Annotated in this window: 33 protein-coding genes (1 of these 33 only partly in view); 12 read left to right on the top strand and 21 right to left on the bottom strand. The window is 67.8% G+C overall.

The features are described from left to right. Window positions 1-110 precede the first annotated feature (110 nt). On the top strand, window positions 111-812 hold the full coding sequence (locus JW897_RS05155) for a hypothetical protein (RefSeq protein WP_048413902.1): 702 nt from the start codon (window positions 111-113) through the stop codon (window positions 810-812). A gap of 243 nt (window positions 813-1,055) precedes the next feature. Here the strand turns inward: JW897_RS05155 and JW897_RS05150 are convergent, their stop codons facing one another. Genes JW897_RS05150 through JW897_RS05135 form a run of 4 tightly spaced genes read right to left on the bottom strand, consistent with a single transcriptional unit; the run spans window position 1,056 to window position 5,194 of the window. After that, window positions 1,056-2,249 carry a phenylacetate--CoA ligase family protein gene (locus JW897_RS05150; protein ID WP_205465374.1) on the bottom strand — a complete coding sequence of 398 codons (1,194 nt, stop codon included), beginning with the start codon at window positions 2,247-2,249 and terminating at the stop codon, window positions 1,056-1,058. Further along, window positions 2,246-3,172, bottom strand: coding sequence for a glycosyltransferase family 2 protein (locus tag JW897_RS05145; RefSeq protein WP_053077319.1), 927 nt, complete (start codon window positions 3,170-3,172; stop codon window positions 2,246-2,248). The genes JW897_RS05150 and JW897_RS05145 overlap by 4 nt, the downstream gene beginning before the upstream one ends. Window positions 3,173-3,197: 25 nt before the next feature. Beyond that, on the bottom strand, window positions 3,198-4,382 hold the full coding sequence (locus tag JW897_RS05140) for a hypothetical protein (protein WP_205465373.1): 1,185 nt from the start codon (window positions 4,380-4,382) through the stop codon (window positions 3,198-3,200). After that, window positions 4,379-5,194: a hypothetical protein gene (locus JW897_RS05135; protein ID WP_205465372.1), complete on the bottom strand. Its 816-nt coding sequence runs from the start codon at window positions 5,192-5,194 to the stop codon at window positions 4,379-4,381. Before JW897_RS05135 ends, JW897_RS05140 begins: the two co-directional genes overlap by 4 nt. 238 nt (window positions 5,195-5,432) lie before the next feature. Here JW897_RS05135 and JW897_RS05130 point away from each other — a divergent pair, with 238 nt between their 5' ends. Further along, window positions 5,433-5,774, top strand: a complete 342-nt coding sequence (locus JW897_RS05130) for a DUF4180 domain-containing protein (protein WP_205465371.1) — start codon at window positions 5,433-5,435, stop codon at window positions 5,772-5,774. A gap of 106 nt (window positions 5,775-5,880) precedes the next feature. Here JW897_RS05130 and JW897_RS05125 read toward each other — a convergent pair whose 3' ends face one another. Together JW897_RS05125 and JW897_RS05120 are read right to left on the bottom strand one after the other, a co-directional pair. Beyond that, on the bottom strand, window positions 5,881-6,249 hold the full coding sequence (locus JW897_RS05125; RefSeq protein ID WP_019100806.1) for a LecA/PA-IL family lectin: 369 nt from the start codon (window positions 6,247-6,249) through the stop codon (window positions 5,881-5,883). Between the two features lie 156 nt (window positions 6,250-6,405). Beyond that, window positions 6,406-6,744: a hypothetical protein gene (locus JW897_RS05120; RefSeq protein WP_205465370.1), complete on the bottom strand. Its 339-nt coding sequence runs from the start codon at window positions 6,742-6,744 to the stop codon at window positions 6,406-6,408. 162 nt (window positions 6,745-6,906) lie between these two features. Between JW897_RS05120 and JW897_RS05115 the strand changes: the two genes are divergently transcribed. The 3 genes from JW897_RS05115 to JW897_RS05105 all read left to right on the top strand — a co-directional run bounded on the left by JW897_RS05115 (window position 6,907) and on the right by JW897_RS05105 (window position 9,516). Continuing rightward, complete coding sequence (locus JW897_RS05115; protein ID WP_156187815.1) at window positions 6,907-7,275, top strand: hypothetical protein; 369 nt, start codon at window positions 6,907-6,909, stop codon at window positions 7,273-7,275. Then, on the top strand, window positions 7,275-7,916 hold the full coding sequence (locus JW897_RS05110; protein WP_205465369.1) for a CHAP domain-containing protein: 642 nt from the start codon (window positions 7,275-7,277) through the stop codon (window positions 7,914-7,916). The genes JW897_RS05115 and JW897_RS05110 overlap by 1 nt, the downstream gene beginning before the upstream one ends. A gap of 265 nt (window positions 7,917-8,181) precedes the next feature. After that, window positions 8,182-9,516: a hypothetical protein gene (locus JW897_RS05105; protein ID WP_205465368.1), complete on the top strand. Its 1,335-nt coding sequence runs from the start codon at window positions 8,182-8,184 to the stop codon at window positions 9,514-9,516. Window positions 9,517-9,634: 118 nt separating this feature from the next. Here the strand turns inward: JW897_RS05105 and JW897_RS05100 are convergent, their stop codons facing one another. Then, on the bottom strand, window positions 9,635-10,720 hold the full coding sequence (locus JW897_RS05100) for a chitosanase (RefSeq protein ID WP_240352087.1): 1,086 nt from the start codon (window positions 10,718-10,720) through the stop codon (window positions 9,635-9,637). A 468-nt stretch (window positions 10,721-11,188) separates the two neighbouring features. Beyond that, entirely contained in the window at window positions 11,189-11,410 is a 222-nt protein-coding gene (locus JW897_RS05095; protein ID WP_205465367.1) for a hypothetical protein, read from the bottom strand. Here JW897_RS05095 and JW897_RS05090 point away from each other — a divergent pair. Together JW897_RS05090 and JW897_RS05085 are read left to right on the top strand one after the other, a co-directional pair. Beyond that, window positions 11,409-11,858, top strand: a complete 450-nt coding sequence (locus JW897_RS05090) for a surface-adhesin E family protein (RefSeq protein WP_205465366.1) — start codon at window positions 11,409-11,411, stop codon at window positions 11,856-11,858. The genes JW897_RS05095 and JW897_RS05090 overlap by 2 nt on opposite strands. 93 nt (window positions 11,859-11,951) lie before the next feature. Further along, window positions 11,952-12,299 (top strand): SGNH/GDSL hydrolase family protein, encoded by a 348-nt coding sequence (locus JW897_RS05085; protein ID WP_205465365.1) that lies wholly within the window; start codon window positions 11,952-11,954, stop codon window positions 12,297-12,299. 6 nt (window positions 12,300-12,305) lie between these two features. On the opposite strand, the gene JW897_RS05080 is transcribed toward JW897_RS05085, so the two are convergent. From JW897_RS05080 to JW897_RS05070, 3 genes are all read right to left on the bottom strand, one after another. Next, complete coding sequence (locus JW897_RS05080) at window positions 12,306-13,727, bottom strand: Dyp-type peroxidase (protein WP_205465364.1); 1,422 nt, start codon at window positions 13,725-13,727, stop codon at window positions 12,306-12,308. A gap of 84 nt (window positions 13,728-13,811) precedes the next feature. Next, the gene (locus JW897_RS05075; RefSeq protein ID WP_205465363.1) at window positions 13,812-14,288 is read right to left on the bottom strand and encodes a hypothetical protein; all 477 of its coding nucleotides are present in this window, start codon (window positions 14,286-14,288) and stop codon (window positions 13,812-13,814) included. 141 nt (window positions 14,289-14,429) lie between these two features. After that, window positions 14,430-15,371: a DMT family transporter gene (locus JW897_RS05070; RefSeq protein ID WP_205465362.1), complete on the bottom strand. Its 942-nt coding sequence runs from the start codon at window positions 15,369-15,371 to the stop codon at window positions 14,430-14,432. Between the two features lie 114 nt (window positions 15,372-15,485). On the opposite strand from JW897_RS05070, the gene JW897_RS05065 reads away from it, so the two are divergent. Then, complete coding sequence (locus JW897_RS05065; protein ID WP_205465361.1) at window positions 15,486-16,394, top strand: LysR family transcriptional regulator; 909 nt, start codon at window positions 15,486-15,488, stop codon at window positions 16,392-16,394. Window positions 16,395-16,570: 176 nt separating this feature from the next. Here JW897_RS05065 and JW897_RS05060 read toward each other — a convergent pair whose 3' ends face one another. Beyond that, a complete protein-coding gene (locus JW897_RS05060; protein ID WP_205465360.1) occupies window positions 16,571-17,941 on the bottom strand; it encodes an amidase family protein in 1,371 nt (456 codons plus the stop codon). 234 nt (window positions 17,942-18,175) lie between these two features. Beyond that, window positions 18,176-19,045 (bottom strand): MBL fold metallo-hydrolase, encoded by an 870-nt coding sequence (locus tag JW897_RS05055; RefSeq protein WP_048414870.1) that lies wholly within the window; start codon window positions 19,043-19,045, stop codon window positions 18,176-18,178. 138 nt (window positions 19,046-19,183) lie between these two features. On the opposite strand from JW897_RS05055, the gene JW897_RS05050 reads away from it, so the two are divergent. Further along, window positions 19,184-20,071 carry a LysR family transcriptional regulator gene (locus JW897_RS05050; RefSeq protein ID WP_048414871.1) on the top strand — a complete coding sequence of 296 codons (888 nt, stop codon included), beginning with the start codon at window positions 19,184-19,186 and terminating at the stop codon, window positions 20,069-20,071. Window positions 20,072-20,081: 10 nt separating this feature from the next. Here JW897_RS05050 and JW897_RS05045 read toward each other — a convergent pair whose 3' ends face one another. Continuing rightward, window positions 20,082-21,308: an NADH:flavin oxidoreductase/NADH oxidase family protein gene (locus JW897_RS05045; protein ID WP_205465359.1), complete on the bottom strand. Its 1,227-nt coding sequence runs from the start codon at window positions 21,306-21,308 to the stop codon at window positions 20,082-20,084. A gap of 80 nt (window positions 21,309-21,388) precedes the next feature. Between JW897_RS05045 and JW897_RS05040 the strand changes: the two genes are divergently transcribed. Both JW897_RS05040 and JW897_RS05035 read left to right on the top strand, forming a co-directional pair. Continuing rightward, window positions 21,389-21,808 carry a MerR family transcriptional regulator gene (locus tag JW897_RS05040; RefSeq protein WP_048414873.1) on the top strand — a complete coding sequence of 140 codons (420 nt, stop codon included), beginning with the start codon at window positions 21,389-21,391 and terminating at the stop codon, window positions 21,806-21,808. Between the two features lie 174 nt (window positions 21,809-21,982). Beyond that, the gene (locus JW897_RS05035) at window positions 21,983-22,672 is read left to right on the top strand and encodes a type 1 glutamine amidotransferase domain-containing protein (RefSeq protein ID WP_048414874.1); all 690 of its coding nucleotides are present in this window, start codon (window positions 21,983-21,985) and stop codon (window positions 22,670-22,672) included. 26 nt (window positions 22,673-22,698) lie between these two features. Here the strand turns inward: JW897_RS05035 and JW897_RS05030 are convergent, their stop codons facing one another. The 7 genes from JW897_RS05030 to JW897_RS05000 all read right to left on the bottom strand — a co-directional run bounded on the left by JW897_RS05030 (window position 22,699) and on the right by JW897_RS05000 (window position 50,190). Then, entirely contained in the window at window positions 22,699-25,803 is a 3,105-nt protein-coding gene (locus JW897_RS05030; protein WP_205465358.1) for a non-ribosomal peptide synthetase, read from the bottom strand. A gap of 79 nt (window positions 25,804-25,882) precedes the next feature. Further along, window positions 25,883-28,618 (bottom strand): condensation domain-containing protein, encoded by a 2,736-nt coding sequence (locus JW897_RS05025; protein ID WP_205465357.1) that lies wholly within the window; start codon window positions 28,616-28,618, stop codon window positions 25,883-25,885. Window positions 28,619-28,726: 108 nt separating this feature from the next. Then, complete coding sequence (locus tag JW897_RS05020; protein ID WP_205465356.1) at window positions 28,727-30,331, bottom strand: MBL fold metallo-hydrolase; 1,605 nt, start codon at window positions 30,329-30,331, stop codon at window positions 28,727-28,729. Then, window positions 30,328-36,960 carry a non-ribosomal peptide synthetase gene (locus JW897_RS05015; RefSeq protein WP_205465355.1) on the bottom strand — a complete coding sequence of 2,211 codons (6,633 nt, stop codon included), beginning with the start codon at window positions 36,958-36,960 and terminating at the stop codon, window positions 30,328-30,330. Before JW897_RS05015 ends, JW897_RS05020 begins: the two co-directional genes overlap by 4 nt. A gap of 106 nt (window positions 36,961-37,066) precedes the next feature. Further along, window positions 37,067-46,624, bottom strand: coding sequence for a non-ribosomal peptide synthetase (locus JW897_RS05010; RefSeq protein WP_205465354.1), 9,558 nt, complete (start codon window positions 46,622-46,624; stop codon window positions 37,067-37,069). 203 nt (window positions 46,625-46,827) lie between these two features. After that, on the bottom strand, window positions 46,828-47,052 hold the full coding sequence (locus tag JW897_RS05005; RefSeq protein ID WP_048414878.1) for an MbtH family protein: 225 nt from the start codon (window positions 47,050-47,052) through the stop codon (window positions 46,828-46,830). Window positions 47,053-47,472: 420 nt separating this feature from the next. Next, a complete protein-coding gene (locus JW897_RS05000) occupies window positions 47,473-50,190 on the bottom strand; it encodes an MHYT domain-containing protein (RefSeq protein ID WP_205465353.1) in 2,718 nt (905 codons plus the stop codon). Window positions 50,191-50,516: 326 nt separating this feature from the next. Here JW897_RS05000 and JW897_RS04995 point away from each other — a divergent pair, with 326 nt between their 5' ends. Next, window positions 50,517-57,671, top strand: partial view of a hypothetical protein gene (locus JW897_RS04995; RefSeq protein ID WP_205465352.1) — the 5' portion only. It continues 18 nt past the right edge of the window; the window shows 7,155 of its 7,173 coding nt (coding positions 1-7,155); it begins with the start codon at window positions 50,517-50,519; the stop codon falls past the right edge of the window.

Genomic DNA, 57,671 nt, shown 5'->3' with positions numbered 1-57,671 from the left:
CGCCGGCGCTTTGCCGTTTGCGCCGGTTTCGCCAGCTGCTGTTGCCGTATGGAGGGCGCCGGCCTTGCGCCGGCGCCGGGCAGCTGACTCACTTTTCGGAGGAAAGCGTCATGCCATCAGTCAATCAGTTCGCCTATGTGCCCAACACCAGCACTTACAAATTCGCCTACGGCGGGTCCATTCCCAATATGGCGATCGCCAATATGCCCAACGACACCAACTGGGCGCGCTGGACCATGCTCAACGACGGCGAGTACTACCGGATGTATTTCTTCAAGGGCAGCAGCGCGAACACCTTGTATCAGGCCGCGTTCAATCCGGCCACGTCCAAGTACGAGTTCGGCTTCCACTCCATCCCGGAGCTGAAGATCACCGGCGCGCCGCCGGACGCGGACGCTAGCAGCGTGTCCATGCTTTACGACGGCAGCACCAGCACGTACCGCTTGTACTTGCGGCGCTTGGGCGCGCCCACGGTGCTGTACCAGTTTGGCTTCAACCGTTCCACCAACCACTATGAGTACGGCTACAACTCCATTCCCACCTTGAACGTCACCGGCGCGCCGGGGGACACCGACTTCCACCGCTGGTCGATGCTGTTCGACGGCAGCACCTATCGTCTGTACGCCTTCAAGGTGGGCAGCGTGGACACTTTCTACCAGTTCGGCTACAACCCGCAGACCCAGGCGTATCAATACGGTCACGATTCCATCCCCATCCTGACCCTGGTGGGCACGCCGGCCAACAGCAATCTGACCAGCATGTCGATGCTGTTCGGCCAGGGCGACTACCGCTTCTACTTCCAGACCTTGTAAACGCGGAAAGGCGAGGGCGGCGGACGGCCGGCGGCTTGGCAAGCCGTTTCAAGCCGCTTGGCTGCCCATCTCGCCGCGGCGCCTCGCGCGCAGAGTCTCAGAGTCTGTTCAAAGTCGCGCGAGCAAGGGCGAAACAAGGCGAAAACGAGCGAAAAAGCGGAATGTACACGTGGTGCATGAGCATTTTGAGCTCGTACTCACCGTGCAACACTTCACGAAGCGCAGTAGACTTTGAACGGGTTCTCAGGCCCGCAGGTCCACGATGGGCGGCGTCTTGCTGGTGACGGGGTCCAGCCGCCATTGCGCCCGCGCCGCCGGTTTCAACGCGAAAGCGCCGGAGTCCGGGGGCCGGCCCAGCAAGGCCGCCAGGCTTGCGCGCAGCGCGGCTTCCGCGTCGGCGTCCAGGTTCTCGGCCAGCAGCAGGGTCAGCCGCTCGCGGCCGGCCGCATCGAGGTCCAGCTGGATCTGGAAGCCTTGTTCCGCGCCGCTCAGCCGCGCGAAATCGTCCAGCTCGTACGTGGTTTCATTGAGGCGGAAGGAGCGGCCGTCGCGGCCGCGCAATTCCAGCCAGCGCTCGCCGTCGCGCTCCACCCAGCGGCCGATGTCGCCCACGCAGTAGCGGAACACCGGGAAGCGCCTCCGCCAGGCGTTGCTGACCGCGATGCGGCCGTAACCGGCGGCGTCCGGCTGCAGGATCTCCGCCGCCACCCGCGGCAGTATCCGAAACAGGCCGGGGCGGCGGCTGGCGTCGCTCCAGGCCCAGATGCCGGTTTCCGCGCCGCCGTATAGGGACCAGACCTGGCCCGCGCCCAGCGCGGCGCGCAGCCGCGCCAGCGTGGACGCGTGCAGGGTTTCGCCGGCGTACAGCAGTTGCGGAATCTCCAGCCGTTCGCCGGCGGCCTCCAGATGGGCGGCGAACAGCGCCAGCCGCGACGGGGTGCCCAGCGCATGGCTGGGGCGGAATTGCCGCGCCGCGGCGAGGATGTCGGCGTCGGCGGCGTGGGCGCTCATCGGCAACGTGGTGGCCTGGCAGCGCTCCAGCACATCGTCGACGATGGCGGCGGTGCGGTAGAGGTTGGCGTAGCCAAACAGGTTCAAGGCGATGCTGGCCGGGCCGAACACCCCGTCGGCGCGCAGCCGGTCCGCCAGCGCCTGCCGCTGCGCCAGGTTTTCCGCGATGTCCACCGGGAAGATCAGCGCCGCCTGGGTGCTGCCGCCGGAACGCACCAAGTAGAGGCCGCTGGCTTCGCGCTCCGGCGCGAACGAGGCCAGCGCGGCTTGCAACGCGGCTTTCTCCAGCGGCGGCGCGGAGTCGGCGCAGTCCACGCCGCGATAGAGCGCCTGATAAAAGGGGTGGGCGCGGGCCAGCTCGAAGCATTCGCGCAGCACGGCGTGCTGGCGAGCCGGCGCGGTTTGCGGGGCCAGCGGCGCGTTCATGCCGGCAGCCTCGTCGCGTCCGTCTGCGGCAGGCCCAGCTGGATCAACAGCGGACGGTGGCGGGTGAGGAAGGCGCGCCGCTGCGCGGCGTCCGGCAAGGCTTCCTGCGCGTAGTCCAGCCAGCGCTGCGCCAGCATGCGCGCCAGGCGCAGCTCGTCCGCGTCCTGGCTGCCGGCGTAGCGCAGCACCGTGGGCGGCGTGGCCAGCAGCCGCCAATCCCGGCACGGCCGGTGGGACAGGCTGTCCGCCAGAATGCGGAAACGGATCAAGGGCGCGGACAGCAAGCCGGCGCGCCCGCCGTGCGCGACGATCTCCTTCAGCACCCGGTACCAGAAATCGATGCCCTCGTTCAGCCGTGCGCCGGCCACGTAGCGCTGCGTCAGCAGCCATTGCCGCCGCGCGGCCACATTGCTGGCCCGGCCCATGAAGAAGTCCGGGTGGCCGGCGGTGCGCAGCGGGCGGGGCAGCAGGAAGGCCTCGTCCCCCAGCGGCTCCAGTTCGGCGCGCAGCGCGTCCAGCTGCGGGAAGCGCTCCTCCGGCGGCGCGCTGTCGTAGCCCAGCACCGCCAGGTCCAGCCGGTGCTCGTTCATTTTTTGTTCCAGCAAGCGCAGACAGTCCGGCCGGTAGCAGTCGTCGGCGTCCAGAAAACTGACCATTTCGCCGCCGGCCCGCGCCAGGCCGGCGTTGCGCGCCGCGCCGGGGCCGCTGTTGCGCGGCAGCCGCAACAGCACGCTGCGGGTATGGCTCAAGTCCTGGGCGTGGTGGCGCAGGGCGTGTTCCGCCGCTTCCGCGCCGTCGTCGGTGCTGGCGTCGTCGACGATGATGATCTCGTGCGGCGCTTTCTCCTGCGCCGCCAGCGAAGCGATGGTTTCGCCGATGTAGGCGCGTTTGTTGTACAGCGGAATAATGACGGAATGCCGCATGAAGCCCCCTGTGCGCGAAACCGGTTCAGGCCGCCGCGACGGCGGAGTACAGCTTGCCGCGGCGTTGGTGCAGATTGATGATCAACTCGTCCGAGCCGCGAAACACGCCTGGGCCGTAGCTTTCCGCGTCGCGGCACAGTTGCATGCCCACCAGCCGGATGCGCCGCCGGCTCTCCGGGTCTTCGAACTCGCTTTGCTCGACATAGTCCTGGAACATGTATTGCGGCCATTGCCCCAGCACCAGTTCGCGCCAGGCGGCTTCGCCGCAGGCGGAGCGCACCAGGGAGCCCAGGCCGCGGCCGCCGCTGCTGGGCTTGGCGATGAAATCGCCGGCGCGCGCCAGCAGGGCCTCGGCCTCCTCCCGCGAAGCCGGCGCGAAAGAGGGGATCAGGAAGGGACGCAAGGCCGCGTAGTCGTCGGCGTCCAGGCAATCCCGCATGATGTCTTCGCGGTTCAGCACCGCCAGCACCCGCTTGTCGTGCACAAGGATCAGCGTGCGGATGTCGTTGAAGTAAGCGCCGCCGTCCAGCAGGTGGTCAAGCACTCTGTCCGGCAACAGCGGCAGTTCGCTGCGATCCATTTCCAGGATGCAGCGGTTCACTGTCCGGCCGTCCAGCCACAGTTTGCCGTCCCGGACGCTGAGCGCCTCCGGCCGGGCGGACAAAAAGTGGGCGCCGTCGCGCCGCAGCGTTTCCGCCAGCAGGAAGATTTCGGTGCCGGGCTCGCGGGCGTGGGTCAGCGCCACCACGCAGCCGGGCGGGTGCCACTGGCGCAGGGTGTGCAAGAAGGCGTCGCCGCCGGCCGCCTGGCCCAGCCAGTGGCTGATCATCCAGCCGTTCATCGGATAGCGCGCGCCCACTTCGCAGATGCGCGGCTGGCCGCGGCGGTCGTAGATGAAGTCCGGGCGGTAGAAGCCCACGCGGTAGGGCCGGCCGTGCGCGCGCCGCAACAGCGCCTCCATCGCCTTGGGCAGTTGATAGAGCGCCCGGATGCGCGGGTCGAGGAAATAACGGCCGACGATGGCGCGGAACGCGGCGTCCAGCAGCGCGCTCAGGCGACGCAGGCTGCGCAGATAGCCGGCGGACACCTCCACGCGGGCGCGCGCCAGCTGCTCCGGAGCGAACAGCGGCGGCGCGCCCGGCGGCCAGGACGGCGGCTCGGCGTCCGCCTGTTGCGCCAGCCGCAGGAGAGGAGGTTCGGCCCGGCTCACAGCGCCTCCGCCGCGGCGTCCCGGGCCACCGTTTCCAGCACCGCCGCCTTGTGCTCCAGATAGGCGCCGACGATGCCGTCCAGGCGGTAGCGTTCCAGATCCAGATCCATGGCCCGCGCGTAGTGGCGGACGGCGTTCATGGCGTGGAAGAAGTGGTTTTTCTCGGTGGGGCCGCAGTGCACGCTGATCCAGCCCAGCGTGCGGGTGGCGTCGCGCTCGGCGAAGCCCAGCGTCTGGATCAGCCAGCGGCGGAACAGCGGCAGGATGAACTCCACTTCGCCGTGGGTGTAGATCTCGTGCGTCAGCGTGGTCAGCAGCGCGACGGCCAGGTCCGGTTCGCGCAGCGACTGGTGGTCCTTCCAAGTCTTGAAGGCCTTGGCGCTGGGGTGGAGATAGGCATGGGACAGCCACTGGTCATCTCCGACAATGCCCGTGGCCATGTTGTAGTACATCTGCGCGTGCAGCACCTTGTGCGTGACGGCCAAGTCCTCGTCCACGATGCGGTTCAAACAGACCATGGAGGAGAACAAGGCTTCGCGGTCCGCCACCGGCTGGCCGGTGTGGACCAGCAGCGTCATCCGGTTGCCGATGCCGGCCACCGTCATCGCGCTGTTGTTGGTCTGGCTCCAGCTCTGGAAAAAGCTGCGCAGGGTTTCCTGGCTTTGCCGGCGCCCGGTCAGACGCGCAAAGCCGGCTTCGATCGCGTCGAAGCGGCGGCCGTGCCGTTCAAAGGCTTGCAGCAGCTCCTGCTTGAGGTGGGATGCGGGCAAATCCCGCAACACCGGCATGATGATATGGCTGAGACGGTTCATGAGCAGGACCCTTGCTTGCATTGAGCGCGCCGCGTCGGGCTGGGCGGAGCGGCCGCCGGTCCCGTGCTTTTTACGGCCGGACAGACATCAATATGGTGTAAGGATCAGACTGCCGATATAGGTACTACCACGATGTTGAAAATCCGCACGGATGATCTACCGCGCTTGCCGCAGAGGATATGATTTCGGCATCATTTGTTTTTCCGTCAGCGAGATCGAGCCGATGCAAACCGAAGTGATGACTGTCAAACAGACAAGATTGATCGAATGCCGCGCCGGAGTGGAACGCCTGGATCAGGCGCTGGAACTGGTGGCGCTGTGCGCGGAGCGCGACGCGTCGAGCTTGTTGCTGACGGAGAAGGCTTTGCCGCCGGCCTTTTTCGATTTGAGCAGCCGGTTTGCCGGCGAATTCATCCAGAAGCTGGTCAACTATCGTCTTTCCGTGGCCGGGGTGTTCGTCGACGGGGCCGCTTACGGCGAGCGATTTGGCGAATACCTGAACGAAGCGCGCCGGGGCCGGCAATTCCGCGTGTTCGACGATAGGGAGGCGGCCTTGGCCTGGCTGGCGGAGCCAGGTTGAGAGCGAAGCGCTTGAAGGCGGTGAAGGGGCGCGCGAACCGGACGGGAGACGGGAGGCAGCCCCTGGCGGGGCTGCTTGCTTAGCGGGTCTTAAAGGGAGAAGGCGATCAGACCGCGTCTTTGCCTATGCTCACCTGGAAGGAGCCGGAGTTGTTGCCGTAAGTGTTGGGCACATCGTTGTAGTACAGCGTGATCTGGCCTTGCGCGTTGGCCGGCGCTTTCCAGCGGAACAGGCCGGTGTTCACCGGGATGAAGCCGCTGGCGCCGATCTTCATCACCAGCGCGCCGCAGTAGGCGTCGCCGCAGATCAGGCCCTGATTGGGATGGCTCTTGTCGCCCTGCGGGCCCCAGTTGGGTTGCGGGCCGTAACCGGCCCAGCCCGACGCCACGATGGTGATCACGTCGCCGGGGTTGTAGGTGATGGTGGTGGGTTCTCCGTTGGGATTGTTCGCAGCGACAGTACCGGTCCAAGCCATGGTGAATCTCCAAGTTGAGAGTGAGGGAAAGCAGATTCGACGCCGCGCCGGCGGCATGAGGAATATGCTTATCTCATTAAAGTTGGAGATGGGGGTTTTGGCCTCTGGTCTTTCGGCAAGGTCGGCGGAGGGAACTTTGAGCCAGGTCTCCGGCGCTCAGCGGCCTTGATCCAGCTTGCAGGCGAGGCCGGTGCCGGCGAAACCGCCGTACAGCTTCATTTCGTCCGGCTGTTTGCGGGTGATGAAGAAACTGTCCGGCAGCGCCAGGCCGGTGCCGCCGCGCGGCCAGGTCAGCAGCCCGCGTTCGTCCATATAGCCCTGGAAGCGTTGCTCGCCGCGGATCAGCTCCACCGTCTGGCTCTGGCGGCTGAAGTGGAAGCGGGTGGCGTCGGCGCAGTGGTAGCTGGCCTGCATCGCCTGCGGCTTGCAGCCGGCCAGCAGAACTAGCAGAAGCGGCGCCAGGCTGGCGAAGGGGAAGCGGGCGGGGATGGACATGGGCGGTGTTTGGGCTGAGGACGGAAGGTCGCCAATATAACAAGAGCGGCCGGCGGCGGCTAGCCGCGCTCCGGGCGCCGCTGGTCCATTCGCGCGGCAACTGTTAACATGCCGATCGATTTTTCGGCCGCCGATCCCGATGGCGGCCGCAAGGAGACAAGCATGTTCCCACGCAAGCTGATGCTGGCGGTTCTTGGCGTTGCGACGCCGTTCGCCGCGGTGGCGGCGGATGTTTACATCGGCATGTTGAGCGTGAACGAGGGGGCCTTGCGGCTGACCCGTTGCAGCCTCGGCAAGCCGATCTATCTGCTGCTGAGCCAGGAAGGCCGGCCGTTGACGGAGTGGCCGGGCGCATCGCCGCAGGCGCTGGAAGAAAAGGCCAGGACCTCGGCCCGGATTTTGGGCGAATTCGAAGAGCGTGACGGCAAGCCGGCCTTGCGGGTGGAGCGGATAGACGCGATCCGCTCCGGCGAGTCCTGTCATCTGGACGATTGGCTGAACGAACAAGACGCGTCCGGGACCGAGCCGTAATGAGGCTGAGCAAGGGCAAGGCGGCGCTGGCGCTGCTTGCGTTGCTGGGCGGCGCTTATTGGGCGGCCACTCATCTGAACAGCAACTGGGGGCGCGTGGTGGGCGAGCCGGTGGACGCCTTCAACGGCGTCGCCGTGTATTACAACGGCGGCGTGCAGAACGTGGAAGGGCGCAATCTGGCGCCGGACGGCTACAACCTGGGCCTGCGCTATCAATGCGTGGAGTTCGTCAAACGCTATTACTACCAGCGCTTTGGCCACAAGATGCCGCAAGACAAGGGCCATGCCCGGGATTTTTTCCAGTCCGGGCTGGACAACGGCGCGCTCAATCCCGAGCGCGGCCTGCTGCAATACCGCAACGGCGGCGGCGACGCGCCGCGGGCGGAAGACCTGATCGTGTTCGCGCCCTGGACCTTCAACCGTTACGGCCATGTCGCCATCGTCAGCCGGATCGGGCCGGATTTCATCGAGATCATCCAGCAGAACCCCGGCCCGTTCGGCGAGGCCCGCGAGCGGCTGCCCTTGCTCATGGAGCAGGGCGTCCCGAGGGTGGACCATCCGCGGGCGCTGGGTTGGCTGCGCCGCGCGCCGCAGGCCTCGGCGCCGGCGGGGGAAGGCCTGGAGCCGGCGGGCAAGGCCTGACCATCTATTGTCTGCCGGCATTGCGGCGTGGAGTCTTGCGCGGCGCGCATCTTCATCAGAAGCATTGGCTCTGGCAAGCAGGCCGTTATTTTATTCGCATGAGGCGTGCTTGCCTGATTTTGGCCGCTCGATAAATCGTTGTGTGCTTTTTTATCGGCAACACGTCTATTTATTTCGCATGGTTTTTGATTTTTGGCGTGAGTGTTTTTTACAAGCCGCTTCCTGGCTTCCTTGGTAACTTTGCTGAAACCAAAGGAGCTTTGTCATGCCGATAAATCATATCGCAGCCTATACGCCTCAAACTGTCGTACCCAATAGCGAAAATCAGTCTGTTCAGGATTTCTCAGGCAAATCAATCCGTGGCCGCGACGTGGTCATAATCAACCCATTCTGCGAGGGAGGCGGGGATCATGCCTTGGCGAATAAAATAGCCAATCTTGCTTTAGAGGAAGGCTGCCGTGTGACGATCGTGCCCGTATCCGCTAATGGAGGTGGCGAAAGTGATTCCGGTCAGCGCAATATCTCTCTGCATGGGGGTGGTCACGATGCCAGCAGCCTTAGTAATCCGGTATTCATCGTGGCTCCCGTGGGTATTTTGACAACCGAGAAGCTGGGCGAGACCATTAATCGATTATGCGATCAATATCAATTTCCCAAGGGTGACATTGCTCTCATTGAGGAAATGGATTTATTGGCCTCTCCCAGTCAGCAGTTGCCGGAGCGCCAGGAATTGTTGCAGAAAATGGGGTTTGGCAAGGTTGACGCGTTCAATCTGGGTTTCGGCAAGGGGGCGATTGGTTATCTGCCCGTTGATCCGCTTACTGTCAATACTGTCAAAGACCGTTTTGAAGGGGAGCTGGTCAAGCTGCTGGATAGCTGCAATCTTTCGTTGGCGAAAGACAGTCACTATCATCTGGCCTACATCAGTTCGGATACTTGTGTTACTGCGTCGCAAGTTTTTATCGCCAACACCCTCACTGAGAACAAGGGGAGTGGGAAAAACGCCAATTACGTCATGGTGTTGAGGCAGCTGGATGGATACGCCAAGAAGGTGTTGCCAAACAAGGTCAGTGAAATATTGAACCTGCGCAGCCAGCAACATGATTTTCCGGCCTTGTTCGCCAAGGCCAATATCGCGTTTGCCGATCCTGATACGGGCCGGCTTGAAAACAATATGGAAATCAAGGGCGAGGGACAGGGGCAGCTCAATATTGTCTTTGCCAATGCCTTGCCGCAGAATATTTTCCATGACTTCATGTGTCTTGCTCATTCAGGTATGGCCAGTGGTGATCAATCCTTGGGCGAGTTTCTGTCCTTGACCGGAAAAATGCCTTACTACGATATGCAGCCATGGAAACAACCATTGGCCGAAGCCGTTAAAGAGGCTGGCGCGGAGTTGGGCGGCGCGGAGTTGAAGCAGGCGGTGGCGGAAAGAATTATCGGACGCCAGCCTTTTAGCGGGCGCATGGCTTATCAGATTGTTCCGAATCTTGGGCAGACGGAGCGCTCGGCCGAGCTGAACCATGGCTTGAACGCTTTGGATACGCTGATTAGCACCAGAACAGCCGATCATCACATTCGCGCGCTGTTGACGCCGTAGTCAATCTCCTGGGCGGAAGCGCACGTCCCAGCCCTTCATCGATCAAGCCTCCATGCTCAGGCCCGGCCCTCGCGGGGAGTTTCGCCGCGCGGGCCAGGGCCTTTTCCCATGGCTAGGTTTACTTCATCTTCCAGCTGGTGGCTTTCAGCACCGCGGCGTCGGCGTCCTTCAGATCGGTTTCGCCCTGGCTCAGCAGGCCGCTCCACTGTTTGACCCGGTTCTTGCCGTTGGGCGGCTGATTGTATTCATTCGTGTCCACCACCTTGCTGCGCTCGGCGTGGAAGCGGGTCATGAAGGTTTTCTCGTCGCCGCCGCCGGAACGGGACAGCAGCCCCTGCAGCGTGTCCGAGCCGCCGCTGGCGCCCTGGTTCAGCGCAGTGTCCACGAAGGAGCCTATCGTCAGCGCGCTGCCGAAGCCGCGTTGGCGCGCCTGTTGCACGCTGTATTGGATGTAGACCTTGTAAAAGGTCTGCCACATCGCTTCGCGCCAGGCCGCGTTGCTCTGCAGCGCGGCTATCTTGCCGCAGAACACCTTTTCGCTGTCGCTGATCTTGAGTACCGGCCCCTGCATGCCGCCGCGGACCCCGGCGCGCGCCAGCCCGCCGGCGACGGAGGGGTTGCCGGCGCCGCTGGCGGCGTCGAATTCCTTGAACAGTGTTGGGCCGTCCGGCCCCTGGTCGCGGGGGCCGCCGGTGGTGGCGCCGAAAATGCCGATGGTGAAGCCGCGCTCGTCGTCGATGTCCTCGCAATAGCCGTAAAACTTGGGCCAGTCCAGGGAGTCCTGCTCCGGCTTGTTCACCAGCTTCATGATGTTGTTCCACTGCTCGCCGTCCAGCCCGGTGTTGGCTTTCAGGAATTTCAGCGTGCTGGGGGAGAAATTGGCGTCCGGATTGGCCGCCTTGCCCCTGCCGGTCGGCGCGCAGCGCGCGCCGACGGTCCAGGGCTGGCCGATTTCCGCCGCGCCGCTGCTGGCGTCCGGCGTGTTGCCCTGAGTCCAGTAGACCGCGGTGAAGTTGACGCCGTGATGGCTGGCCACGCTGCCGGCCGGGTAGGGCGTGGCGGCGTTCCATGGGGCCGCGCAGACCGCCAGCCGCGCCGCCAGCCGGGGGGCGCTGCCGGCGGGCGAGGCCTGGGCCCAGGATGCGCCGGCGCATGTCAGCCAGCCGGCGCCGGCCAGCGCCAGCATCGAGAGTGTGCGTTTCAAAACGTTCTCCAGTAGATCAGGGGAAGAAGCGGCGCGAGCCGGGAAAATGCACAAAATGCCATATGGGTTTTTGCGAGGAAAGAGGCGAGAACTGGCAAATGGGACTGGCGGCATTCGGCGGGCTTAGGCTATGCGGTCTGGCCGCTATTGTCCGTTTCCTGTTCCGCGACGAGTCGGCGCGGGTTTTTCCAGAGGCCGGTCAAACCAACTATCGCCATTCCGATCCGCAGTTGGATAAGTCAAAGCCTGCTCAAAGTCTCGCGAGCAAGAGCGAAGCAGGGCGAAAACCACTGAGAAAGCGGGTATGAGCATTTCGAAGCGGGTTTCAACGCCGTATCGCCGAAGCGCTGCAGACTTTGAGTAGGTTCTAAGAGCCTGTTTACGATCTCGCTAGCAAGAGCGAGACAAGGCGAAAACGGCTGAGAAAGCGGAATGTACGAGTGGTACATGAGCATTTCGAAGATGTTTTCAACGCCGTATCGCCGCAGCGCAGTAGATCGTAAACAGGTTAAGAAAACAATCCTGGTTCGCGACCCACTCAAGACTTGGCGGCGCGCCCCGCCATTCACAAGGAAAAACCAGGGCTGTTATCATGCCCGCCGCCGCTGCATTGCGCGGTTTGATTGAAAAATATTGGGAAATCAGAATGTTGAAAGTCATTGCCTGCGTTTTTGTCTTGTGTTCCGCCATGGCCAGCGCCTCCAGCTGGGATTTCACCTACTTCAACCCCAGCGAGGGCGGTTTGTTGATCGATACCGACAGCATCGCGCAATCGCCCCACGGCACCGTCAAATTCTGGACGCTGTGCGCGCCCAGATTCGAGGCGGACAAGCCGATGGCGGGCGACGCCTACAGTCAGTCGCTGTACGAGATCCATTGTCGGCAGCGCCTGATCGTGATGCCGATGACGGTGGTTTTCGACGTCAACGGCGAGCCGCGCGAAACCGAGTTCGAACACGCCAAGATGGAGGACATCCAGCCGGACACGCAGGAGGATTTTTTGTGGACCTATATCTGCAAGCCGGAAAAGCGGCCGGACATGGCGGTGGCGATGCGGCAGGGCATTCAGGGTTTCTTGCGGGAGCAGCGGCGTTACGCCAGCGAGCACCTGGCGTTTCAGCGGGATAAGGGCCGCTGACCGCGGCGGACCGGAAGAGAGCCGGGAACGGAGTCGCCCTGCGCCAGCGGGGCTTTTTTGCGGGCGCGGCCGGCGGCGGACAAGCTGAAAGACTTGTCTCAGCGGCATAACAGGCAGCTGAGCCAGGCGGTGGAGGCGCTGCAAAGCCGCTATCACGACGCCGGGGTGACCCTCCGCTTCTTCGACATCGGCGCCAAGCTGGACTATCTGATGTCGCTGGCGGAAAAAGTGGATTACGACACGATGCACAACAAGCACGAGGGCTATATCGATCTGCCGCGCGTGTTCGGCTTCGCCGGCGACACGCGCCCGCTGGACAGCTCGCACCGCCACCTGTTCCACGACGAGGTGCACCCCAGCCAGGAGGAGCACCAGATCCTGGCCGCGCATATGACGGACTTCATCCGCGAGCAGTACGGCCGGCCACCGGCGGCCGGCTGATGCCGCTCAGGTGGTGGCCAGCTGCGCCAGGTAGCGCAGGCCGCCGATGCCGGGGAGGAAGCAATACGCGCCGCCGCGGGTGGTGATCATCCGCGAAAATCCTTCCAGCACGGTGTTGTTCTCGCCCTTGCTGCCGGGCGCCGCCAGCGTGAAGCTGCTGTCCGCGGTGTTGTTGACGCCAAGAAAGACATCCTCACCGCTGATGTTGAACACCGCGTCACCAGCGTCCGGGTTGCACGGCGCCTTTGCGGATTTGACGAAGTCGCTGAGTAGGTTCCATTGGCTGCTGAGGAATTCGAACTGATTGCTCAGACTGGCGTTGATGAAGTAGCCGATCAGGCCGCGCGCCGCAGCCGACGGTTGGGTGGGGTCGTAAGCCGGACCGTAGGGCATGGCCCGGCGCACGATGCGGTGATGGGCGCTGTCGGTGCCCACCACCGCGCCGTTGCGCGGATTGTTGCGGCGGATGTGGGAGCCTATCGGGCACTTCAGGCCCAGAGTGTCGTCCTGGGACAGCTGCGGGCTGACGTAGTTGAAGTCGTTCAATTGATCGGCGGGCAGGGTGGCGCCGGCCTCGTCCGGCCGCAGCGTCAGCGGGTTGCCGTTGCGCCAGCGCCCGCAGACCTTGGCCGCCAGCAGCTCGGCATCTATGCCGGCCTTGGCCGCGTATTCGTTCAGAAACGCGTCGAAGCCGGCCACGTCCTGTTCCAGGATGCGGAAAGCGGCGTAGCTGCCGTTGCGGCTGAGCTCGGGAGGTTGCACCGAGTACACGCCGTTGCTCTGGTTGGGGTAGCCGAGCAGGAACTCCCCGGTGGCGATGACTTCCTGGTCGTCCGGCGCCGGGTGCTTGCGCGGCGGCGCGCCGGCGATGGTGGGCTGGGCAATGTTGTCGCGATAGCCGAAGTGAACCTGATTGTCCGGCAGCGCTTGGGCGTCGTGGGCCGATAGTTCGCTGACGGCGCCGGCAAAGGCCTGGCGCAAGCGCGTGCTGAGGCTTTCCAGCAGCACCGGGTCCTTGGCCACCCACAGACTAAGCAGGATATGCACTTGGCTACCGTCGGCCAGGCCGCCTATCCAGCCCTCCGGCGCGCTGGTGCCGACGTCGCCGACGGCGCTGGCAGAGTCCGTGTTGGTGGCGCCGCGTTGAAAAGACGGGTCAAAGCTGGCCAACTGCTCGGCGCCGACCCCCAACGCGGCCAGCCCGCTACAGGTGAAGCCGATGTTCAGGAAGCCGCTGGGTTTTTTCAGCCAGCGCTCCGCGCTGGTGATGCGCGGCAGGCCGTCCCGGCCCTCCACCAGTTTCAAGATCAGCTCGCCGGCGGCGGCCTTGTCGCAAACACTCAGGATGAAGTGCCGGGCCAGGTCCACGCGGTAGCCGCGCAGAATCGTGCCCTGGATGTCGTCGTACTGGAGAGGGAGGGTGGTCATGGGGCGCTTTCTAGTTGTGGGGGACGGAGGGATCCGGCCGCGCCGACGCAAGCGGTCCGGCCGCTCGCGCCTGGCGCGCGGGGTTTAGCTGAGAGCGGCGAGTATTTTCTGCACGGTGTACGGATAGGCCTGGTACAAGCCGTTGTCGTCCTTGGTGCCGTCGCCGTTATTGGGAATGTGCTGGGAGGCGTCGTTCTGGGTGATGAAGGCCTGGAAAGCCGCCACATTGTTGGCCACCGGAATCAACGCCTGGCCGCCGACCACGAACTGCAGCAAGGCGTCGAAGACGTCGCCCACCTGGGCGACGAAGTCGTGGATGTAGGCGTCGAAGCTGCCGTCGTACTCGGTGATCACCGCGATGACGTAGTTGTTGCTGGGCTGGTTGCTGGGCTGCAGATTGGCGGCGGAGCGGTCCAATATCAAGGTGCGCGCGAAATGTACGGTGCCGATCGAAGTCAATGCTTGGTGCAGGGTGTCTGCGTATTCCGCCTGGGTGGCGGCGATGGCTTCCAGGCTGGTGCCGGGAATGACCGGCATTAGCAGGGTGAGCGGGCTGGTCATGGGCTTTCTTCCTAAGTGGTGTAGGAATTGAAGCCTAGGCAGCGCAATATGGGCTGTCAATGCGATTTATTCATTTTGCAAGTCATGCAATGGTTGTTTAAGTATTTGTACTGATGGCTTGTCCGTGGCGCCGCCGGACGCTCACTTCCGGTTGGTCAAGGACACGCCCGCCGCCGCCAGCGCGCCGCCCGCCAGCATGGACGCCAGGATGGGTTCGCCCAGCAGTCCCGCGGACAGCAGCACGCCGAAGGCGGGCACCAGGTTGGTGAACACGGCGGCGCGCGACGGACCGATCTCCCGGATGCCCTGGTAATACCAGATGAAGCCCACCACGGTGCCTATGGCGCCCAAGTAGAGCATGGACAGCCAGATTCGCCAGCCGAAGCTGGCCCAAGGCACGGAGCCGATCTCGCCGGCCGCGCCCAGGGACAGGAAAGCCAGCCCCCACAGCGTGGCGTAGGTGGTGGCCGCGATCGGGCTCAGGGTTTCCATCGCCTTGCGCGAACCCAGCGTGTAGGCCGCCCAGCTCAGCACCGCCAGGCTCATCAGCATCTCGCCGGCGCCGAAAGATTGCCGGAAATCGTGAACCGTGCCGGCGAGATCGCCGCGGGTGATGACCACCATGGCGCCGAGCAAGGCCACGCCGATACCGGCCCAGCGGCGCAGGCCCAGCCGTTCATGGAACACTAGGCTGGCGGCCAGCGCGGTCATGATGGGATTGAGACTGACGAACAAGGCGGTGCGGCCGGCGGGAATGCGCGCCAGCGCGCCGAAGAAACAGGCGTTGTAGAGAAAGATGCCGGTGAAGCCCAGGAAGGCGGTGACGGCGAGCTGCGAGCGGTTCAGCCGCGGCAGCCCGCCTTCCAGCTTATAGGCGACCAGCACCAGCAAGAGGGCGGCCACCAGGAAGCGCCCGAAGGCGGCGGTCATCAGCGGCATGGACTGAGCCAGCACTCTGCCGGCGATGAAAGTGCCGCCCCAGAACAGCGCGGTCAGCGCCAGTTTGAAAGTCAGGGCCGGCCTGATGGCGGCTTGCGCGCGCGCCGGCGGCGCGGGGATGGAGATGGAGCTTGGGTGGGTCATGGTGGGCGCCGGGCAAGACGTCCGGCCTCCTGATGCTATGTGGGTGCGTATATACTATTGATTGTTTGAATTCATGGAAAAATGAGCTTTTGCTCATGAGTGGACGAGACGGTCATGACTTTTACGCAGCTGGAAATCTTTGCGCTGGTGGCGGAACTGGGCGGCTTCACCGCGGCGGCGGACAAACTGGGCGTCAGCCAGTCGGCGGTGTCGCACGCGATCAAGCAATTGGAGAAGGAGTGGGGACTGACGCTGCTGACGCGCGGCCAGGCCGGCATCGAGGCCACCGAGGCCGGCAACAGCCTGCTGCTGCGCGTGCGCGAACTGTTGGGCGTGGCCGAGGCGATCCGCCAGGAAGCGTCGGCGGCGCGCGGGCTGAACCGCGGGGTGCTGCGCATAGGCTCCTTCGGCACCACTTCCTCGCTCTTGTTGCTGCCGCGCATGCTGGAGCAGTTCCGCGCCAGCTATCCGGGCATCGACGTCTTCGTGGAAGAGGGCGAGGACGACGAAGTGGCGCAATGGGTCAGCGAGCGCCGGGTGGACGTGGGCTTCGTGGTGCTGCCGGACGAGCGCTTCGACACCCTGCCCTTGGTGGAGGACCAGTTCGTGGCCTTGATCCCGGCCGGCCATTCGCTGGCCGGCCAGCCGGCGGTGAGGCTGGCGGACTTGTGCGACACGCCCTTCATCATGACCTTGGCGGGCAACACCACGCTGATTGAGCGCCTGTTTGAAAGCGCCGGCCTGAGGCCCATGGTCAAGCACCGCTACGCCCAGATCATCACCATCGTCAAAATGGTGGAAAACGGCGCCGGGGTGTCTATCGTCGCCGATCTCGCGGTGCCGGCGCCCTTGCTGGCCTTATGCCCCGGCGTGGTGAAAAAGCCGCTGGCGCCTATGGTGAGGCGGGCGGTGGGCCTGGCTGTGCCCAGCCGGAAGCACGTCAGCCCGGCGGTGGCGGCTTTTCTGCAAACCTCGAAAGCCATGGCCAAGAGTCTGCGCGACGGTTCGCTGGGCGGGCTGTGAGCCGGAGCGAGGCAGATCGAGAGCAGGTTCTTAGAACGTGTTTACGATCTCGCGAGCAAGAGCGAGACAAGGCGAAAACGGCTGAGAAAGCGGAATGTACAAGTGGTACATGAGCATTTCGAAGGCGTACTCATCGTGTAACGCTCCACGCAGCGCAGCAGGTCGTAAACAGGTTCTTAAGCCCGCGGCCGGTCAAACCGGATTTGGCGGCTGCTTTCTATCAGCTGGCCGGCGCGCAACACCGTGCGCTCGTCGTAAGGCCGGCCTATCAGCTGCGCGCCAAACGGCAGCCCGGCCCGATCCAGTCCCACCGGCACCGTCAGCGCCGGCAGGCCCAGCACATTGGCGGGCGTGCTCAGGCGGATGTAGGCGGACGCCACGCTCTCCTCGCTTCCGTCCGGCCAGATGAAGCTGTCCTGCCCGTGCAGCGGCGCGGTGTGCGGCACCGTGGGGACCAGCAGCAGATCGATGTCGGAGAACATCCGCCGCCAGGCGGCCTGCAGCGCGACCCGGGCGCGCCGGGCCTGGGCGTAGTCGCTGTCCGGCACCAGCATGCAGGCTTCCAGCAGGGTGCGCACCTCCTCGCCGTACAGCTGCGGCGCGCGGAGCAGATCGTCCCGGTGATAGGCGGCGGCCTCCGGCGCTATCAAGCCCCATTGGGTGGGCAGGATGAGATCGGCCAGCGGGATCTCGACTTCCACCAGCACCGCGCCGGCGGCGGCCAGCTCGGCCTGCTGCTCCCGCAGCGCGGCCAGGATCTCCGGCGCGACGCGCTCGTGGAAATAATTGCCGGGCACGCCGACGCGCAGGCCGGCCACCCCCTGGTCCAGGCCCTGGCGGTAGCTCTCGGCCGGCGCGGCCGGCCGGGCGGCGATGGCGTCCAAGATCGCCGCGGCGTCCGCCACGGTGCGGGCGATGGGGCCGACATGGTCCAGCGAGCCGGACAGCGGCACCACACCCTGGCGGGACACCAGATCGTAAGTGGGTTTGAGGCCCACCAGCCCGCACAGCGCCGCCGGCACCCGGATCGAGCCGCCGGTGTCGGTGCCCAGCGCCGCCAGCGCGCCGCCGTAGGCGACCGCGGCGGCGGAACCGCCGCTGGAGCCGCCCGGAGAGCGCTCCGGCGCCCAGGGATTGTTGCTTTGCGGCGTGGTCAGGCCAAACGCGAACTCATGGGTATGGGTTTTGCCGGTCAGTATCATGCCGGCCTGTCTGAGCCGGGCCGCCACCGCGCTGTCGGCGGCGGCGAGGTGATGCCGGCGCACCCGCGAACTGGCGGTGGTGGGCAGGCCGGCCGCGTCTATCAGGTCTTTCAGCGTGTAGGGGATGCCGTGCAAGACGCCGCGGTAGTCGCCGCGGCGTATTTCCGCCTCGGCCTGGCGCGCGTCGGCCATGGCCTGGTCCGCGGCGAGCGCGACATAGGCGGATATCCGGTCTTCCTGCTGCCGCGCCCGTTCCAGCACCGAGCGGGTCAGCTCCACCGGCGACAGTTGGCCGGCCTCAATCAGCCGGGCGGCGTCCAGGATGTTCAATTGATAAGCTTGCACGGCGTTTACCTCCAGTCTGGGTCGAAGTGTTGGGCAAGGCGGGCGTCGGCCAGGCAGGGCTGGTTCAGTCTAGCGGTTTCCGCGCGGATAGCGGCCAGGACGGCGGCAACCGCCGCCTGGCGTTCGGGGCCAAGGGTCAAGCCGGCGGCCCGGGCCAGGGCGGCGACTGTCCGAGGGGTAAGGGCCTGAGCGGTGAGAGCGGGAAGGGGCATGAGGGGCTCCTGGGCTTGGGAATCAAAGGAATTGCCAGTCGAAACCGCCGTCCCTGCGCGTCACCCGGCCGGCCGAGGTGTCGGAGAAGTGGGCGCTGAACACGGCGGCGCGGTTTTCCGCGGCGAAATCCAGCAGCCAGCGCCGCGACTCCCGCGCCGCGTCCTGCTCCCGACAGAACACCGAATTCCATTCCGGCCGGTACACCTGCATCGGCGTGTGCATCACATCGCCGCAGAACAGCGCCGTCTCGCCGCGCGAAGTCAGCGAAATCGACATATGGCCGGCGCAATGGCCGGGCGTGGGGTGGAAGCGGAAACCGTCCTGGTAGTCGCCGCCGTCCAGGCCGATGACAAGGGCCTGGCCGGCGGCGATCACCGGCGCCACGCTGTCGTCGAACACCATGCGCCGGCTGTCCGCCTCCGGCGTGGCGAAGAAGTCCAGATCGCCCTGCGGCAAGGCATAGCGGGCGCGGGGAAAGGTGGGCGTCCACCGGCCGTCGATCAGCCGCGTGTTCCAGCCCACGTGGTCCGCGTGCAAATGGGTCAGCAGCACGTGGTCGACGTCCGCTGGCTGGATGCCCAGCTCGGCCAGGCGCTGCAGAAAAGGGGTTTGCAGCCGGTGGAACAGCGGGTTGAACGCGCGCTCCTTGTCGTTGCCGATGCCGGTGTCGATCAGGAAGACCTGGCCGGCCCATTCCACCGCCCAGCTGTGCACGCTGAGGGTGAGGCTCTCGCCCGCGGCGTCCAGCAGGCCGCGCAAACCCGGTTGCCGCGTCAGCAAGGCGTCGTCCCAGTCGCGGTAGAGAAAGGAGGGCGCCAGGCCGCGCAACAGCGTGTCCGTCACGCGGGTGATCTTGGCGTCGCCAAGTTGATAAGTGTTGGTGGTGTTCATTTGGGTCTCTGCGGCTAGGGTGCGCGCCGGAGTCGCCGGCTGCCTGAGCGCCACTATCGCGGAAATCTGTCATGCTTTCCAATGCCGAATTATTAATTCGTGATAACTTTAAGGCATAGACAAGCCGAAAGACCCCGCATGGAATTGCGTCATCTCCGTTACTTCATCGCCGTGGCCGAGCACCAAAGCGTGCGCCTGGCCTCCGAACGCCTGCACATCACCCAGCCGGCGGTGTCGCGCCAGATCCAGGATCTGGAGCAAGAGTTGGGCCTGTCGCTGTTTGAGCGCTCGTCGCGCGGCCTCAGGCTGACCGCGGCCGGCGCAAGCTATCTGCGCGAAGTGCGCAAGGCGATGGCCGCGCTGGACGACGCGGCCGACGGCGCGCGGCGCGTGGCCGCCGGCCTTTTGGGCCGGCTGCGGCTGGGCTGCGTGGAGAACGCCGGCTGGGACGGACTGGTGCCCAAGGCGTTCAGCCGCTTTCAGGCGGACGCGCCGGAGGTGGCGCTGGAGCTGAGCGTGCTGAACACGCCGCAGCAGCTGAGCGCTTTGGCGGAGGGCGCGCTGGACGGCGGCTTCGTCTACCAATACGAGCCCTTGCCGGAAGGCGTCGCCGGCCTTCCTCTGCTGGAGCACGACGTGGTGCTGGCGCTGCCGCGCTGCTGGGACACCGGCCACGACGAGAGCCGCCCCGTCGCGCTGCGCAGCCTGGCGGACCGGCCCTTCGTGACCCTGCCGCGCGACGCCTATCCCGGCTATTACGACCGCCTGATCGGCGCCTGTCGGCAACTGGGGGTGCAGCTCAAGGTGGCGCAGGAGGCCGGCACCGAGACGGCGATCTTGTCGCTGGTCTGCGCCGGCATCGGCGCCGCCATCGTCAACTCGGCCAATCTGGGGCGGCCGCCGGCCCAGGCGCGTTTCTTCCGGCTGCAGGACCTGTCCTTGCCGATGCCGCTGAGCTTCGTCAGCCGCCAGGACGCCGCCAATCCGGCGCTGACGCGCTTTCTGGCGGCGTTGCGGGACGTTTGAGGCGGCCGGCTCAGCGCTGCGCCGCCCAGCGCCGATAACGTCGGGCGCGGCAGGCGTCGGCCAGCTGCTGCTGGAGCAGCGCCCGCAGCGGCGACACTCGGGGATTGGGCGTTTTGCCCTGGCTGAGCTGGCGCAGCTGGAACTTCACCGCGGCCATATTGGCGAGCGACGCCAAGGGCTTGTTGCGCCAGGCGATGGGCGGCAGCGCCGGGGCGGTGTCCTTGCCTTGGCGCCAGTCGTTGGGCAGCGCGGGGGCGATGGCCAGCGCGGTGGCGATGCCCACCATGTCCACTCCGCCGGCCACCGCCTGCTCGGCCACCGGCCGGCGGCGGATGCCGCCGGTCACCATCACCGGCATGGTGGCCACGGTCCGGAGATCGCGGGCGAACTCCAGGAAATAGGCCTCGCGGGCCAGGGTGCGCCCGTCGCGGGCCTTGCCCTGCATCGCTGGCGCTTCGTAGCTGCCGCCGGACAGTTCGACCAAGTCCACCGCCAGCTCATTGAGCCAGACCACTACCCGGCGGGCGTCGTCGGCGCTGAAGCCGCCGCGCTGGAAGTCGGCGGAATTGAGCTTGACCGCCACGGCGAATCCCGGCGAGGTCTCCGTGCGCACCGCCTTGACGATCTCCAGCAGCAGCCGGGCCCGGTTTTCCAGCGGGCCGCCCCAGGCGTCCGTTCTGCGGTTGGACAGCGGGGACAGGAACTGACTCAGCAGATAACCGTGGGCCGCGTGGATCTCCACGCCGCTGAAGCCGGCCTGCTCGGCCAGGCGCGCGGTGCGGGCGAAACGCCGTATCACATCGGCGATCACCTCCGGCGTCATCGCCTGCGGCGGGTCGAAATGCTTGGACATCTTGCCCAGCGCCAGCGGCACCGCGGACGGCGCCCAGGTGGTCTGGCCCAGGCTGGCCGGCATCTGGCGGCCGGGATGGTTGATCTGCAGCCAGAACTGCGCGCCCCGGGAACGGCCGATCCGGGCCCAGCGCCGGAAGCGCTCCAGCTGGCGCTCGTCCTCCAGAACCACGCCGCCAGGCCCGGTCATCGCGCGGCCGTCCACCATCACGTTGCCGCTGATCAGCAGGCCGGCGCCGCCGTCCGCCCAGGCCTGGTAAAGCCGCATCAAGGCGTCGGACGGCGCCTGGTCCGCGTCCGCCATGTTTTCCTCCATCGCCGCCTTGGCGATGCGGTTGGGCAGGCTGGAGCCGTTGGGAAGGGTCAATGGGGTGAATAGCGTCATCAGCGAGCGCTCCGGTTTGATCTTGGCTCAAGCTTAGGTTTAAAGTTGACTTTAATGTCAAGGCCCGATCGAGAGCGCGAATGAAAATTGGAGAATTGGCGAAGCGCTGCGGCATGACCGCCTCCCGCATTCGCTTTTACGAAGCCAGCGGCCTGATCCGCGCGGTGGCGCGCGGGGCCAACGGCTACCGCGATTACGGCCCGGAGACGCTGCGGCTGCTGGAAGTCATTTCCAGCGCCCAGAACGCCGGTTTTTCGCTGGACGAGATCCGCCGGCTGTTGCCGACGGCGCCCAACGCCTGGCGGCATGAGGAGCTGCTGGCCGGGCTGAAGCGGAAAGTGGACGAGATCGAACTGCTGCAACAGCGGCTGGAGCAGAACAAGGCCCAGCTGCGGCTGGTGATCGCCAGCATGGAAAATGGGCCGGAAGAGCTGGCTTGCGAGGAGCGCGCCCAATGGGTGTTGAACCGCCTGCGCGAAGACGACGACGCGGCGGGCTGAGCGCCGCGGACGGCTTCACGGCTTGGGCGAAAACGCCTTGACCCTCAACTTGACTTGAAACTTATGGTGAGACTGGGCCGCCGCCGGCAGCGGCCGAACCATGCCGGTTCACCCCCCGCCGCGCGGCGTGAGCCGCTTCCGCGCCCTGCGGCACTTCGACAAGGATAAGCCGTGATGAGCAAGCGCATTCTGCATGTGGTGAGCAATGTCGCGCACTACGCCGACCCGTCCGAAGCCACCGGTTTGTGGCTGTCGGAACTGAGCCATGCCTACGAGGTGTTCGCCGAGAAAGGCTGGGAGCAGCAATTGATCAGCCCGCTGGGCGGCGTTTCCCCATTGGAGCCGCGCTCGCTGAAATGGCCGAACGCCGACGCCTCCGCGCGGGCCTGGCTGGCCAGCGCCGACAAGCGGGCCTTGCTGGCGGAAACCGCCAGGCCGGACGAAGTCGACCCGACGAGCTTCGACGCGATCTACTTCACCGGCGGCCACGCGGTGATGTGGGATTTCCCCGACGACGCCGGGCTGCAGCGGATCACCCGCGAGATCTACGAGCACGGCGGCGTGGTCTCCTCGGTGTGCCACGGCTATTGCGGCCTGCTGAACACCCGGCTGTCCGACGGCGCGCTGCTGGTGGCCGGACGCCGGCTCACCGGCTTTTCCTGGCGGGAGGAGGCGCTGGCCGGGGTGGCCGGCAAGGTGCCCTACAACGCCGAGGAGGAGATGAGGCGGCGCGGCGCGCTGTACGAGAAGGCCTGGCTGCCCTTCATCTCCAAAGTGGTGGTGGACGGCCGGCTGGTGACCGGGCAAAACCCGCAGTCGGCCAAGGCCACCGCCAGGCAAGTGGCCTCCTTGCTGTCGCGCTGAACCGGGGGCGCCGGCCAGGCGCTTCATCATGCGCCGATGTCGGCGAGCGCGCCGACGGCGAGGGCCAAAGCCTCCTCGAACGCCTGGAACAGCTCCTCCGCCGCGGCGTCGCCGCAATGGGCGGGATCGCCGCTCAGCCGGAATTCGGCGATTTCCGAGCCGTCGTCCAGATGGACGGCGATATTGACCGGGTAGTGGAATCTGTCCACGCCGTCCCAGTTGCGCAAGTCCGCGGCTTGCGCGTCCAGCGCCCGGAAGTTGGTGAAGTTGAAGGTGTGGGAAAACTCGCGGCCGGGGCTGCGCGCATCGAAAATCGCGCTGTGCGGGTAGAGCGCGTACTTCTCCTGTTGCAACAGGCGCTGGTGGATTTCGCCAGCCGTTTGCAGCGCGCATCCCGAGGCCTGAAACGACAAGGGTTGCAAGTTCCAGAACAGGCCCACCGCTTCCAGCGGATCGCTCAGTTCCGGCACCCTGCCGTTGACCACCACCCCCATCAATATTTGAGGGTCTTGGGTCGTTTGCGCGATCGCATGCCCGACGGCGGCCAAATACAAGGAGCGCGGCTGGATCCGCCGCTCACGCGCGCAGCGGCCTGCGCTGGCCACCAGCCGGGGGGCGATGCGCTTTTTGTGTTCCATCATCGCTGTCGGGGGCTCTCTCCATCGTTCAACCGTCTGTTTTCCGGCAAACGGCGCCTGCCGCCAGTATTCAATCGCCGCCGGATCCAAGGCCATTTGTTGCTGGAGGGCGACGTATTCGGAAAACACGTCCGCGCAGGCCGGCGCCGCGACAGCGGTATGGCGCTGATAGCGCTGGAACGCCGCGTCGAAGAAGCGTTGCTGGCCCCAGCCGTCGTCGATGGCGTGGTGGATGCTGAGGAACACGACGCAGCGGCGGTCCGCCGTGTGGAAGAAGCGCAGCCGCGCCATTTCGCCTGCCGCCTCGAAGGGGGTGAACGGCGCATGCAGGTCGGCGCGCGCGTAGTCGGCGATCAGCGCCTGCTGCCGCGGCGGGGCGTCGCGGCGGAGGTCGACGGTGTCCAGGCGTACGCGCAGCGTCTCCGCGTCGATGCGGCGAATCGCATCGCCGTCGCGGACGAAGAGGGTGCGGAAGACGGGGTGCCGGGAAAACTCCAAGCGGAAAGCCTGCGTCAACCGCTCGATGTCGAGCGCCGCGTCTTCGCAGTCGAACCACTGTTGCACGTGATAGACGCCCAGGCCCGCCGGAGCCGCCTGGTACTGCTCCAGCATCAGGCCTTGCATATCGGACACGGCATCGGCCAGTTTCGCCGGCGCCGGCGGCAAACCGGTTTCTCCCCGCTGGCTGCGGTCGTTCAGGTCGCGGACGTTAGGCGAGTGGAACACGTCCTCCACCGTTGCCGACCAGCCGGCGCGCTTCAGCGCCATGATCAGCTCCACCGCGCGGATGGAGTCTCCGCCCAAGGCGAAGAAGTCGTCTTGCGGGCCAAGGCGGTCCACGCCGAGTATCCGGCTCCAGATCGCCGTCATGTCGGCTTCGTCGGCCGAGGCCGGCGCGTCCGGCGGGCGTTCGTCGCTCAGGGGGCGCGCCATGTGCGGCAGCTTGCTGCGATCGATCTTGCCGTGCGCGGTCAGCGGCAAGCTGTCGATGCAATGGAAGTGGTGGGGCATCATGAAGCCCGGTATTTTTTCCGCCAGCGCCTGGCGCAGCGCCGACAAGCTCATCGGCGCGGCGGCGAAGCGGACATAGGCCGACATCAGGTCGCGGCCGTCTTCGGCCGCGGCCAGCACCACCGCGTTGGCGACGCCGTCCAGCTCGCACAGCGCGGATTCGATCTCGGCCAGCGAGACCCGGAAGCCGCGGATCTTCAGGTAGCCGCCCTTGCGCGACTCGTAAACCAGCTCGCCGTGCTGATCGATCTTCGCCAGATCCTTGGTCTTGTACATGCGCGCGCCTTCGTGGCCGGGGAAGGGGCAGGGGATGAAGGCCTCGGCGGTCAGGCCCGGCCGTCCCAGGTAGCCGCGCGCCAGCCCCGGGCCGGCGACGTAGAGCTCGCCGATTTCGCCGGTCGCCACCGGCCGCAAGGCGTCGTCGAGCAGGAACAGCGACAAGTCCGGCAAGGCCGCGCCGATGCCGGCTGACTTCCTGCGCTTGGACTCGTCGGCCTCGACCACATGCAAGGTGACGTGGACGGTGGTTTCGGTGATGCCGTACATATTGACCAGCACCGGGCCGTCGTCGCCCATGGTCTTGAACCAGGGCTTGAGCTGCGTCAGGTCCAGCCGCTCGCCGCCAAACACCACGAAGGCCAGCGACGCCACGGCCTCGCGTTTTTCCGGATGTTCGTTCAGATACAGGGCGAGCTGATAGAAAAAGGACGGCGTTTGATTGAGCACCGTCACGCGGTGCCGCTGCAAATAAGCCAGCAGCGCCGAGGGATCTCGAATGGTGGCCAGCTCGGGGACCAGCAGCGTGCCGCCATGCAAGAGCGCGCCGAAAATTTCCCAAACCGAGAAATCGAAGGCGTAGGAGTGCAGCAGGGGCCAGACGTCCTCCGGTCCGAAGTCGTAGTAAGGCTGGGACTCGCTAAACAGACGCAGCACATTGCGGTGGGTGATCTGGCTGCCTTTGGGGCCTCCGGTGGAGCCCGAGGTATAGATGACATAGGCCAGGCCGTCTCGATTCGGCGATTCGGCGGCGGCGGGCATCGCGGCGAGGTCGCCGGACGTCGGCGCCAAGGCGTCAAGATTGAGCAGCGGGATGCCGTTGGCGGACGCCGCGCTTGCCGTCCGTTCCAGCGATTCCTGGTCCACGATGATCATCTTGGGCCGGGCGTCGCCGATGAGGTAGTTCAGCCGCTCGGCCGGATACTCCGGGTCCAGCGGCACATAGGCGCCGCCGGCCTTGAGGATGGCCATCATGGCGACAATCAGATCGGACGATCTGCGCACGGACAAGCCCACCAGGGTTTCCGCGCCCACGCCCTGGGCGCGGAGCCGGCCGGCCAGGGCGTTCGCCCGTTGATCCAGTTGTCGGTAGCTGAGCGAAGCCGCCGCGCATCGCACGGCGACTCTATCGGGAAACATCTGGACCGAGCGGGAGAAGGCCTCGGCAAGCGTTCGGCAGGCGCCGAGTTCTGTTGGATGAGTCATTGGTTTTTCATGTCCTGTCGGCACAGGCTCTTCGAGCCTGTTCAAAGTCCGCTGCGCGTCGCGAGCGCTTGGCATCGGTTCAAGTCGCGTCCGCCGCGCAGCCGGCGTCCCCGGCGCTGGCCGGCTTCGGTTTTCTCAGCAGCTTGGGCGCGGCGCGCGGCACCTCCGCGGCTACCGGCGCGCCGGCCGCTTGCCGCAGCGGCGCATCGAAGCCCCGCACGCATTGGGACAGCAGGGCAGCTAGTTCCGCGCCCATGTCTGCAATCGACGCCGGATCGAACATATCGGTGGCGTACTCGATGCGGACGCAGCTGCGCGCCAGATTGAAGCCGAAAGCCAGGTCGAACTTGGCGATGGGGTTGGTGCCCGGCAGCAAGGCCACGCTCAGGCCCTGCTCGGTCCAGCCCTTGAAGTCCTGATCCACGGTGACAACGACTTGGAAGATCGGGTGTTGGCCGGGAATGCGCTCCACGCCAAGGCGCTCGACGAGGGAGGAGAACGGTACCCGGTAGCCGGCGTAACTGGCCTGGGCGGTTTGGCGCGTTTTCTCGATGAGCTTGCGCGGGGTGTCGGCGGCCTCGATCCGCAGCGGCAAGGCCAGCAAATTGACGAAATTGCCTATCGTTTCCTCGGTCGCGCCGTCGCCGCGCCCGCCATGGGGGAAGCCCATGCAGACGTCGGCCTGATGGCCGCGCGCGGACAGATAGCCGGCGAGCAGGGCGGCGACGGCCATGAACGGCGAGGCGCCGAGCTGGGCGGCGCGCTGGATGTGTTCGCCCAGCAGCGCCTGGGGCAAGGCGCATTCCAGAAAGGCGCCGGCGTAGTCGCGCCGCATCGGACGCGGGCGATCCGGTCTGAGATTGAGCGGCGTCGCGGTTCCGGTCAGGCGGTCGAGCCAGCGGTTCAGTTCCGTTTGATAATCGCGGCTGCGTTGCCAGGCCCGCTCTTCGGCGGCGGCTTCCCTCACGGTCGTCGCCGGGCCGGCCGCGGGCAAGGCGCCGTCCCGCAGCAGGGCGCGCAGATCGCGCAGCCATAGTTGGGCGGAATGGCCGTCAAACACCATGTGGTGAAACACCATCAACAAGGCCCTGTGCTCGCGGTCGCGGCGCACCAGGCAAAAGCGGCACAGCCGGCCGGCGGCGAGATCGAAGACCGTTGAGCTGAAAGTCCGTTCCAGGCTGGCGAAGCCGGCGTCGCGGCTCTCCTGAGGCAGTTGGCTGAGGTCCGCTGTCTCGAGAAGGCGCGAGGGCGGCGCGCCGATTTCCTGGCGCAGGCCGGACGGGGTTTCCACAAAGCGCGTGGATAAGGCTTGATGGCGGCTCAGCAACTGCTTCAGGGCCGCTTCCAGGCGGGCGGGGTCCAGCTGGCCGCGCATCTCCAGATGCAGCGGGACATTGTACAGCGCGCGGTCCGGGGCCAGTTTCTCGAAGAAATACAGGCTTTGCTGATTGCTGGACAGCTGGCCGAGTCCGGCGTCGGCCTGGCTTAGGCCCGGCTCGGCGGCCTCGTCGCCGTCCCGCCATGATCCGTTCAGGGTCAGGTCTAGCTGATCGGCCGCCGGCCATTCGTCAAGCCGGCGGGAAGGCTCGGCCAGGCATGGCGCGGCGAACTGGACCAGCCCGTGCAACAGCCGCTGGGCGGCAGCGGCTTCGAACACGGCGCCGGCGTACTCGAGCGCCAGCCACAGGCCGTCGTCGCGTTCATCCAGCACAAAGCTCAAGTCACGCTTCGATGTTCCGGCATGCGCGGCTTGCTCCGCCAGCCGCAGTCCGGCGAGACGCCAGCGCGGTCGTTTCTGCACTCGCGCGGCGGCTTGGAACTGGGGGCGGGCCAAGGAGGGGGGAGTCGGCGCGGCGACGGGTTTTTCAAACGAGGTGTTCTGGTTTTCGAATCCCGGCAAGGCCTGCTCACGGACTTGATCCAGCACCTCCAGCAGGCTGGGCTTGGCGTCCAGGCGCAGCCGCAGCGGGAGCGGGTGTTCGAACAGGCCGATGATTTCATGGTCTTCCGCATGGCTCCGTCCCGGGACGAAGGCGTCGATCAGGGCCTCATCCCGGCCGCTTTGCGCGCCCAGGAAAAGACCGAGCAAGGACGAGAACACGGCCAACAAGGTCTCTCCCGTTTCCTGCTGGAGCCGGCGCAGCGCTTGTTCCAGCTCGGAAGGAAGCTTGAGCGCCAACTCGGCGCCGTCTGTCCGTATCTTGTCCGCGTTCGATGGCGGCCGTTGGTACGCGCCGGCGCGCGACGGCTCGCGCTGCCAATGAGCGAAATCCGCGTAATCGAGCGCGTTCGGCGCGAGTTCGACGTCGCCGCCGCTCAAGGCGGCGGCATAGGCCGTTTCGAGGTCCGCTGCCAGGATGCCGGTCGACCAGGCGTCGAAAACGGCCTGGTGGAACACCATGAGCAGGCGCGCTTCCGTCTCCGCCTGCTGAAGGAGAACGAAGCGAAACAAGGGCCCGGTCGCCAGATCGAAGGGGCGGCGGACGATGTCCCGGACGGCCGCGTCCAGCTCGGCCTTGTTACCGCTGTCCGGCTCCAGGCGCCTTAGCTGGAGCAAGGGGCCGGGCCAGGCATGCCGCGTCCAGCAACGCAGTTCGTCGCCGTCGCAGGCCAGCGTGCTGCGCAAGGCCTCATGCTTGGCCACGACCGCGGCCAGGGCCGTTTCCAATGCCGCGACATCCAGCGCGCCGCTGATCTGCAGCGCGATGGGAAACGAGCATGAGGGCGTGTCCGGCGTCAGCTGGTCAAGGCGGAACAGCCCTTGCTGCTGAAAGGACGCAAGCCAGCCGTAGCCGGCATCGAGTGAAAATTTCATAAACGAATACCTTGGGTCGGCAATCAGTCGACAAGAGCAAGCCTTTATTCAGCCCCGCGTCCCAAGCTGGCGACGGCTTCCACGACGCGCGGCGGACATTGGAAAGGTTCAGCAGTTGAAGCTGCTGCAGCCGTACAGCCGCTCCGCGCTCAGGCCCGCGGCGCGGCAGCGCTCGAGGAACTTGTTCGACTCGACGATCTGCTTGCTGTCGGCTGAATACTCCAGGCCGGTGACGAAGCGCATCCAGGGCTCTTGCCCCATCGCGTAGACGTAGATCTTCTTGCAGTCGAATTCCTCGACGATGCTCCAGGCGTGCTCGCAGTCGGAGCCGGACAAGGTGCGGGATTCGTCGTCGCGCCGGCTGAGCGGGCTGCCGGTGTAGGGGCCGTACAGCCAGCTGAGCGGCGCGCCGTCGCATTCCATGCCGATGAACAGGGTGTCCGCCTTGCCCAGGCGCTCCACGATGCGGCGGTACAGCGCGCGGTCCTTGCAGTCCGAGTCCGCCAGGAACAGGAAGCGGCGGTTTTTCAGCCGCAGAAACATGCCGTGCTTGCTTTCGATGTCCAGGTCGGCGTGCTCGCCGTAAAACGGCAGGCTGACGATTTCGCCGTCGTCGAAGCGCACGCTTTCCATCGGCTCGAGTTCGGACACGTTGCGGAAGCCGAGAGCGCGCAAGGTGAGCTTCATCGACGGATCGGCCAGGCTGCGGCTGTTGTGGCGCGGAACCAGGATGCGGCCGATGCGGCCGCGCAGTTGCAGCAGTAGTTCCGGGCTGAAATGGTCCTGGTGGTTGTGGGTGATGAACACGTAGTCGATGTGGTCGGGCAGGTCGTCGAAAGTCAGCCGCTGCGGTTCGCCGTCCCGGTCCCAGGTGACGAAGGGATCGATCAGCACCGAGGTGGACGCCGTTTGCAGCAGGACGCAGGCATGGCCGAAATAGCGGATGCGCACATCGCCGCCGTGATACTCCGGCTGCTCGCGTTGCGGCGCTTCGGCGTCGAAGAAGCCGCGGAAGCGGGCCTCCTGTTCCGCCGGCACTTTCAGAGCCTGTTTCAGTTCCGCGTAAGGGACGGCGCGTATCCGGCTGGCGGCGAGCGCTTCGTGATTGGGGTCGGCGAAGGGTAGCGGGAGCACCAGCCTGGCGTCTCCGTCCAGCCGGGGCGTGTTCAGGAAGAAATGGCGCTGTTCGTCGCGCTCGGTGCTGAAGGCCAGCGTCTGATGGTCCGCGTCCGCGGCGGCCGGGTAGCTCAGCAATTGGTCCAGCACGCGGAGGCCGGGATGGTGGTTGAGGTCGTAGCTGACTTCGACCAGGCCGGCCAGCGTGGGCGGCAATTCGGCGTAGACCGAATCCAGGCTGTGGCCGTTGGCGGTTTGCTGCAGCTGGCGATTGAGCTTTTGCAGGTCTTCGGCGAAGCGGAGCAGCGGCTCCGCGTCCTTCAGCGTGTCTTGCAGCAGGCGGCGCACCGCGGGCAGGTCGCTGGCCGCCAGCTCCAGGAAGGGGCCGCCCAGCATCTGGGGGTTCTTGGACGCGGCGATGTGCACGCTGGGATTGGCGATGAAGGAACGCAGCAGCGGAATCTGGCGGAAGGCCAGATTGATCGCCTGCTGGACCGGCGACACCAGATGGCTCCAGGCGTACCAGCGGTGGAACAGGGGTTCCAGTTTGACGCCGCTTTTCAGATAGACGGCGTCGTCGGGACGAGGTGTGCTCATGCTTGCTCCAATGTCGGGGAAGAAGGGGTGGAAGGGGACGAAGCCGGCGCCGTCGCTTCGCTGAATCCTGCGCGCGACGAGGCGTAGGCCGCGTAGTCAGCGTATGGTCGCGACAACGGCGTCCAAGCGGGTTCGCCGCCGCCGGCGCGGTCGGCGTAGGCCTGAGCCAGTTCATGCAGCAGCGGCGCGATCGGCGCGCCGGCATCGCTGTCGGCGGCCTGACGCAGTGCGGCGGGCAAGGCCAGGCCGTTGGCGATTGAGATCGCCGCGGCCGGCTCGGCCGGCGGGTTCAGCGCGGCGTGCCGGCGGCCCAGCTCGCGCAAGGCTTGCCGCAAGGCCGGCAAGTCCAGTTCCCCCTCGTAACGCAACGAGACCGGCGCGCCGTCTTGGCGGCGGACGGTCAGCCGGAGTTGGCGCCGCTCATGCCGGCCAGGCGCCAGCTGCCGCGCCAACTCGGCGACGCTGGGGGCGAGGAACAGCTGTTCGATAGACAGCTTGACCCCCAGCTGGCTGCGGATGCGGGCGGCCAGCCGCATCGCCAGCAGCGAATCGCCCCCCAGCTCTAGGAAGCCGGCGTCCAGGTCCACCGCCGGCAGCCGCAGCGTCTCCGCGAACAGCTCGGCCAGCGCCTGCTCGGCCGGCGTGGCGGGCAAGCGCTGCGGCACGGCCGAAAACGCCGGCGCCGGCAGCGCGCCGCGGTCCAGCTTGCCGTGGGCGTTCAGCGGCAGCGCGGGCAACACCATCACCGCGGCGGGCAACATGTAGTCGGGCAGGCTGGCGGCCAGCCCGGCGCGCAGCCGCGCGCCGTCCAGGCCGACGCCCGCGCGCGGCACGGCGTAGGCGATCAGGCGCTTGCGGCCGTCGTCGTCGACAGGCAGAACCACGGCCTGGGCCACGCCGGCCTGCGCGAGCAGCGCGGCCTCGATCTCGCCGGGCTCGATGCGATAGCCGCGCAGCTTGATCTGCTGATCAAGGCGGCCGAGGAACTCCAGTTGGCCGTCTGCCAGGCGGCGCGCTTTGTCGCCGCTGCGGTAGAGCCGGCTGCCGGGCGCGCCGAAGGGGTTGGCGACGAAACGCTCGGCGCTGAGCGCGGGGCGGCCCAGATAGCCGCGCGCCAGGCCGGCGCCGGCCACGTAGAGCTCGCCGGCGACGCCGGCGGGCACCGGCTGCAAGGCCTCGTCCAGCAGATAGACCTGGCTGTTGAGCACCGGCCGGCCTATGGGCGGCGCGCCGCCGGCCAGGCGGTCGCTCAGCGTGGCGCAGATGGTGGATTCGGTAGGGCCGTAGGCGTTGATCATCCGGCGGCCGGGCGCCCATTTGGCCACCACCTCGGCGGGGCAGGCGTCGGCGCCGACCAGCAGCGCGCCGGGCAGCAGATCCGGCGCCGGCTCCAGCAAGGCCAACAGCGCCGGCGGCAGCAGCGCGTGGCTGATGCGCGCGGCGCGCAGCGTGCCCAGCAGGCTGTCGGCGTCCAGCTGTCTGGCGTTGGCCGGCACCAGGCAGCCGCCGCCGGCGAAGGCCATCAGCATTTCCAGCACCGAGGCGTCGAAGCCCGGCGAGGAGAACTGCAGCACGCGCGCGGACGCGTCCAGCGCGCAGCGCTCCTTCAGGTCCTGCGCCAGGCTGGCCAGCCCGGCGTGGCCGACCGCGACGCCTTTCGGCCGGCCGGTGGAGCCGGAGGTGTAGATCACGTAGGCCAGATCGTCCGCCGTCAGCGGCCGCAGTCTTTCTTGCCGGCCGATGTCGCCGTCCGCGAAGCTATCGTCGGCCTCTGGCGCCAGCACCGGCCCGGCGGTTTGCGGCAGGCGGGCGGCGGAGCCGGCGTCGCTCAGCACCAGGGCGGGGCGGGCGTCGTCCAGCATCAGCGCCAGCCGCTCCGCCGGATAGTTCAGGTCCAGCGGCAGATAGGCGGCGCCGGCTTTCAGCACCGCCAGTTGCGCGACGAGCAGCGCCGCCGATTTGGGCAGCGCGACCGCCACCAGCCGGCCGGGGCCGACGCCGGCGGCGATCAGCCGCCGGCCCAGCCGGTTGGCGCGGCGGTTGAGTTCGGCGTAGCTCAAGGTTTCGCCGCCGCTGTCCAGCGCCGGCGCGTCCGGCGCGCGGCGGACCTGGCGCTCGAACAGCTCGCACAGCGGCAGCGGCGCGATGTCGCGGGCGCTGGCCCGGCCGTCCAGCAGCAGGCGGCGCTCGTCCTCGTCCAGCAGGTCTTGGCGGCGCACCGGGCCGTCGGGCTCTGCGGCCAGTTGCGCGAGCACGGCGGCGTAGCAGCCGGCGTAGCGCCGCAGCGCGTCGGCGTCGTGGGCGTCGCGGTGGGCGCTCAGGCTGCCGACGATGCGCGCGCCGTCGGGGCGGAAGTTGACTTGCAGCGCGAAGCTGTTGTCCATCGCGCTGTCTTGCTGGCGCCAGTCGGCCAGCGCTTCCAGCGCCTGAAAATGGGTGTAGTTGAAGATGGCTTCGCCGACGTCGCGCAGGCCGGCGTCGCGCAGCATGGTGGCCAGCGGATAGCGCCGGTGCGGCAGCAGCGCCCGTTCCGCGTCTATCACGCGGCCTATTAACCGGGTCCAGGATTCGCGCCGGATCTCCATGCGCAGCGGCACCGAGTTCAGGAACAGGCCCACCATGTGCTCCGCGTCGGCGGTTTCCGGCCGGCCGTTGGTGACCAGCGCGGTGCAGGCGCCGCTCTTGCCCGTCAGCATGGCCAGCGCGGCCAGGTGGGCGGCCAGCAACACCGATTTCAGCGGCGCGTTCAAGCGGCGCGCCAGCGCGCTGAGCGCCGCCGAAACCGGGTCGGCTATGGCGATGTCGGCGTTGATCTGCAGCGGGCCGTCGGCCGCGGCGGCGGCGTTCTCTTCGCGGGCCAGCAGCGCGGGGGCGGCTTCGTAGCCGCGCAGCTGTTCCCGCCAGAAGTCCCGGCTGGCCGGCGAGGCCATCGCCTGGCGCTCCAGCGCGATGTAGTCGCGGTAGCGGCTGGACAGCGCCGGCAGCCGGCACGGCTGGCCGGCCAGCTCGGCCTGGTAGAGCTGGGCCAGTTCGACGATGAAGACCGAGTCGCTCCAGCCGTCGAGGATGGCGTGGTGGATGCGCAGCGTCAGATGGAAGCGCCGTTCGCTCAGTCGGTGGGCGTGGGCGTGCAGCAGCGGCGCGGCGGCGGGGTCGAAAGCCTGTTTGGACCAGGCGGCGATGAAGGCGGCCAGGCTTTCTTGCTGCGCGGCGGGCGGCAAGTGGCCGAGGTCGCCTTCGCCCAGCGGAATGGCTGCCGTGGCCAACACCAGTTGCAAGGGCTCCAGATAGCCGTCCAGCGCGAAGCGGGTGCGCAGCAACTCGTGCCGCCGGCACAGCGCGTCCAGCGCGCGGCGCAGCGCCGCCGCGTCGTAAGGCTGGGACACCGCCAGCCCGACGATGTTGTGGTACAGCGTCGAGTCGTCGCGGAAGGCGCTGTGGAACAGCATGCCCTGCTGCAGCTGGCTGAGCGGGTAGGCGTCCACCGCGTCCGGCGGCAGCCGCCGGCGGTCGGCGGGGTCCAGCAGCGCGAACGGTTCGGCCGGCGCGGCGGCGGCGTCCGCGCCCGCCTGTTCGGCATGGGCGGCCAGCAGCGCCACGCTGTGGTGTTCGAACAGGCTGGCCAGCTCGAAGGAGATGCCGGCCTTGAGCGCCAGGCCCTTCAAGCGCAGCGCCAGCAGCGAATCGCCGCCGAGGTTGAAAAAGCTGTCGTCCAGGCCGACGCGCTCCAGTCCCAGGGTTTGGGCGAAGGCCTCGGCCAGCAGTTTCTCTTTCTCGGTGGCCGGTTCGCGGTGTTCGGCCAGCGTCAGCTCCGGCGCCGGCAGGGCGCGGCGGTCCAGCTTGCCGTTGGGGGTCAGCGGCAGCGCGTCCAGCGCCACCCAGGCGGCGGGCACCATATAGTCGGGCAGGCGGGCGGCCAGCGCGTCGCGCCAGCGGGCGACGTCGGCTTCGGCGCCGGCTGCGGGCACCGCGTAGGCGACCAGCCGGCGCTGCCCGGGCGCGTCCTCGCGGATCAGGACTACGGCCTGGGCGACGCCGGGCTGGTCCAGCAGCGCGGCTTCGATCTCGCCCAGCTCGATGCGCAGGCCGCGCAGCTTGACCTGGTGGTCGAGGCGGCCCAGATATTCCAGCGCGCCGTCGTCGCGGCGGACGACGCGGTCGCCGGTGCGGTACAGCCGCTGGCCGACGGCGAAGGGATGGGCGACGAAGCGCTCGGCGGTCAGACCCGGACGGCGCAGATAGCCGCGAGCCAGGCCGACGCCGGCGAGGTAAAGCTCGCCGGGGATGCCGGGCGGCAGCGGCCGCAGCATGGAATCGAGCACGAAGAGCTGGGTGTTCCAGATTGGGTGGCCGATGGGCACCGAGCGGCTGTCGCGCGCCGGATCGCAGGTCCAGGCGGTGACGTCGACGGCGGCTTCGGTGGGGCCGTAAAGATTATGCAGCGGGCAGGGCAGCGTCTGGGCGGCGCGGGCCAGCAACGGCGCGGGCAAGGCTTCGCCGCTGCACAGCACGCGGCGCAGGCTGACGCAGCCGGCGCTGGCGGGCTCCAGCAGGAAGGCGTCCAGCATGGACGGCACGAAATGCAGGGTGGTGACGCCGCGGCGGCGGATCAGTTCGGCCAGATAGGCGGGATCGCGATGGCCGTCGGGGCGGGCCAGCAACAGCGAGGCGCCGGCGAGCAGCGGCCAGAAGAATTCCCAGACCGAGACATCGAAGCTGGACGGGGTTTTTTGCAGCACCACGTCGTCGTCGGCCAGCGGGTAGGCGTGCTGCATCCACAGCAGGCGGTTGACGATGGCGCGGTGGCTGTTGACGGCGCCCTTGGGGCGGCCGGTGGAGCCGGAGGTGTAGATGACGTAGGCCGGGTGTTCGTCGTTGTCGGCGAGTTCCAGCGGCGCGTCGGACAGCGTCTCGAGCGCGTCGTCCAGCTGATCCAGGCACAAGGCGCGTTCGACCGGCAGGCCGGCCAGCAGCTCGGAGCGGGACAGGACCACGGCGGGCTGGGCGTCGTCCAGCATGAAGGCGATGCGCTCGGCCGGATAGTCGAGATCGAGCGGCAGATAAGCGCCGCCGGCCTTGAGCACGGCGAGCAGGGCCACCACCAGATCGATGGAGCGGGGCAGCGCGACGGCGACCAGGGTTTCGGGTCCGACGCCGTCGGCGCGCAGGCGGCGGGCGAGGCGGTTGGCGCGCTGATGCAACTGGCGGTAGCTGAGGGCGATGTCGTCGAAGCGCAGCGCCTCGGCGTCGGGGCTGAGTTCAGCCTGGCGTTGCAGCAACTGGGTCAGGGTGGCGGCGGGCAGCGGGGCGTCGGTGCGGTTCCAGGCGGCCAGCGCGTCTTGTTGGGCCGGGGTGGTTGGCGCGATGCGGGCGAGCGGCAGCTCGGGCTGTTCGGCGATCAGGCGCAGCAGCTCCAGCAGTTGCCGGGCGATGCCGTCGACGGCGTCGGCGGAGAAGAGGTCGGGCCGGTAGCCGAAGCGCAGCTCGAGTTCGGGTCCGGGGACGGCGCACAGGCTGAGCGGGTAGTGCGAGGTGTCGGCGCCGTCGCCGCCGAGCGGCATCAACTCCAGGCCGTCGGCCACCTTGCCGTCGGCCGCGCCGGGCAGCGCCGGATAGCTTTCGAAAACCAGCAGGGTGTCGAACAGCTCCGATCTTCCCGCCGCCTGCTGAATCTCGGCGAGGCTCAGGTGCTGATGCTCGATCAGCGCGGCCTGCTGGGCCTGCAGGCGCTGCAGCAGGGCGGCGAGGGTTTCCTCGGGCCGCAGGCGCAGGCGCAGCGGGACGGTGTTGATCAGCAGTCCGACCATGCGTTCGACGCCGGGCAGCTCCGGCGGGCGTCCGGAGACGGTGACGCCGAAGACGACGTCGTCGACGGCGCTGAGGCGGGCGAGCAGGATGGCCCAGGCCGCTTGCAGCAAGGTGTTGAGGGTGACGCCCAGCCGGCGCGCCCGCGCCTGCAGCGGGGCGGTTTCGGTTTGCCGGGACAGGATCCGTTGGCGTTCCCCCGCGGCGGCGCCCAGTTTGGCCGGCTCGTCCAGCGCGTCCAGGTTGGCGGCCCAGGCGCGGGCGGCGGCTGCCTTGTCCTGTTGTTGCAGCCAGGCCAGATAATCGCGGTAGGGCGGCGCAGGCGGCAGCGCGGCCGATTCTCCCTGGCGGTAGAGCGCGAACAACTCGTCCATCAGGATGGGCATCGACCAGCCGTCGAACAGCAGGTGGTGGAAGCTCCACAGCAGTTGGTGGCGCTCGGCGTCCAGCTTGACCAGGATGAAGCGCAGCAGCGGCGGCTTGCCCGGATCGAAGCGGCGGCGCAGGTCCGCCTCCAGCAGCGCGTCCAGCGCGGCGGCGTCCCGGCCGGACAGGTCTTCCTCGCGCCAATCCAGTTCAAACTCGCGGGGCACCACCTGACGCGGCTGCGCCAGCCCCTTGTAGACGAAGGCGGAGCGCAGATTGGGGTGGCGACGCAGCAGCGCCTCGGCCGCGCGCCTGAGCCGGTCGGAGTCCAGAACGCCGCGCAGTTCGAAGCGGTTGCGGACATGGTAGGCGTCCGCCTCGCGTTCGTCGTACAGCGCGTGAAACAGCAATCCTTGCTGCAATGGCGACAGCGGCAGGATTTCGGCGATCTTCGACATCGTGAACCTCGCAATGGGCGGTCGCCGTTGGCGGCCGCCCGGAAAGTATTTGGAACCGGTTCTTAAGAGCGTATTTACGATCTCGCGAGCAAGAGCGAGACAAGTCTTAGAGGCCGGCTTCGATCAGGTCTATCTCCTCCTGCGACAACCCGCCGGCCAGAGGATGGTCGGACGGCGTGCTGCCGCCGATGTCCGGCGCGTGGCCCAACTTGGCCAAGGCGCGCAGCGCGTCGAACCAGTCCTCCGCCAGCCTTGCTATCTCCTGCCGGTCGAACAGGCGGCCGGCCCACAGCCAGGTGGCCACCAGTTCCGGGCCGTCCGAGCCGTCGTGGGTGGCGGCGTTGAGCTCGATGGCGTGGGACAAGGGCACCGAAGGATCGCTGTTCCCGTCCAGTCCGGCGGCTTCCGGCGCCGGCATCCAGTCGCCGCGCGCCGGCGTGGCGAAGCGTCCCAGGTAGTTGAAGCCGAGCTGCGCCGGCGCGGCGCCGCTCAGCCGGGCGGCGGTCTCCGGATTGAGGTAGCGCAGCAGGCCGTATCCCAGGCCCCGGTCCGGCAGCGCGCGCAACTGCTCCTTGACCCGCTTCAGCGCGTCGCCGAGCACGGCGGCGTCGTCCAGGGCCGCGGCGGCGGAGACGCCGGGATCGAGGCGGACCGGGAACAGGCTGGTGAACCAGCCCACGGTGCGGGAGAGGTCGCAATGTTCGCCCAGCTCCTCGCGGCCATGGCCTTCCAGTTCCAGGCGCACCGCGGTGCCGTCGCTCCGTCCCTGGTCTTGCCGCCAGCGCGCCACCGCCAGCGCGAAGCCGGTGAGCAGCACGTCGTTGATGCCGGCGTGGAACAGCGCCGGCACCCGGGTCAGCAGCTCGGTGGTGACGGAGGCGGGCAGTGCGACGCTCAGGCGCCGGCTGGCACCGGCCGTGTCCAGCGCCGGGTCCAGCGGGCAGGGCGACAACAGCGGATCGGGCTGGCTCTGGATGTTCGCCCACATCGGCGCTTCGGCCGCGCGGGCGGCGCGGACGGCGTCCTCGTTCAGCAGCAGCGCCCAGCGGCGGAAGGAGGTGGCCACCGGATCGAGCTGGATGGGCCGGCCGGCCTGGACGTCGCGCCAGGCGGCGGCCAGGTCCGGCAGCAGAATGCGCCAGGAGACGCCGTCCACCGCCAGGTGATGGATGCCGAGCCACAGCCGGCCCGGCGCGTCCGGGCCGGCGTCCAGCCACAGCGCCCGCAGCATGGCGCCGGCGGCGGGGTCCAACTGCCGCGCCGCGGCGGCGATGTCGGCCGACGGGATCTCCAGATGCGCGTCCGCCGCGATGCGGCGCAGGCAATCTTGCGCCGATGTCGAGCCGACCGGAGGCACGCTGAGGCCGCCGTCGGCGTCCAGCCGCATCCGCAGCGCGTCGTGTTTATCCAGCAAGGCTTGCAGCGCCTGCGCCAGATGGGCTTGTTCCAGTCCGGCGGGGGTTTGCAGCAGCATGGATTGGTAAAAGCCGCTTTGCGGGCCGCCGCGCTCCAGCCACCAGCGGATGATGGGCGTCGCCGGCAGCGGGCCTTCCGCGGCGTCCTCGGTCGCGACGGCGGCGACAGGCCGGGCGACGGCGGCCAGCGCTTCCACCCGGGGATGAAGGAAAACCTCGCGCGGGCTCAGCAGCAAGCCTTGCCGTCGCGCGCGGCTGACCAGCAGGATGGAGGCGATGCTGTCGCCGCCGAGATCGAAGAAGCCGTCGTCCAGGCCGACTTCGTCCAGGCCCAGCAGCTCGGCGTACAGCCCGGCCAGGATGCGTTCGGCGTCGCTGCGCGGCGGCCGCCGATCGCCGCCGGCCTGGAGCTCGGGAGCGGGCAGCGCGCGGTGGTCCAGCTTGCCGTTGGGGGTCAGCGGCAGCGCGTCCAGCGCGACGACGGCGGCCGGCACCATATAGTCGGGCAGTTGCGCCGCCAGGGCCTGCCTGAGCGCGGACGGGGCGACGTCGGCGCCGGGGTGGAGCGCGACATAGGCGAGCAGCTGGCGCGGCGCGCCGTCCGTCTCGCGCAGCACCGCCCGCGCCTGGGACACGGCCGGGTGTTCGCGCAGCCTGGCCTCGATTTCGCCGAGTTCGATGCGGAAGCCGCGCAGCTTGACCTGTTGATCGGCGCGGCCGAGGAATTCCAGCTGGCCGTCGGCGCGCCAGCGCGCCCGGTCGCCGCTGCGGTAGAGCCGGCTGCCGGCGGGGCCGAAGGGGTTGGCCACGAAGCGCTCGGCGCTGAGCGCCGGCTGATCCAGATAGCCGCGCGCCAGGCCGCTGCCGGCCAGGTAGAGTTCGCCGGGCGCGCCGGCGGGCAGCGGGCGCAGCGCGAAGTCGAGCACATAGGCGCGGGTATTGTCCATCGGCGCGCCTATCGGCAGCGGCGCAGCCAGCGCTTGATCGCGCGGCAGCGGATGGCAGGTGGCGAAGGTGGTGGCCTCGGTGGGGCCGTAGACGTGGACCAGTTCCAGTTGCGGATGGCGTTCCCGCACCCGCTGGAAGGCGCGCAGCGAGGCGGCTTCGCCGCCGGTCCACAGCGTGCGCAGGCTGGCGAAGCAGTCCGGCCGCTCCTCGGCCAGCAGGTTGAACAGCGCGGTGGTCAGGAAGGCGGCGGTGACGTTTTCCCCTTGCAGGGTGTTCGCCAGCGAGTCGATGTCGTTGTCTCCCGGCTGCGCCAGCGTTGCCTGGCCGCCGTGCAGCAAGGGCGCCCATAGCTCGTAGGTGGCGGCGTCGAAGGCATGCGGAGAGTGCAGCAGCACCTTGCTCTGGGACGCGCCCTCCCAACGGCGGTCCAGCGCCAGATCCCGGACGTTGGCGTGGCTGACGGCGATGCCCTTGGGCACGCCGGTGGAGCCGGAGGTGTACATCACATAGGCCAGCGCGTCGGGCGACAGGGCCAGGCGCGGCGGGTGCTCGGCGCTGTCCGACCAATCGTCTATCCGCAGCACCGGCAAGCCCGGCGGCAGCATCGCCGGCGCCGGGGCCTCGTCGGCCAGCAGCAGCGCGGCGCGCGACTGGGCCAGGGTCCAGGCTCGCCGTTCATTCGGCTGGGCGGTGTGCAGCGGGACATAGCAGCCGCCGGCCTTGAGCACGCCCAGGATGGCCACCGGCAGCAGCGGGCCGCGTTGCAGCCACAGCGCCACCGGCGTTTCCGCGGCCACGCCGGCCGCGCGCAGCCGGTGGGCCAGCGCGTTGGATTGCCGGTCCAGCTGGCGGTAGCTCAGGCGAAGGTCGCCGGCGCAGACCGCGACGGCGTCCGGCGTCAGCTCGGCCTGTCGGCGGAACAACTCGGGCAGCGTCGCCGACGGCGTGGCGCGCGCGGTGGCGTTCCAGCCGTCCTGCTGGCGGCTCTCGGCCTCGTCCAGCCAGCGCAGGCGGGACAGCGGCAGGTCCAGGTCGCCGGCCAAGGCCTGGAACAGGCGCGACAGGCTGGCGAGGAGGCGCTCGGCCGCCGCCGGCGGGAAGGCGTCGGCGCGGCAGCCCAGCCGGAGTTCCAGCCTTTCCCCCGGCACCACGCACAGGCCCAGCGGGTAGTGCGACACGTCGCCGCCCAAGCCGTCGACGGGGCGCACGCTCAGGCCGTCGCCGGCGTGGCTTTGGCGCAGCGCGTCGAGTTGTGGATAGTTTTCGAACACCATCAGGGTGTCGAACAACTCCTCCATGTCCGTCAGCTGTTGGATGTCGCCGAGTCCGAGATGCTGGTGCTCCATCATCGCGGCCTGACGCGCTTGCAGATCGTCCAGCCAGCCGGCCAAGGTGGCCGACGGTTCCAGTTTCAGGCGCAGCGGCACGGTGTTGATCAGCAGGCCCGGCAGCCGCGCGATGTCTTCCAGCGGCGCGGTCCGCCCGGACACGGTGATGCCGAACAGCAGGTCATCGCGGCCGGTCAGACGGGCCAGCAACAGGCCCCATGCGGCCTGGGCCAGGGTATTGAGGGTCAGCCCGCGACGCCGAGCCTGGGCGGCCAGCGCGGCGCTGAGCTCCGGCGTCAGCGTGGCGGTGTGCAGATCCGGCCGCCGCTCGGCGGCGGGGAGGCCCGGCGCCACCAGGGTGGGCTCGTCCACGCCGCGCAGGTATTCGCTCCAGGCCTGGCGAGCGGCGGTTTGATCGCGGCCGGATAGCCAGCGCAGATAATCGCGGTAGGCCGGCGCGGGCGGCAGCGCGGCCGCCTCCCCCTGGCGGTAGAGCGCGAACAACTCGTCCAGCAGCACGGGAAGGGACCAGCCGTCTAGCAGCAGGTGGTGGAAGGTCCAGAGCAGCAGATAGCGCTCCGGCGCCAGCCGGATCAGGGTGAAGCGCAGCAGCGGCCCGCGGTCCGGCGGCATGCTCTCTCCATGATCGGCCGTCTGCATGTCTTCCAGCCGCGCGCGCGCGTCGTCGCCGCTCAGCGCCGACAGATCGGCTTCCCGCCATGGCGCGGCGGAGTCCCGGCTCAGCGCCTGCATCGGCTGCAAGGTGTCGTGGTGAATGAAGGAGGCCAGCAGGTGCGGGTGGCGGCGCAGCAGGCCTTCGCCGGCGCGGCGCAAGGCGGCGGCGTCCAGCGTGCCGTCCAGCTCGATGCGCATCTGCACCACATAGGGGTTGGCGGCGGAGTGGTCGTAGAGCGCGTGGAACAGCAGGCCTTGCTGCAGCGGCGTCAGCGGCAGCAGTTCGGCGAGGCCGGGGTGGCGGCGGCTCAGGCGCTCGATTTCGGCGGGATCCAGCCGCAGCAGCGGCGCGTCGGCGTGCGCGTTGGCACCCAGGGCCGGGGCCTCGGTTGCGATCTGGGCGAGGCCGCGGACGCTGCGCTGCTCGAACACTTGGCGCGGCGTCAGGCTCAGCCCCCGCTTGCGGGCCAGGCTCACCAGTTGGATGGAACTGATGCTGTCGCCGCCGAGGTTGAAGAAGCTGTCGTCCAGGCCGACGCGCTCCAGTCCCAGTGTTTGGGCGAAGGCCTCGGCCAGCAGCTTCTCTTTCTCGGTGACCGGCTCGCGGTGCTTGGCCAGCGTCAGCTCCGGCGCTGGCAAGGCGCGGCGGTCCAGCTTGCCGTTGGGGGTCAGCGGCAGCGCGTCCAGCGCCACCCAGGCGGCGGGCACCATGTAGTCGGGCAGGCGGGCGGCCAGCGCGTCGCGCCAGCGCGCGACGTCGGCTTCGGCGCCGGCTGCGGGCACCGCGTAGGCGACCAGCCGGCGCTGCCCGGGCGCGTCCTCGCGGATCAGGACTACGGCCTGGGCGACGCCGGGCTGGTCCAGCAGCGCGGCTTCGATCTCGCCCAGCTCGATGCGCAGGCCGCGCAGCTTGACCTGGTGGTCGAGGCGGCCCAGATATTCCAGCGCGCCGTCGTCGCGGCGGACGACGCGGTCGCCGGTGCGGTACAGCCGCTGGCCGACGGCGAAGGGATGGGCGACGAAGCGCTCGGCGGTGAGTCCCGGACGGCGCAGATAGCCGCGCGCCAGGCCGACGCCGCCGAGGTAAAGCTCGCCGGGGATGCCGGGCGGCAGCGGCCGCAGCATGGAATCGAGCACGAAGAGCTGGGTGTTCCAGATCGGGCGGCCGATGGGCACCGAGCGGCTGTCGCTTGCCGGGTCGCAAGTCCAGGCGGTGACGTCGACGGCGGCTTCGGTGGGGCCGTAAAGATTATGCAGCGGGCAGGGCAGCGTCTGGGCGGCGCGGGCAAGCAGCGGCGCGGGCAAGGCTTCGCCGCTGCACAGCACGCGGCGCAGGCTGACGCAGCCGGCGCTGGCGGGCTCCAGCAGGAAGGCGTCCAGCATGGATGGGACGAAATGCAGGGTGGTGACGCCGCGGCGGCGGATCAGCTCGGCCAGATAGACGGGATCGCGATGGCCGTCGGGGCGGGCCAGCAGCAGCGAGGCGCCGGCGAGCAGCGGCCAGAAGAATTCCCATACCGAGACGTCGAAGCTGGACGGGGTTTTTTGCAGCACCACATCGTCGGCGGCCAGCGGGTAGGCGTGCTGCATCCACAGCAGGCGGTTGACGATGGCGCGATGGCTGTTGACGGCGCCCTTGGGGCGGCCGGTGGAGCCGGAGGTGTAGATGACGTAGGCCGGGTGTTCGTAGTTGTCGGGGAGTTCCAACGGCGCGTCGGACAGCGTCTCGAGCGCGTCGTCCAGCTGATCCAGGCACAGCGCGCGTTCGACCGGCAGGCCGGCCAGCAGCTCGGAGCGGGACAGGACCACGGCGGGCTGGGCGTCGGCCAGCATGAAGGCGATGCGCTCGGCCGGATAGTCGAGATCGAGCGGCAGATAAGCGCCGCCGGCCTTGAGCACGGCGAGCAGGGCCACCACCAGGTCGATGGAACGGGGCAGCGCGACGGCGACCAGGGTTTCGGGTCCGACGCCGTCGGCGCGCAGGCGGCGGGCGAGGCGGTTGGCGCGCTGATGCAGCTGGCGGTAGCTGAGGGCGATGTCGTCGAAGCGCAGCGCCTCGGCGTCGGGGCTGAGTTCAGCTTGGCGTTCCAGCAACTGGGTCAGGGTGGCGGCGGGCAGCGGGGCGTCGGTGAGGTTCCAGGCGGCCAGCGCGGCTTGCTGGGCCGGGGAGGTAGGTTCGATGCGGGAGAGCGGCAGCTCGGGCTGTTCGGCGATCAGGCGCAGCAGTTCCAGCAGTTGCTGGGCGATGCCGTCGACGGCGTCGGCGGAGAAGAGATCGGGCCGGTAGCCGAAGCGCAGTTCGAGCTCGGGCCCGGGAACGGCGCACAGGCTGAGCGGATAGTGCGAGGTGTCCACGCCCTGGCCGCCCAGGTAGCCGATGGACAGCGCGTCGTCGACGCGGCGGTCGTCGTCGGCGATCGGGTAGTTTTCAAATACCAGCAGGGTGTCGAACAAATCGCCCAGGCCGGCCGCCTGCTGGATCTCGGCGAGGCTGAGGTGTTGATGCTCGATCAGCGCGGCCTGCTGGGCCTGCAGGCGCTGCAGCAGGGCGGCGAGGGTTTCCTCGGGCCGCAGGCGCAGGCGCAGCGGGACGGTGTTGATCAGCAGGCCGACCATGCGTTCGACGCCGGGCAGTTCCGGCGGGCGTCCGGAGACGGTGACGCCGAAGACGACGTCGTCGACGGCGCTGAGGCGGGCGAGCAGAATGGCCCAGGCCGCTTGCAGCAAGGTATTGAGGGTGAGGCCCTGCCGGCGGGCCAGCCGCTCCAGCATGGCGTAGACCGCCGGGTCCGCCGTCACATTGTGGTTGCGCGGCAGCTGCCGGCTTTTTTGTCCGCCGGGCGCCAGGCGCGCCGGCTGTTCCAGGTCGGCCAGATGGTTGACCCATTGGCGCTTGGCGGCGTCGCGGTCGCGGACGTGCAGCCAGGCCAGGTAGTCGCGGTAGGGAATGGCGGGCGGCAGCTCGTCGCCGCGGTAGAGGGCGAACAGTTCGCGCAGCAGCACCGGCACCGACCAGCCGTCGAACAGCAGGTGGTGGAAGCTCCACAGCAGCTGATGGCGCTCGGCGTCCAGCTTGACCAGGGTAAAGCGCAGCAGCGGCGCGCGCGCCGGGTCCACGCCGGCGGCGTAGTCGTCCTCGCGCAGCCCTTCCAGGGCGCGCTGCTGTTCATCGGCCTGATGCGCTGACAGATCCAGCTCGCGCCACGGCGTTTCCACGCGCTCCAGCACGATTTGCGCCGGCTGCTCCAGGTCGTCCGCGGCGAAGGCCGCGCGCAGGTGCTGATGGCGTTGCAGCAAGCCCTCGGCCGCGACGCGCAGCCTGGCCGCGTCCAGCGGGCCGTCCAGCTGGAAGCCCATCTGTATCAGGTAGACGTCGCTTTGACCTTCGTCGTACAGCAGGTGGAACAGCAGGCCCCGCTGCAGCGGCGACAGCGGCAGCACCGCGCTGGCCGCCGGATAGCGGGCGCGGATGCTTTCCATATCCGCGGCGCTGGGCGGCGGCAATTCGCCGGCCGCCGCGTCGGCTTCCAGCGGGCGGACCCGGAGCGCCAGGCGCTCGATGCTGGGCTGATCGAAAACGTCCTGCGGGCTGAACTGCAGGCCGTGGGCGCGGGCGCGGCTGACCAGCAGAATGGCGCTGATGCTGTCGCCGCCGAGGTCGAAGAAGCCCTGGCCCAGGCCCACCCTGGGCAGGCCCAGCACTTCCGCGTACAGCTTGGCCAGCGTTTTTTCCAGCCAGTCCCGCGCTTCGCCGGCGTCGGCGTCGCCGAAGTCCGGCGCGGGCAGCGCCTGTTTGTCCACCTTGCCGTTGGGCGTCAGCGGCAGGCGCTCCAGCGGCACCACCGCCGCCGGCACCATGTAGTCGGGCAGTTGCTCGGCCAGCGCCGCGCGCAAGGCCGCGTCGTCGGCTTGCAGGCCGGCGCGGGAAACGACGTAGGCGACCAGTTGCTTGATGCCGGGCAGGTCTTCGCGCAGGCGGACTACGGCCTGGCTCACGCCGGCCTGCTGCGTCAGCAGGTGTTCGATTTCGCCGGGTTCGATGCGGTAGCCGCGCAGCTTGAGCTGTTCGTCGGCTCGCCCCAGGTAATCCAGTCCGCCGTCGGCGCGCAGCCGCGCCAGGTCGCCGCTGCGGTACAGGCGGCTGCCGGCGGGGCCGAAGGGGTTGGCGACGAAGCGCTCGGCGCTGAGCGCCGGCCGGCCCAGATAGCCGCGAGCCAGCCCGTCGCCGGCGAGATACAACTCGCCTTCCACGCCCGGCGGCAGCGGCCGCAGGGCGTCGTCCAGCACGTAAGCCTGGACGCCGGGCAGCGGCGCGCCGATGTCGGCGGGCGCCTCGTCCCGCATCCGGCCGCTCATCGTCGCGCAGACGGTGGCTTCGGTGGGGCCGTAGGCGTTCAGCATGGTTCGGCCGACGGACCAGCGCCGCACCTGGGCCGCCGGGCAGGCCTCGCCGGCGACGATCAGGCCGCAATCCTGCGGGATGCCGCCGTCCGGCATGATGGCCAGCGCGCTGGGCGGCAGCGTCAGGTGGCTGATCCGCTGGCGGGCGAGCAAGTCCGCCAGCGCCGCGCCCGGCGTCACTTCCGCGGCCGGCGCGGTGACCAGGCAGGCGCCGGAGAGCAGGGTCATGGCGATTTCGGAGAAGGCCGCGTCGAAACTGGAGGAGGCGAACTGCAGCACGCGGGCGCCGGGGGCGATGCCGAAGCGCCGGCTCTGGGCGCGCGCCAGCGCGCCGATGCCGCGGTGGGTGACCGCCACGCCCTTGGGCTGGCCGGTGGAGCCCGAAGTGTAGATCACATAGGCCAGCTGGTCCGGCGAGTCATGCCGCAGAGGCGGGTGGTCCGGTTGCGCCTGCCAGGCCGCTTGCTCGGTATCCAGTTCCACCACCCGCGCCCAGTGGGCCGGCAGCTGCTCGGTCAGCGCGGCGCGCGTCAGCAAGGCGGCCGGCATGGTGTCGTTGAGGATGTAGGCCAGTCTCTCGCGCGGATAATCGGGGTCCAGCGGCAGATAGACGCCGCCGGCCTTGAAAATGGCCAGCATGGCGATGATCTGCTCGGGCGAGCGGTCCAGGCACAGTCCCACCGGCGTTTCGCGATCTATGCCCAGCTCGCGCAGATAATGGGCCAGGCGGTTGGCCTGGCTGTCCAGTTCGCGGTAGCTGAGCGCGCGCGCGCCGTGCCGCAGCGCAATGGCGTCCGGGTGGTCCGCCGCGCTGCGGGCGAACAGGGCGGCGAAGGTTTCGGCCGACGCGGCCTGGGTATGCGGATCGCGGGAGGGAGAAACGGCGTTGTCGTTCATGTCGCACCTAAAGATGGCTTGCTGCAGGACGTGAAGCCGCAAGCTGTCGCGCATGCGCGGCAGGCCGGCGTTTTTTCGATGTGGAGCGGGACGGCGAAAGGGGGACCGCGGCGAACGCGTCGCAGCGGAATGGGAAGAAAGGCGCCGCGCTTTGTCTTGAAAGCGGACGCGACCCGGCTTCGCCCCTTGAGCCGGGGCGGGGGTCAGCCGGTGGAGAGCATCTCGTCTTGAGCGCGGGCCAGGCTGGCGGGCCGCATGTCTATCCAGTTTTGCTCGATGTGATCGAGACAGGACTGGCGGTCGGAGGGGCCGAAACGGGTTTGCCAGCCCTCGGGAACGGGCGCGAATTCGGGCCACAGCGAGTACTGGCCTTCATCATTGATCAGGGCGAAAAAAACGCCTTCCTTGTTGTCGAACGGGTTCGCCATGACACTTCTCCCTGTGACTCTCATGAATTTTGCCTGCGCAAAAACGCAGGATTATTTGTACAGCATAACAATGAAAAATGAATATGTCATTAAATAAATATGGCTATATCGCAGTGAATGAGCTATGGGGGAGGCGCTGGCAAAATCCAAGAGCCTGTTCAAAGTCTCGCGAGCAAGGGCGAGACAAGGCGAAAACTGGCGAAAAAGCGGAATGTGCGAGGGGTACACGAGCATTTTGAGCTGGTTTTTAACGCTGTATCGCCGACGCGTAGCAGATCGTAAACAGGTTCTAAGGGAGCTCCGTCTGTTTCATCCGCTTGAGCTCCGGCGAACCGCGCAGCCTTGGATGGTTGCAAGGCGGGGGAAAAGCCCAGCCCGCCCGGGAGGGCATGGCCCGGCTGCGGCTCTCGCCTTCGCCGGCTAGCCCACCAAGCGCTTCATCACGCGTTCGATCTCATCCTGCAGCCGGCCGATGTCTATGGGCTTGGTCATGAAGCCGTCCATGCCGGCGGCCATGGCCGCCTCGCGGTCCTCCTGGAACGCGCCGGCGGTCAAGGCGATGATGGGCGTCGCGCGCTTGTCGCTGTCGGGGTCCACCTGACGGATGAATTTGCAGGCGGTGATGCCGTCCATCACCGGCATCTGAATGTCCATCAGGATGAGGTCGATGTCGTGGTGCTGCCACGCGTTGATCACCTCTTTGCCGTTGGCTGCGGTATAGATCCGGTGCCCGTATTTCTTGAGCAGGATGGAGACGATGTCCAGATTGATCTCGTCGTCGTCGGCCACCAGGATATTCAGGGGGGACGGCGGTTTGGGCGTGCGCTCCGCGTCGGGCGGCTCCAGGCAGGGCAGGGCGTCCGGCGGCGCCGGGCGCAAGGGCAGGTAAACCTGAAAGACGGAGCCCTTGTTGAGCGCGCTTTGCACCTCGATCCGGCCGCCCATCTTCTGCGCCAGCTGCAAGGCGATGGTGGTGCCGAGGCCGGTGCCGCCAAAGCGGCGGGTGGTCGAGGCGTCCGCCTGGGAGAAGGGCTCGAACAGTTTGGCCAGGGTTTCCTGGCTCATGCCTATGCCGCTGTCCCGGATGATGACGACCACGTTTTCCCGCGCAGACAGTACCGTCAGCCAGACCCCGCCCTGAGCGGTGAACTTGATCGCGTTGCCCACCAGATTCATCAGAATCTGCCGCACCCGGAAGGCGTCGCCGATAAAGGCCTGCTGAATAATGGCTGGGTATTTCAACTGCAGGGTGATGCCCTTTTTGCTGGCGCTCAGCCGCAGGATGTCGATCACATGCTCCGCCACCTCGCGCAAAGAGAAGGGCGCTTCCTCCAGCTCCAGCGCGTTCTGCTCCAGCTTTGCCGTGTCGAGAACGTCGTTGAGCAGGCCCAGCAAGCTTTTGGCCGAGTGGTTGACGGTTTTGAGCATGCCTTTCTGCCTGTCGTCCAGCTCGGTGTCCTGCAGCACATCGGTATAGCCGATGATCGCGTTCATCGGCGTCCTGATTTCATGGCTCATATTGGCCAGGAAGGCGCTTTTGGATTTGACCGCCGACAGCGCGCGGTTCTTGGCCTCGATCAGGGCGAACTCCGCCGCCTTCTTCTCCGAAATGTCCAGGATCACCCCGTCGATCAACAGCGGCGCGCCGTCCTCGTCGTAGACGCCGCGGGCGCTCTCCAATACCCAGCATTCCTGCTGGTTCAGGCAGAGCAGGCGGTACTCGACGACATAGAGCTGCCGCTGTTCCAAGGCGTGGCGGATGGTTCCGCGCACTCTCTCCTTGTCTTCCGGGTGAATGACGTCCAGCAGCTGAATACGGCCGTCCAGAAAGGATTTTGCGGGCCAGCCGCATAGTTTTTCGATGTCTTCGCTGATGAAGACGATTTTCCAGGGTTCCTGGCAGTGGCTGCGAAAGGCGACGCCGGGAATGTTGTCGATCAAGGTGCGGAACTGGCTCTCGCGCTCTTCCAATTCCCGCTGGATGCGGTGGCGTTCGCTGATGTCGCCGATGAAGCCGACGTAAATCACCTGCTCGGGCAGCTGCACCTTGCCTATAGACAAGCGGATGGGGAACTGGGCGCCGTCCTTTTTGAGCGCCATCTCCTCGCGTTCCCGGCCTATCAGCTTCGCGATCTGGGTTTCCTTGTAGTCGGAAAGGAAGCGATCGTGTTTGGAATGGTGGGGCTCCGGCATCAGCAGATTGATGTTCTTGCCCAGCAACTCGTCCACCTTCCAGCCAAACAGCCGCTCCACCGCGGGGTTGGCGCTTAAGATGCGGCCCTTTTCGTCAATGGTGATGATGCCGTCCAGCGAGGTGTTGAAGGCGGCTTGCAGCTTCAGCTCATTGCTCAGCGTTCTTTGATACAAAGGGCGGTAACGCAGCAACACATTGCCGACGAAGACGATGTTGCCGAGCACCAGCACGGTGACGGCGATGGCGACGGCCAGATTCGCGTTGTCGGCAAAGGCGTTGCGGAAGGCCGGGTCCGGCGTGCCGATGAAGCGGGCGGCCTCCATGCCGAAATAATGCATGCCGGCAATGGCCACCCCCATGACCGCGCCGCTGAGCAAGGTCATCTTTCCCTTGCCGATTTTCTTATTGTCCAGCCCAAAGCGGATCCAGAGCGACAGGGTGCTCAGCAAGACGGCGAGCAAGATAGAGACGGCGAACCACGCGGGGTCGTAGCGCAGCAGCGGCGTCATGCGCATCGCCGCCATGCCGGAGTAGTGCATGGTGCCGATGCCGCCGCCCACCAGCGCGCCGCTGATCAGCAACTGCTTGCCGTCAATCTTGGCTTGAGACAGCAAGTGCAAGGCAATCAGGGAGGCGGCGACGGCGGGCAGCATGGACAGGAGGGTGGGCAGCAGCGCGTATTGGACCGTGCTACAAACGCTGAAGGCCAGCATGCCGACGAAATGCATCGCCCAGATGCCGCCGCCCATGGCGCAAGAGCCGGTGGCGAGGGCGACCCGGCGCAGCCAGCGGTCGCTGGCCTCGCGGGCCAGGCCGGCGATCTGCAGCGCCAGACAAGAGGTGAAAACGGCCACCAGCAGGGACAGCGCCACCAGCCACAGATTGTATTGGGTCGGTAGAAATAAATAGGACTGGTAAGCGTCAATGAAAAACGAACTGAGCATGGACTCCCCATTTTCAATGGCTTCTTAACGCTGCGCCAACTTAAGCGCGGGCACTCACCCTTGGTATAGACAATGGCGGCGCCGGCGACGGAATCGGGCCGGCTTCCCGGCTTCTTCGCGCGTTTTGCGCGTGAAGCCCTGTCCCGCCGGCGGCGCTCCGCGAGGCCTGGCTGGCCGCTTTCAAGCGGCTTCAGGGCTTGCCATTGCGCATATCCTATTGAATTCACAAACTTAATGGAATATGTGCTGCCGGTGGTCTATGCTCTTCTGATCAGTCTCTAGCGCCCAACCGACGCGTTAACTCCTTTCCAAGAAAGGAAGTTATGATGGTTACCGAACTTGCGCTCGTGGATTTGTTCCGCCCCTATCTGCTCAAGGGCGAGAACACGGATTGGCATGCCGTGCTGTCGGTGCTCTATGTGGAGAGCTTCGAGACGGCGTTTGGCTCCGAAGGCACGGTCATCCGCGGCGTGGCGCGGTTCTCCGGCGATGTGGAGATCAGCTTCGATCCGTCCAGCGGCACCTTGCGCGCGGCGGCGTCCAACACCGAGGGGCATCCCCGCTCCCAGCCCGGACGGCGCGATCCCTGGTTCGACATCACCGACACCCACGTGGACTTCGCCCTGTCCGCGCCGCGGGCGGCGGGCGCCATCATCGCCAACGGCGTGGGCGGCATTCCCGGCGGCGACGCCGCTTTCGCGCCGGTGCGCGCGGTGCTCAACGCCTGGGACCCGATTCCCGGCGACGCGCCGCCTTCGGATTATCCCGGCACCGGCTTCACGCTGGATCTGGTGCTGGCCGGCATCGTGCTGCGGCCGCCTTTCCTCAAGCCGGCCAAGATGGAGAGCGACGGCCTGCTGGTGCCGGACACCTCGCGCAGCGACGTCTTCTTCACCCTGCCCAAGATCAAGCTGCGCCTGGCGCAGGGCAGCGACGCCGCCGCCGTGCTGGACGTGTCCATCGCCTCGCTGGGCGTCACCGGCATCGACGATCCCGGCGACATCGGCGCCGCGCAGCTGATCACGATGACCCCGCCTTACGCCTTCGTCGGCGACGGGCAGGTGGTGGGCTTCGGCTTCCGCTCCGCCACCCTGGACCTGGCCGACGGCTACACGCCGCCGGAGGTGCTGGACCAGTTCGGCTTCGACGAGAGCTGGACCGGGCTCTATCTGCCGGAAATCCGCCTGTTCGTGGCTCCCAACGGCATGCAGGACTTCGCCGTGGACGCCGGGGTGCGCAATTTCCTGATCGGTTTCGGCCAATCCAGCGGCGTGACCGGCGATTTCGAGCTGATGGTGATCAACCAGGGTGCCGGCCAGCTCAATGTGTCGGCGCGCTTCTTCACGCCGGACGGCGCGGCCATCGGCATCCGCCGCACCGGCGAGCACACCGCCGAGGCGTCCTTGCCGGCGCGCACGCGCATGGTGATAGACATCACCGGAGGGCGCGCGCCCTATGTCGGGCAGGCGAGTTTCGGCGGCGGCGCGCATAACGGCCTGGTGCACGACATCGACCTGTCCGGCGTCGCCGACATGAGCATAGGCGTCACCGCCACCGACGCGTCCAGCCCGCAGAAAAACGCCACCCTCACCATCACCGCGCGGCGCGAACAGGCAGCGCAGAGCCTGCCCGCGCCCGGCGCAGCGCCCGGCCAGCCTGCCACGGTGCGCACCACCTCCATCACGCTGGAAGGGCAGCCGCAGACCACGCCCGAGCTGCTGCTCGTGCGGCAGGACGCAAGCTCCGTCACCGTCAGCCTCAACCCGGCCAACCCGGCCACGGCCTGGACCGTGGACGGCGCGGCGCAGAGCCCCGGCGCCACGGTGACGATTCCGGTGGCCGCCGGCCAAACCAAGACGATACGCGCGGAACTGAGCAGCGGCACCGTGACCGGCATTACCTGCTACTACCGCTTCGATCATCCCAAGGACAGCGACCCGGCCGACTACGCGCTGATTCCCGACAACACCAACAGCTCGCCGGCGGTGGACCCCAGCGGCAGCGCCGCATGGACGCCGCCGGCGACGCCTTTCCTGCAGCAGTACCGCGCGGCGCTCAAGCGCATTTCCGCCGCCACGCTCACGCTGACCGGCGCCGCCAGTTATGAGGGCGACGTCGCCAAGGCCAAGTACAACTACCTGCTCTCGCGCCGCCGCGCGCGGGCGCTGCAGCAGATACTGAGCGCGGAGGCGGCCAATCCGGACGCCAATCTGCGCATCCCCAGCTTCACGCTGACGCTGGAGCCGCCCGACATCGGCGCGGCGCCTCCGCCGCCGGCCTGGACCGCGGACTGGCAGACGCACTCCGGCGCGCGCAACCTGTGGTGGAAGGCCAGCATCGGCGGCTTCGGGCCCATCTCCTTGCCGGGCACCGTCACCCAGGGCGACACCACGCGGCCGGCGGCTCCGCCGCCGCCGCCGCCCACCATTCCCACGCGAGATCCCGCGCCCGCCGCGCCGCCGCCGCCGGACTGGTTCCGTTCCGCCGCGCTCAAGGTGCGCATCGTGCGCGACCAGTTCGTCGCCATCGAGCTGAGCGGTTCCATAGACTTCGAGACCGCGGCCGAGCAGCGGCTGCGCAACGGCGGCGTCGCCCAGGGCGACATCCCCACCTTTCAGGGCCTGGGCAGCCAGAACCCGTCGGACGGCATCGTCAACTACCAGATCCTCTACCAGCGCGATCCGGCCAGCCAGACCGATGAGGTCAAGCTCTACCTCGGCGCGGATCCCAACGACCGCGACGGCCTGGTGATGACGGGACAGCTGGCCGGCCAGCCGCTGCAAGCTCCCAGCACCGGCCGCAACGTGCTGGGCATGACCACGGTGTTCACGCCGCTGCTGGCCGCCACCGCGCCGGCCAATCCGGCCGACGGCGACGTCGGCGCCCTGGTGCTGACCGGGGCCGCGCTGGCGCTGCCCGTCGCGCTGGCGGAGCTGGGCTTGTTCAATGTGGAGCGCGTGGTGCTGTACGGCGGCGAGCTGCACGTGACGACGCGCGCTGGGCAGTGGGTCTCCACGCTGCTGTTCGACGTGGAGACGGCGCTGTCGGCCAATGTGTCCATCGGCGGCTTCCAGCTGCTGGAGATTCCGCGCAACAAGCCGCTGGCGGTGCGCTACAAGGCGATAGGCCTGCAGATGGGCTATCCGCCGGGCTCGGCCAACCGCTTCCAGCTGCGGCCGATGTTCGATTCGTCCAAGGGCTATTCCATCGACCTGTCGGGGCCGGGCGCGGTGCGCGTGCCGGACCCGCTGGGCCAGATCATCCAGGTGCTGGGCGCGCGCATCGCGCGGACCAATCCGCTGACCTTCGAAGCCGACCTGGGCTTCGCGGTCAATCTGGGCGTGATCACCATAGAACGGGCGCGAGTGCGCCTTCCGGTGGACCCTTTGGGCCCGCCGGAACTGACGGCCTTCGCCGCCAGCCTGAAGGTGCCGGGCACCATCGAGGGGCGCGGCTATATGGAGATCAACGCCAACCCGTTCGAGATCAAGGGGCAGATCGACGTATCGCTGGTGCCCATCAAGCTGCGGCTGGCGGCCGGCATCGCGGTGTCCGACATCCCGGCGGCCTCGGGCGGGCCGGCCACGGCGGTGGCGATCGCGCTGGAGCTGGAGCTGCCGGTGGCGATACCGCTGGCGCAGTCCGGCTTCGGCATCTACGGCTTCCTCGGCCTGTTCGCCATGCACTACACCCGCAACGAGGACGGTATCACCTCGCTGACGCCGGCGCTCACCTGGCTCAAGGAGCGCGCCCAGGGCAACCCGACCAATCTGCAGGCGTGGAAGCCGCAGATAGACCACTGGGCCTTCGGCGTCGGCGCCATCCTGGGCACGATGGAGGGCGGCATCATCTTCAACGTCAAGGGGATGGTTCTGCTGGAACTGCCGGGACCGCGCCTGCTGCTGGTGGTCAAGGCCAATCTGCTGGCCAAGCTGCCGGACCTCAAGAACAAGAACGCCGAAGGCACCTTTCTGTGCGTGATCGATCTCGACTTCGGCCGCGGCACGCTGACCATAGGGCTGTCCATCGATTTCAAGATTACCCCCATCGTGCAGATCACCATCCCGATCGAGGCGTATTTCAACCTCAATCACGGCGGCGACTGGCACGTCTACCTGGGCACCTTCCCGGGCAGCGACACTCTGGGCCGGCCGCTGCCGGGCCCCATCCACGCCAACATCCTCAAAGTGTTCGACGGCCAGGGCTACGTGATGGTGTCCGGGCACGGCATCCCCGCGTACAAGGGCTTGTCGGCGGTATCGGGCGTGGGCTTGGCGGTGGGGCTGGAGGTGTCCATCACCTGGGGCAACACCTCGATCAATCTCTACCTGCGCGCCACCGCCGGCTTCAACGCGGTGCTCGGCTTCGACCCGTTCTACGTGGGCGGCCTGCTCTACGTCCGCGGCGACCTGCACCTGTTCATCATCAGCATCAGCGCGTCGGCGGATCTGACGGTGCAGATAGGCACCAAGTCCGACGGCTCGCAGATCTCGCGCATAGACGGCGAGATCTGCGGCGAGATCGACCTGTTCTTCTTCAGCATCAAGGGTTGCGTCGATTTCCACATCGGCGAGCAGAACCCCATCATTCCGGCCGCGCCCGAGCTGATCCGGGCGGTGAGCCTGGTCAGCCGCTCGCCGGCGCTGGTGGTGGGCACCGGCGTGGACCGCGGCATCGATTCGAAAATAGGCGACGCGGTGCGCCAGGGCGCGCAGCCGGCCGCCAACGACCCGGCCCTGCCGGTGGTGCCGATAGACGCCATTCCGGTGATCACGATGTCGGCCACCCCGGTGGACGACGCGCTGACGATATTGGGCCAGACGCCGGGCGGGTCGCCGGGCGCGCCGGCTGGCGGCTTCGTCAAGCGCGGCGACTACGCCTACCGCTACGACGTGACCGCCGTGGAGCTGACGCGCGCCGACGGCGGCGTCGCGGTCGGCCCGGGGCCGACGCCGTCGACCTGGTGGACGCTGAACGACCCCACCGAAGGCAACCTCGTCGCCAATCTGTCCCTGCTGAACTGGGTGCCCAACCCCACGCCCAAGGCGCTGGAGCGCAGCCAGTTCCTGGAAGAAAACATCACCGAGCGCTGGGGCACCGTCTGCCACGACGCCGCGCCCGCCGCCGCCGTACTGTGGACCTTCGAGCACGAGCCCACCGGCCCGTCGGAAACCGGCTGGCAGGTGGACGGCGTCGCCTGGCCGGACCCGGACAAGACCAAGCGCTCGGAAGCGCCGGATCTGGAGCTGGACGTGAGCGAACGCTGGCGCACCGGCAAGCGCCAGCTGGACCGCCAGCGCGGCATCGTGCCGGCCGTCATCGTGGGCGCGCAAGTGCCGTGCCGCCAGAAGCCCGGGCTGCCGCCGGTCACCGCGCCCGCTGGCGCGGCCGCGACGCTCAATCTGTCGGGGTTCGCCGGCCGTCTCGCCGCCGGGCGCGCGGTGCTGGAAGCCGCCACCGCGCCGTCCATCGCGCTGCGCCGGACCGACCGTATCGACGTCGCCCCGGTCGCGTTCGCCGACACCGTGCGCCAACTGGCGAGCAGCACCGTCATCAACCGCGCGGCGCTGACGCAGATCAGCGCCGGCCTGGCCACGCTGGGGCCGACCGCCGCCGCGCCCGGCGCCTCCACCGTGCCGCCGCGCCGCTGTGACAGCCGCCTGCTGGCGTCCCCGCTGTACGACATCGGCCTGCCGGTGGTGTTTGGCGACAAGCGCCGCGCGGGCGAGGTGGCCGCGCAGCTGGAGCAGGCCGGCTTCAAGCAAGGCCCGCTGGACGACGTGATCGTGGTGCACAGCGGCGCCATTGTCGATGGCCGCATCCTGCTGCTGGCCCGGCGCGAACTGCCGCCCAATCCCACGCCGGCGCGCGGCCTGGTGCTGCGCCTGCTGGACGTGAACGGCGCCGAGATCGGCCGTCGGGTGGTGAGCAACGCCGACGCGCTCGGCCTGGTCGGCCTGCCGCCGCGCTGGACCGACGCCAACGGACCCTGGGTCGATCCGGTGTCGCACGTGGTGCTGCAGGCCCAACTGATGCAGGCGCAGGGCTATCTGCCGTATCTGATCAAGCTGGACAAGGCGGAGAAGCTGGACCGCATCGAGATAGGCGTGCCGCACGCCAAGGACCCGGCCGCCGCCAAGAAGCGCGAGGTGAGCGGGCGTCCGTACTACGTGGCCGCGCTGGAATTCACCCGCTGGGGCGAAGTTGTGCGCGAAGACTGGGATCAACGCCAGACCCAGCGCAACCGCGGCGTGCTTGAGCAATTGCTGGGCGGCGCCAGCGGCGACGTGGCCTTGCTCGCGCCGGACGAGCTGTACCACCTGAGAACCACGGTTCATATCCGCGCCCGCGACAAAGCCGGCAATGAAACCGACGGCGGCGCGCAGACGCAGGACTTCTGGTTCCGCACCGACGCCCACAGTCCCAAATCGCTGGAACCGTGGATGCTGTGCACGCTGCCGGCCGCCGACGAAGCGCATTACTTTGGCGAGGAACACGTGCGCCTGGTGTTCGGGACCAACGATGTCGACAAATTGTGGGGCGCCTACGGCAAGGAATTGCGCGTGCGCCTGAAAGCAGCCTCGTTCGCCCAGGTGAACGTGCCGGGCATCGAGCATCCCGTGCCCATCGTGCATCCGGCGGGCGACGAGGGAGGCATCCAGCCCAAGCTGGGCGATGTGAAGGCGAGCGTGATGTCGCCGTTCGAAGGCGCGCTGGTGGACAAACTGGCCGAGTTCGGGCCGTGCATCCCGGTCAATGTCGACCGCTCGCGCCACAGCGAGCTGACCCTGCCTATCCCGCTCGACCCCTACACCGACTACGTGCTGGACATCGAAGCCGTGCCCATCGGCGCGCCCAAGAACGCCGTGGGCGAGCGCGTGCTGCGCCGGCATTTCTCCACCGGCGCCTTCGGCACCTTCGACGCCTTCGCCGCCGCCTTCCAGGGCGTGCTGACCGAGCACCGCTACGCGCCGGTGGGCGCGATGCAGGGTGTTTTCGCCACCGCCGCCTTCGCCAGCCGAGACCCACAGGGGCCGGAGCTGGACCAAGCGATGATGGCCGCCGGGCTGGAGCCGATGCCGGTACCCAAGGACCCGCGCATCGTCGTGTTCTGGGAGCAGGCGAATCCCGCGGCCACGCCGCAGCCGGTGGCGGTGATGATAGACGCCCCCGAGCCCATGCACCGCACCCGCCCGCTGCCCAGCGAGGAGTCCAGCGACGACACCCCGCCCAGCAAGCGCTGGAAGATGACCGAGCAGGCCTGGCTGGATCTGACGCCGGCGGACGACAACGCGGCCAGCGTGACCAAGACGCTGTGGGCCCCGGGCGATCAGCGCGCGCTGATCCGGCTGGGCGCCGGCGCGCGCGGCCAGCGGCTGCGCCTGGCGCTGGTGCGCAATGTCTTCAAGGCGGCTTATCTCGATGGGGCGGGCGCCGCGCCCGTCAAATTCGTGATCGTCGACGAACCGCTGGCGCACGCG

This window comes from Chromobacterium alkanivorans (assembly GCF_016937655.1).
Classification (GTDB): Bacteria; Pseudomonadota; Gammaproteobacteria; order Burkholderiales; family Chromobacteriaceae; genus Chromobacterium; species Chromobacterium alkanivorans.
The sequence above is the reverse complement of the archived record's forward strand: the minus strand, read 5'-3'. Positions and strand labels throughout refer to the sequence as shown.

Excerpts from the sequence above, each read along its gene's own strand:
- JW897_RS05155 (WP_048413902.1), top strand. The coding sequence starts at position 111 with ATGCCATCAGTCAATCAGTTCGCCTATGTGCCCAACACCAGCACTTAC.
- JW897_RS05150 (WP_205465374.1), bottom strand. The coding sequence starts at position 2,249 with ATGAACGCGCCGCTGGCCCCGCAAACCGCGCCGGCTCGCCAGCACGCC.
- JW897_RS05145 (WP_053077319.1), bottom strand. The coding sequence starts at position 3,172 with ATGCGGCATTCCGTCATTATTCCGCTGTACAACAAACGCGCCTACATC.
- JW897_RS05135 (WP_205465372.1), bottom strand. The coding sequence starts at position 5,194 with ATGAACCGTCTCAGCCATATCATCATGCCGGTGTTGCGGGATTTGCCC.
- JW897_RS05130 (WP_205465371.1), top strand. The coding sequence starts at position 5,433 with ATGACTGTCAAACAGACAAGATTGATCGAATGCCGCGCCGGAGTGGAA.
- JW897_RS05125 (WP_019100806.1), bottom strand. The coding sequence starts at position 6,249 with ATGGCTTGGACCGGTACTGTCGCTGCGAACAATCCCAACGGAGAACCC.
- JW897_RS05120 (WP_205465370.1), bottom strand. The coding sequence starts at position 6,744 with ATGTCCATCCCCGCCCGCTTCCCCTTCGCCAGCCTGGCGCCGCTTCTG.
- JW897_RS05115 (WP_156187815.1), top strand. The coding sequence starts at position 6,907 with ATGTTCCCACGCAAGCTGATGCTGGCGGTTCTTGGCGTTGCGACGCCG.
- JW897_RS05110 (WP_205465369.1), top strand. The coding sequence starts at position 7,275 with ATGAGGCTGAGCAAGGGCAAGGCGGCGCTGGCGCTGCTTGCGTTGCTG.
- JW897_RS05105 (WP_205465368.1), top strand. The coding sequence starts at position 8,182 with ATGCCGATAAATCATATCGCAGCCTATACGCCTCAAACTGTCGTACCC.
- JW897_RS05090 (WP_205465366.1), top strand. The coding sequence starts at position 11,409 with ATGGCCAGCGCCTCCAGCTGGGATTTCACCTACTTCAACCCCAGCGAG.
- JW897_RS05095 (WP_205465367.1), bottom strand. The coding sequence starts at position 11,410 with ATGGCGGAACACAAGACAAAAACGCAGGCAATGACTTTCAACATTCTG.
- JW897_RS05080 (WP_205465364.1), bottom strand. The coding sequence starts at position 13,727 with ATGACCACCCTCCCTCTCCAGTACGACGACATCCAGGGCACGATTCTG.
- JW897_RS05075 (WP_205465363.1), bottom strand. The coding sequence starts at position 14,288 with ATGACCAGCCCGCTCACCCTGCTAATGCCGGTCATTCCCGGCACCAGC.
- JW897_RS05070 (WP_205465362.1), bottom strand. The coding sequence starts at position 15,371 with ATGACCCACCCAAGCTCCATCTCCATCCCCGCGCCGCCGGCGCGCGCG.
- JW897_RS05065 (WP_205465361.1), top strand. The coding sequence starts at position 15,486 with ATGACTTTTACGCAGCTGGAAATCTTTGCGCTGGTGGCGGAACTGGGC.
- JW897_RS05055 (WP_048414870.1), bottom strand. The coding sequence starts at position 19,045 with ATGAACACCACCAACACTTATCAACTTGGCGACGCCAAGATCACCCGC.
- JW897_RS05050 (WP_048414871.1), top strand. The coding sequence starts at position 19,184 with ATGGAATTGCGTCATCTCCGTTACTTCATCGCCGTGGCCGAGCACCAA.
- JW897_RS05045 (WP_205465359.1), bottom strand. The coding sequence starts at position 21,308 with ATGACGCTATTCACCCCATTGACCCTTCCCAACGGCTCCAGCCTGCCC.
- JW897_RS05040 (WP_048414873.1), top strand. The coding sequence starts at position 21,389 with ATGAAAATTGGAGAATTGGCGAAGCGCTGCGGCATGACCGCCTCCCGC.
- JW897_RS05035 (WP_048414874.1), top strand. The coding sequence starts at position 21,983 with ATGAGCAAGCGCATTCTGCATGTGGTGAGCAATGTCGCGCACTACGCC.
- JW897_RS05030 (WP_205465358.1), bottom strand. The coding sequence starts at position 25,803 with ATGACTCATCCAACAGAACTCGGCGCCTGCCGAACGCTTGCCGAGGCC.
- JW897_RS05025 (WP_205465357.1), bottom strand. The coding sequence starts at position 28,618 with ATGAAATTTTCACTCGATGCCGGCTACGGCTGGCTTGCGTCCTTTCAG.
- JW897_RS05020 (WP_205465356.1), bottom strand. The coding sequence starts at position 30,331 with ATGAGCACACCTCGTCCCGACGACGCCGTCTATCTGAAAAGCGGCGTC.
- JW897_RS05015 (WP_205465355.1), bottom strand. The coding sequence starts at position 36,960 with ATGTCGAAGATCGCCGAAATCCTGCCGCTGTCGCCATTGCAGCAAGGA.
- JW897_RS05010 (WP_205465354.1), bottom strand. The coding sequence starts at position 46,624 with ATGAACGACAACGCCGTTTCTCCCTCCCGCGATCCGCATACCCAGGCC.
- JW897_RS05005 (WP_048414878.1), bottom strand. The coding sequence starts at position 47,052 with ATGGCGAACCCGTTCGACAACAAGGAAGGCGTTTTTTTCGCCCTGATC.
- JW897_RS05000 (WP_205465353.1), bottom strand. The coding sequence starts at position 50,190 with ATGCTCAGTTCGTTTTTCATTGACGCTTACCAGTCCTATTTATTTCTA.